General features: G+C 72.9%; 53 protein-coding genes (1 of these 53 running past the window's edge). 34 read left to right on the top strand and 19 right to left on the bottom strand.

What is annotated here, in order from left to right:
- The 11 genes from F6W97_RS16870 to F6W97_RS16820 all read left to right on the top strand — a co-directional run.
- Positions 1-788: the 3' portion of a glycosyltransferase gene (locus F6W97_RS16870; protein ID WP_155371290.1), read on the top strand. It extends 352 nt beyond the left edge of the window; only the last 788 of its 1,140 coding nucleotides appear in the window; its start codon lies off the left edge, out of view; it ends in the stop codon at positions 786-788.
- Positions 789-1,055: 267 nt separating this feature from the next.
- Positions 1,056-1,733 (top strand): hypothetical protein, encoded by a 678-nt coding sequence (locus F6W97_RS16865; RefSeq protein ID WP_155371289.1) that lies wholly within the window; start codon positions 1,056-1,058, stop codon positions 1,731-1,733.
- A gap of 151 nt (positions 1,734-1,884) precedes the next feature.
- Complete coding sequence (locus F6W97_RS16860; RefSeq protein ID WP_196279186.1) at positions 1,885-2,499, top strand: pentapeptide repeat-containing protein; 615 nt, start codon at positions 1,885-1,887, stop codon at positions 2,497-2,499.
- Between the two features lie 83 nt (positions 2,500-2,582).
- Positions 2,583-4,055, top strand: a complete 1,473-nt coding sequence (mptB, locus tag F6W97_RS16855) for a polyprenol phosphomannose-dependent alpha 1,6 mannosyltransferase MptB (protein ID WP_230686740.1) — start codon at positions 2,583-2,585, stop codon at positions 4,053-4,055.
- A complete protein-coding gene (locus F6W97_RS16850; protein WP_155371287.1) occupies positions 4,049-5,260 on the top strand; it encodes a glycosyltransferase 87 family protein in 1,212 nt (403 codons plus the stop codon). The genes mptB and F6W97_RS16850 overlap by 7 nt, the downstream gene beginning before the upstream one ends.
- 43 nt (positions 5,261-5,303) lie before the next feature.
- The gene (locus F6W97_RS16845) at positions 5,304-6,272 is read left to right on the top strand and encodes a DMT family transporter (protein ID WP_155371286.1); all 969 of its coding nucleotides are present in this window, start codon (positions 5,304-5,306) and stop codon (positions 6,270-6,272) included.
- Positions 6,273-6,371: 99 nt separating this feature from the next.
- Positions 6,372-7,655 carry an ATP-grasp domain-containing protein gene (locus F6W97_RS16840; RefSeq protein WP_155371285.1) on the top strand — a complete coding sequence of 428 codons (1,284 nt, stop codon included), beginning with the start codon at positions 6,372-6,374 and terminating at the stop codon, positions 7,653-7,655.
- Between the two features lie 152 nt (positions 7,656-7,807).
- Positions 7,808-9,445 (top strand): vWA domain-containing protein, encoded by a 1,638-nt coding sequence (locus F6W97_RS16835; protein WP_230686739.1) that lies wholly within the window; start codon positions 7,808-7,810, stop codon positions 9,443-9,445.
- Between the two features lie 7 nt (positions 9,446-9,452).
- Complete coding sequence (locus F6W97_RS16830; protein WP_155371283.1) at positions 9,453-10,049, top strand: hypothetical protein; 597 nt, start codon at positions 9,453-9,455, stop codon at positions 10,047-10,049.
- Between the two features lie 10 nt (positions 10,050-10,059).
- On the top strand, positions 10,060-11,211 hold the full coding sequence (locus F6W97_RS16825; RefSeq protein WP_230686738.1) for a hypothetical protein: 1,152 nt from the start codon (positions 10,060-10,062) through the stop codon (positions 11,209-11,211).
- Between the two features lie 100 nt (positions 11,212-11,311).
- The gene (locus F6W97_RS16820; RefSeq protein ID WP_155371282.1) at positions 11,312-12,595 is read left to right on the top strand and encodes a toxic anion resistance protein; all 1,284 of its coding nucleotides are present in this window, start codon (positions 11,312-11,314) and stop codon (positions 12,593-12,595) included.
- A gap of 95 nt (positions 12,596-12,690) precedes the next feature.
- On the opposite strand, the gene F6W97_RS16815 is transcribed toward F6W97_RS16820, so the two are convergent.
- Positions 12,691-13,260 carry an HD domain-containing protein gene (locus tag F6W97_RS16815; RefSeq protein ID WP_230686737.1) on the bottom strand — a complete coding sequence of 190 codons (570 nt, stop codon included), beginning with the start codon at positions 13,258-13,260 and terminating at the stop codon, positions 12,691-12,693.
- A gap of 253 nt (positions 13,261-13,513) precedes the next feature.
- Here F6W97_RS16815 and F6W97_RS16810 point away from each other — a divergent pair, with 253 nt between their 5' ends.
- Both F6W97_RS16810 and F6W97_RS16805 read left to right on the top strand, forming a co-directional pair.
- Positions 13,514-13,918 carry a hypothetical protein gene (locus F6W97_RS16810; RefSeq protein ID WP_155371281.1) on the top strand — a complete coding sequence of 135 codons (405 nt, stop codon included), beginning with the start codon at positions 13,514-13,516 and terminating at the stop codon, positions 13,916-13,918.
- Positions 13,919-14,015: 97 nt separating this feature from the next.
- Positions 14,016-14,993, top strand: a complete 978-nt coding sequence (locus F6W97_RS16805; protein WP_155371319.1) for an NAD(P)H-dependent glycerol-3-phosphate dehydrogenase — start codon at positions 14,016-14,018, stop codon at positions 14,991-14,993.
- Positions 14,994-14,997: 4 nt separating this feature from the next.
- On the opposite strand, the gene F6W97_RS16800 is transcribed toward F6W97_RS16805, so the two are convergent.
- A complete protein-coding gene (locus F6W97_RS16800) occupies positions 14,998-15,777 on the bottom strand; it encodes a GntR family transcriptional regulator (protein WP_230686736.1) in 780 nt (259 codons plus the stop codon).
- Positions 15,778-15,916: 139 nt separating this feature from the next.
- On the opposite strand from F6W97_RS16800, the gene F6W97_RS16795 reads away from it, so the two are divergent.
- The 3 genes from F6W97_RS16795 (at position 15,917) to F6W97_RS40140 (ending at position 19,164) form a co-directional block, all read left to right on the top strand.
- Positions 15,917-17,035, top strand: coding sequence for a M20 family metallopeptidase (locus tag F6W97_RS16795; protein ID WP_230686735.1), 1,119 nt, complete (start codon positions 15,917-15,919; stop codon positions 17,033-17,035).
- A gap of 105 nt (positions 17,036-17,140) precedes the next feature.
- Positions 17,141-18,715: a hypothetical protein gene (locus F6W97_RS16790; protein WP_155371279.1), complete on the top strand. Its 1,575-nt coding sequence runs from the start codon at positions 17,141-17,143 to the stop codon at positions 18,713-18,715.
- 74 nt (positions 18,716-18,789) lie between these two features.
- Positions 18,790-19,164 (top strand): VOC family protein, encoded by a 375-nt coding sequence (locus F6W97_RS40140; RefSeq protein ID WP_196279185.1) that lies wholly within the window; start codon positions 18,790-18,792, stop codon positions 19,162-19,164.
- 55 nt (positions 19,165-19,219) lie between these two features.
- Here the strand turns inward: F6W97_RS40140 and F6W97_RS16780 are convergent, their stop codons facing one another.
- The 3 genes from F6W97_RS16780 to F6W97_RS16770 form a co-directional block, all read right to left on the bottom strand.
- Positions 19,220-19,630: a YkvA family protein gene (locus F6W97_RS16780; protein WP_155371277.1), complete on the bottom strand. Its 411-nt coding sequence runs from the start codon at positions 19,628-19,630 to the stop codon at positions 19,220-19,222.
- Positions 19,631-19,637: 7 nt separating this feature from the next.
- On the bottom strand, positions 19,638-20,468 hold the full coding sequence (locus tag F6W97_RS16775) for an aldo/keto reductase (RefSeq protein ID WP_155371276.1): 831 nt from the start codon (positions 20,466-20,468) through the stop codon (positions 19,638-19,640).
- An 85-nt stretch (positions 20,469-20,553) separates the two neighbouring features.
- On the bottom strand, positions 20,554-21,099 hold the full coding sequence (locus F6W97_RS16770; RefSeq protein WP_155371275.1) for a nuclear transport factor 2 family protein: 546 nt from the start codon (positions 21,097-21,099) through the stop codon (positions 20,554-20,556).
- A 238-nt stretch (positions 21,100-21,337) separates the two neighbouring features.
- Between F6W97_RS16770 and F6W97_RS16765 the strand changes: the two genes are divergently transcribed.
- The 3 genes from F6W97_RS16765 to F6W97_RS16755 are packed head-to-tail and all read left to right on the top strand — an operon-like array spanning position 21,338 to position 23,509.
- Positions 21,338-22,009 carry a GNAT family N-acetyltransferase gene (locus F6W97_RS16765; protein WP_155371274.1) on the top strand — a complete coding sequence of 224 codons (672 nt, stop codon included), beginning with the start codon at positions 21,338-21,340 and terminating at the stop codon, positions 22,007-22,009.
- Between the two features lie 46 nt (positions 22,010-22,055).
- Positions 22,056-22,403: a PadR family transcriptional regulator gene (locus F6W97_RS16760; protein WP_155371273.1), complete on the top strand. Its 348-nt coding sequence runs from the start codon at positions 22,056-22,058 to the stop codon at positions 22,401-22,403.
- Positions 22,400-23,509: a hypothetical protein gene (locus tag F6W97_RS16755; protein WP_155371272.1), complete on the top strand. Its 1,110-nt coding sequence runs from the start codon at positions 22,400-22,402 to the stop codon at positions 23,507-23,509. Before F6W97_RS16760 ends, F6W97_RS16755 begins: the two co-directional genes overlap by 4 nt.
- Before the next feature lie 105 nt (positions 23,510-23,614).
- On the opposite strand, the gene F6W97_RS16750 is transcribed toward F6W97_RS16755, so the two are convergent.
- Entirely contained in the window at positions 23,615-24,739 is a 1,125-nt protein-coding gene (locus F6W97_RS16750) for a lytic polysaccharide monooxygenase auxiliary activity family 9 protein (protein ID WP_155371271.1), read from the bottom strand.
- A 244-nt stretch (positions 24,740-24,983) separates the two neighbouring features.
- On the bottom strand, positions 24,984-25,502 hold the full coding sequence (locus F6W97_RS16745; protein WP_155371270.1) for a MarR family transcriptional regulator: 519 nt from the start codon (positions 25,500-25,502) through the stop codon (positions 24,984-24,986).
- A gap of 93 nt (positions 25,503-25,595) precedes the next feature.
- Here F6W97_RS16745 and F6W97_RS16740 point away from each other — a divergent pair, with 93 nt between their 5' ends.
- Both F6W97_RS16740 and F6W97_RS16735 read left to right on the top strand, forming a co-directional pair.
- Complete coding sequence (locus tag F6W97_RS16740; protein ID WP_155371269.1) at positions 25,596-27,725, top strand: MMPL family transporter; 2,130 nt, start codon at positions 25,596-25,598, stop codon at positions 27,723-27,725.
- A gap of 119 nt (positions 27,726-27,844) precedes the next feature.
- On the top strand, positions 27,845-29,533 hold the full coding sequence (locus F6W97_RS16735; protein ID WP_155371268.1) for a DHA2 family efflux MFS transporter permease subunit: 1,689 nt from the start codon (positions 27,845-27,847) through the stop codon (positions 29,531-29,533).
- Between the two features lie 160 nt (positions 29,534-29,693).
- Here F6W97_RS16735 and F6W97_RS16730 read toward each other — a convergent pair whose 3' ends face one another.
- Positions 29,694-29,918 (bottom strand): hypothetical protein, encoded by a 225-nt coding sequence (locus F6W97_RS16730; RefSeq protein WP_155371267.1) that lies wholly within the window; start codon positions 29,916-29,918, stop codon positions 29,694-29,696.
- A 120-nt stretch (positions 29,919-30,038) separates the two neighbouring features.
- Positions 30,039-30,704 (bottom strand): NADPH-dependent F420 reductase, encoded by a 666-nt coding sequence (locus F6W97_RS16725; RefSeq protein ID WP_155371266.1) that lies wholly within the window; start codon positions 30,702-30,704, stop codon positions 30,039-30,041.
- A 125-nt stretch (positions 30,705-30,829) separates the two neighbouring features.
- Between F6W97_RS16725 and F6W97_RS16720 the strand changes: the two genes are divergently transcribed.
- Positions 30,830-31,753: a GNAT family N-acetyltransferase gene (locus tag F6W97_RS16720; RefSeq protein WP_155371265.1), complete on the top strand. Its 924-nt coding sequence runs from the start codon at positions 30,830-30,832 to the stop codon at positions 31,751-31,753.
- A 106-nt stretch (positions 31,754-31,859) separates the two neighbouring features.
- The gene (locus F6W97_RS16715) at positions 31,860-32,912 is read left to right on the top strand and encodes a hypothetical protein (RefSeq protein ID WP_155371264.1); all 1,053 of its coding nucleotides are present in this window, start codon (positions 31,860-31,862) and stop codon (positions 32,910-32,912) included.
- Positions 32,913-33,066: 154 nt separating this feature from the next.
- Here F6W97_RS16715 and F6W97_RS16710 read toward each other — a convergent pair whose 3' ends face one another.
- The 4 genes from F6W97_RS16710 to F6W97_RS16695 all read right to left on the bottom strand — a co-directional run bounded on the left by F6W97_RS16710 (position 33,067) and on the right by F6W97_RS16695 (position 35,496).
- The gene (locus F6W97_RS16710) at positions 33,067-33,570 is read right to left on the bottom strand and encodes a DUF1990 family protein (RefSeq protein WP_155371263.1); all 504 of its coding nucleotides are present in this window, start codon (positions 33,568-33,570) and stop codon (positions 33,067-33,069) included.
- 72 nt (positions 33,571-33,642) lie between these two features.
- Positions 33,643-34,203 (bottom strand): Rieske (2Fe-2S) protein, encoded by a 561-nt coding sequence (locus F6W97_RS16705; protein ID WP_230686734.1) that lies wholly within the window; start codon positions 34,201-34,203, stop codon positions 33,643-33,645.
- Positions 34,203-34,757, bottom strand: coding sequence for a DUF6529 family protein (locus F6W97_RS16700; RefSeq protein ID WP_155371262.1), 555 nt, complete (start codon positions 34,755-34,757; stop codon positions 34,203-34,205). Before F6W97_RS16700 ends, F6W97_RS16705 begins: the two co-directional genes overlap by 1 nt.
- A 55-nt stretch (positions 34,758-34,812) precedes the next feature.
- Positions 34,813-35,496 carry a hypothetical protein gene (locus F6W97_RS16695; RefSeq protein ID WP_155371261.1) on the bottom strand — a complete coding sequence of 228 codons (684 nt, stop codon included), beginning with the start codon at positions 35,494-35,496 and terminating at the stop codon, positions 34,813-34,815.
- A 212-nt stretch (positions 35,497-35,708) separates the two neighbouring features.
- Between F6W97_RS16695 and F6W97_RS16690 the strand changes: the two genes are divergently transcribed.
- The 4 genes from F6W97_RS16690 (at position 35,709) to F6W97_RS16675 (ending at position 40,385) form a co-directional block, all read left to right on the top strand.
- Complete coding sequence (locus F6W97_RS16690) at positions 35,709-37,352, top strand: adenylate/guanylate cyclase domain-containing protein (protein ID WP_155371316.1); 1,644 nt, start codon at positions 35,709-35,711, stop codon at positions 37,350-37,352.
- Complete coding sequence (locus F6W97_RS16685) at positions 37,349-38,017, top strand: Crp/Fnr family transcriptional regulator (protein WP_155371260.1); 669 nt, start codon at positions 37,349-37,351, stop codon at positions 38,015-38,017. Before F6W97_RS16690 ends, F6W97_RS16685 begins: the two co-directional genes overlap by 4 nt.
- A gap of 103 nt (positions 38,018-38,120) precedes the next feature.
- Positions 38,121-38,675, top strand: coding sequence for a protealysin inhibitor emfourin (locus F6W97_RS16680; protein ID WP_155371259.1), 555 nt, complete (start codon positions 38,121-38,123; stop codon positions 38,673-38,675).
- A gap of 75 nt (positions 38,676-38,750) precedes the next feature.
- Positions 38,751-40,385, top strand: coding sequence for a RecQ family ATP-dependent DNA helicase (locus tag F6W97_RS16675; RefSeq protein ID WP_155371258.1), 1,635 nt, complete (start codon positions 38,751-38,753; stop codon positions 40,383-40,385).
- A 51-nt stretch (positions 40,386-40,436) separates the two neighbouring features.
- Here the strand turns inward: F6W97_RS16675 and F6W97_RS16670 are convergent, their stop codons facing one another.
- Both F6W97_RS16670 and F6W97_RS16665 read right to left on the bottom strand, forming a co-directional pair.
- Positions 40,437-41,801 carry a thrombospondin type 3 repeat-containing protein gene (locus tag F6W97_RS16670; protein WP_155371257.1) on the bottom strand — a complete coding sequence of 455 codons (1,365 nt, stop codon included), beginning with the start codon at positions 41,799-41,801 and terminating at the stop codon, positions 40,437-40,439.
- Between the two features lie 178 nt (positions 41,802-41,979).
- Positions 41,980-43,428, bottom strand: coding sequence for an MFS transporter (locus tag F6W97_RS16665; protein ID WP_155371256.1), 1,449 nt, complete (start codon positions 43,426-43,428; stop codon positions 41,980-41,982).
- 155 nt (positions 43,429-43,583) lie between these two features.
- Here F6W97_RS16665 and F6W97_RS16660 point away from each other — a divergent pair, with 155 nt between their 5' ends.
- On the top strand, positions 43,584-44,840 hold the full coding sequence (locus F6W97_RS16660; protein WP_155371255.1) for an NAD(P)/FAD-dependent oxidoreductase: 1,257 nt from the start codon (positions 43,584-43,586) through the stop codon (positions 44,838-44,840).
- A 129-nt stretch (positions 44,841-44,969) separates the two neighbouring features.
- Here F6W97_RS16660 and F6W97_RS16655 read toward each other — a convergent pair whose 3' ends face one another.
- Positions 44,970-45,866, bottom strand: a complete 897-nt coding sequence (locus F6W97_RS16655; RefSeq protein WP_155371254.1) for an alpha/beta hydrolase family protein — start codon at positions 45,864-45,866, stop codon at positions 44,970-44,972.
- A 96-nt stretch (positions 45,867-45,962) separates the two neighbouring features.
- Positions 45,963-46,718 (bottom strand): enoyl-CoA hydratase family protein, encoded by a 756-nt coding sequence (locus F6W97_RS16650; protein ID WP_230686733.1) that lies wholly within the window; start codon positions 46,716-46,718, stop codon positions 45,963-45,965.
- A gap of 118 nt (positions 46,719-46,836) precedes the next feature.
- Here F6W97_RS16650 and F6W97_RS16645 point away from each other — a divergent pair, with 118 nt between their 5' ends.
- From F6W97_RS16645 to F6W97_RS16635, 3 genes are all read left to right on the top strand, one after another.
- A complete protein-coding gene (locus F6W97_RS16645; RefSeq protein ID WP_230686732.1) occupies positions 46,837-48,339 on the top strand; it encodes a succinic semialdehyde dehydrogenase in 1,503 nt (500 codons plus the stop codon).
- Positions 48,340-48,359: 20 nt separating this feature from the next.
- Positions 48,360-50,141 (top strand): AMP-binding protein, encoded by a 1,782-nt coding sequence (locus tag F6W97_RS16640; protein ID WP_155371251.1) that lies wholly within the window; start codon positions 48,360-48,362, stop codon positions 50,139-50,141.
- A gap of 80 nt (positions 50,142-50,221) precedes the next feature.
- The gene (locus tag F6W97_RS16635; protein WP_155371250.1) at positions 50,222-50,830 is read left to right on the top strand and encodes a fasciclin domain-containing protein; all 609 of its coding nucleotides are present in this window, start codon (positions 50,222-50,224) and stop codon (positions 50,828-50,830) included.
- 52 nt (positions 50,831-50,882) lie between these two features.
- Here F6W97_RS16635 and F6W97_RS16630 read toward each other — a convergent pair whose 3' ends face one another.
- Positions 50,883-51,503 (bottom strand): isochorismatase family protein, encoded by a 621-nt coding sequence (locus tag F6W97_RS16630; protein WP_155371249.1) that lies wholly within the window; start codon positions 51,501-51,503, stop codon positions 50,883-50,885.
- A complete protein-coding gene (locus F6W97_RS16625; protein ID WP_155371248.1) occupies positions 51,503-52,696 on the bottom strand; it encodes a CaiB/BaiF CoA transferase family protein in 1,194 nt (397 codons plus the stop codon). The genes F6W97_RS16630 and F6W97_RS16625 overlap by 1 nt, the downstream gene beginning before the upstream one ends.
- A gap of 53 nt (positions 52,697-52,749) precedes the next feature.
- Here F6W97_RS16625 and F6W97_RS16620 point away from each other — a divergent pair, with 53 nt between their 5' ends.
- From F6W97_RS16620 to F6W97_RS16610, 3 genes are read left to right on the top strand one after another with little or no spacing between them, the layout of a single operon-like run.
- Entirely contained in the window at positions 52,750-53,637 is an 888-nt protein-coding gene (locus tag F6W97_RS16620; RefSeq protein WP_230686731.1) for a hydroxymethylglutaryl-CoA lyase, read from the top strand.
- Between the two features lie 44 nt (positions 53,638-53,681).
- Complete coding sequence (locus tag F6W97_RS16615; RefSeq protein ID WP_155371246.1) at positions 53,682-55,172, top strand: class I adenylate-forming enzyme family protein; 1,491 nt, start codon at positions 53,682-53,684, stop codon at positions 55,170-55,172.
- Positions 55,169-56,020 (top strand): DUF4437 domain-containing protein, encoded by an 852-nt coding sequence (locus F6W97_RS16610; RefSeq protein WP_155371245.1) that lies wholly within the window; start codon positions 55,169-55,171, stop codon positions 56,018-56,020. Before F6W97_RS16615 ends, F6W97_RS16610 begins: the two co-directional genes overlap by 4 nt.
- Positions 56,021-56,121 lie beyond the last annotated feature (101 nt).

The raw sequence follows: 56,121 nt of genomic DNA, 5'->3' as shown, positions 1-56,121 counted from the left end.
TGTCCCATGAGAGCGTCGACGGGCTGCTCGGCGTCGTGAAGCTGCCCGCCGGTGTGCGCTCCCGTATCGCCGCCGGACTCAACCGCGCCAGCGCGGCCGCGTACGACCGGATCGTCTGCACGACCGCCTGGGCCGCCGGCGAGTTCACCGGCGTCGGGGCGCACAACGTGACACAGGTGCCGCTCGGCGTCGACCTCGACCTGTTCCACCCCGACCGCCGCGACCCGCTGGTCCGGGCCGAGCACGCGCCCGGCGGGGAACTGCTGCTGGTCTGCTGCGTACGCCTGTCGCCGGAGAAGCGGCCCGAACGTGCCCTGACCACGCTGCGCACGCTGCTCGACCGCGGGGTGGCCGCCCGGCTCGTGATCGCGGGCGACGGGCCGCTGCGGGCCAGGTTGCAGGCCGCTGCGGCGGGGCTGCCCGTGGCGTTCACCGGCTGGGTCAGCGACCGGCAGGAACTGGCGGCGCTGCTGGCCGGCGCGGACCTGGTGCTCGCGCCCGGCCCGATGGAGACGTTCGGCCTGGCCGCGCTGGAGGCGCTGGCCTGCGGCACCCCGGCCGTGGTCAGCGCGTCCAGCGCGCTGCCCGCCGTGGTCGGCGACGCGGGCGTCGCGGTCGCGGGCGACGACCTCGCCGACGGGGTCCTGCGACTGCTCGACCGCGACGAGCGCCGCCGCCGCGCCGCCGCCCGCACCCGCGCCGAACACTTCGGCTGGGACGCCGCCGTACGCGGCTTCCTCGACGTCCACACGTCTCTCGGCCCCGCTGCCGTCACCCGCGCGGGCTGACTCCGTCCACTTCGCCACCATCGCCCGCGTGATGGCGCTACCGCGGGACCGAGGCGTCGTCGTCGGCTCCCCTGGCCGGGGACCTTCGTTCCCGACGACCCGGCCGGGCTCTTCCCCGACCTGGAGAAGCTCGCCCGCGAACGCGGCCACGGCGACGTCCTCGACGCCTGGGGCGGCGAACTCGACCTGCTGCGCTGATACCGGCCGCCCGTCCGGCGGCACCGGCGATGGCGGTGACGGCCTATCCTGCCGCCTGTGCGGAACGTATTGATCTTCGTCGTCAGCGTGTTCCTCGCGCTGGGGTTACCTGTCTACCTGGTCTCGCTGTGGCGCGCCCTGCCGTCGATCTGGCGCGGTGAGCGCCGCCTGCCGATCAGGGACATCCGCATCTTCTCGATCTTCCCGCGCAGTTACCTGAGCGGCCTGCTGGCGGTCACCGCGTGGTACGGCGGCTTCGCCGCGGGCGGCGCGGCAATGGTCATACACGGAGTCTTCGGTTTCGACGACGCTAGTTCGCCCGACGACCCGCCGGCGGCGGTCGCGCTGATGGCCGTGTTCATCGCGGTGGCGACCGTGCTGCTGGCGGTCGCCCTGCCGTTGACGGTGCTGCAATGGGTGGTGAACGCGTTCAACCGGCCGCGCCGGCTCGTGCCGCCGAAGCACCGTGGCAAGCCCGGTTGGGTCGGTGAGCAGGCCCGGCGCAACGCGCGCGAGCGGGCGTCGTGGTCGCGAACCGATCACCTGGTCGAGATCATCGAAGCGGACGCGGGTGACGGGCCGGCCGGTCGCTTCCTGGTGGCGGTCTGCGATGAGCACGGCTGCGGGTGGATGGAGTTCGCTGACGACGGCGTCGTGGCGGAGGAGGAGGAGAACCTGCGCGCGAAGGCGGCGCGGCATTCCTCGCAGGTAGCTGCGGGCGTGATTCGGTCGGGGCCGGATACCTGACGCCCGCGGCCCGTCCCGGCACCTGCGACGCCGCCGCCGCAGCGCACGGGTGGTCGGCGCTAGGGTCATGACCGTGCCACCTCGTGCAGCCATCAGTAAGGATGCCAACCGCGCCCCACGGGTGCCGGCGAGGCCGAAGCCTCCGGCGGCCATGGACACGGCGGTGTCGCCGGACCACGACCTGGAGGACGAGGCCACCTTCCGGCGGCTCGCGTTCCTCGACCTCGACCTGACCGGCCAGGCCGCCGACTCGGCGGAGTTCGAGCAGTGCCGGTTCACCCGCACCGGCCTGGCCCGCACCGTGCTCGACCGGGCCATGTTCACCGACTGCCTGGTGGAGACCTCGGACTGGGCGAACCTGAAGGCGACGAAGTCCGGCCTGCTGCGGGTCGAGGTGTCGGTGGCCAGGCTGACCGGCCTGCAGTGGGTCGACGGCACGCTGCGTGACGTGGCGTTCCGGGAGTGCCGGATGGATCTCGCGACGTTCCGGTTCACCTCGTTCAAGGACGTGGCGTTCACCGACTGCAACCTGACCCGGGCCGACTTCACCAATGCCGACCTGCGCGGGGCCACGTTCACCGGCTGCGACCTGTCCGGGGCGCAGTTCGCGCAGGCCGACTGCGCCGGCGCCCGGTTCACCCGCTGCGAGCTGGGCGGCATCGGCAGCGTGACGAGCCTCAAGGGCGCCGTGGTCAGCGCGCACGACCTCGCCGGCCTGGCGCGCACGCTGGCCGTGGCTCTCGACATCACCATCGACGAGGACTGACCGGCGCGAGCGGCTAACCGGCGGCCACCGCCGGTTGGGTGCGCTGTCGTCTGCCGTACACCGCCTGCTGGCACTCTGCCTGGGTGCTGTCCGCCTTCCGGTTGCCCGTCGAGACGCGCCGCTGCCTCGTGCTCGGGCTCGCCGGCTCGATCGCGCTGGCCGGGGGCGGCCTCGCGGCGGGCGCGCTGCCGGTGCGCGACACGCTCGCGCCCGCGCTGGGGCTGAGCGAGGTCCGCCGGCATCAGAGCGTCGGCCTGGTCTGCGCTTATTTCGGTCTCGCGCTGCTGGTCACCGCCTGGTGGCGGCTGGGCCGGGCGGTACGCGGCGGCGACCCGCCGTCGCCCCGCGGGCTGCTGCTGTTGCTCGCGGCGTGGGCGCTGCCGCTGGTGGCGATGCCGCCGCTGTTCAGCCGTGACGTGTACAGCTACCTGGCCCAGGGCGCGATGGTCACGTCGGGGCTCGACGTGTACGAGGCGGGTCCGTCGGCGCTGGGCGGTCCGCTGCTCGCCGAGGTGCCCGCGATCTGGCAGCACACCCCGACGCCGTACGGGCCGGCGTTCCTGTCGCTGGCCGCCGGGGTGTCCGGGTTCGCGTCGACAGACGTGCCGCTGGGCGTGTTCGGCATGCGGGCGGTGGCACTGGCGGGGGTAGTGCTGCTCATCGTGTGCCTGCCCCGGCTGGCGCGGGCCTGCGGGGTGGACCCGGCCGCGGCGCTGTGGCTGGGCGCGCTGAACCCCCTCGTACTGCTGCACCTGGTCAGCGGCGCACACAACGACGCCGTCATGCTGGGTCTGCTCATCGCCGGGCTGACCGCCGCCGCGGCGAACCGGTTCGCCCTGGCCACCGTCGTGATCACCCTCGCCTGCCTGGTGAAGGCCCCGGCCGCCCTCGGCCTGGTGGTCGTGGTCTGGCTGTGGCAGCGCTCGCTGCGCCCGGCCCTGCGGCGGCATACGGCCACACTGCGAGCACTCGCGCTGACGGCCGGGCTGTCGGCGGCGACGACCGCGCTGGTGACGGCCGTGACGGGCACGGGCTACGGGTGGGTGCGGTCCCTGACGACGCCGATCTCGGCGCACAACTGGTCGTTGAGCAGCACCGTCGGCCGGATCACCCGGAACCTGCTGGAGGCGGCGGGTAGTGACCTGGCGGCGTCGGCGATTCCGGCGTGGCGCTGGCTCGGGCTCGTCGCCGCGGGCGTTGCGACGTTGCTGGCCTGGCATCACCGTCGACGCCTCGGCCTGGTGTACGCCCTCGGCCTGAGCCTGACCGCGCTCGCCCTGCTCGGCCCCGCCCTGCGGCCCTGGTATCTGCTCTGGGGTCTGGTACCGATCGCGGCGGCCGCCCCGCCGAACGGCCGGGTACGCCGCTGGACCGCGTTCGCCTGCCTGGCGCTGACCGTGACCGTGTTCCCCAGCGGTTTCACCCCGTCGGCGGACGAGCTGGCCGCGGCGCTGGCCGGGGCGCTGCTGGCCGTGCCGATCCTCTTCCTGTTCACCGGTGACATCCCCACCGCACCGGTGCGTCCCTACCGAGGAACGGAACCTGCCGCATGGTGAAGACGCCCCGGGCCCGCCTGCTCTGCGTGCTGGCCCTGGCCACCGCGGTGGGACTGTTCATCGCGCTCATCCCCGGGCACCGCGGCTGGTTCGACGTGCTGGTCTACTACGGCACCGTCGACGACTGGGTGCACGAGGGCGGCACCGTCTACGACTACCTGGTGCCCGGCACCCACTACGGCTTCACGTATCCGCCGTTCGCGGCCGTGGCGATGCTGCCGATGAGCCTGCTCGGCTGGCACACCGTGATCGCGGTGAACGTGGTGCTGACCGCCGTCGCGTGCGCGCTGCTGCTGTACTGGCTGGTCGACCCGATCGCCCGGGAACAGGGCTGGCCGAGGCTGTTCGCCTTCGGGATCGCCGGGTGCCTGCTGGCGGCGCTGCAACCGGCCCGGGACACGGTCAGCTTCGGGCAGGTCAACCTGCTGCTCGTGGCGCTGGTGCTCGCCGACGCGTGGCTGCTGACGAGCGGCCGGGGCCGCTGGGCGGGCGTCGGGATCGGGCTCGCCGCCGCGATCAAGCTCACCCCGGCCATCTTCATCGTGTATCTGCTGCTGGCCGGGCGGCGGCGCGCCGCCATGGCCGCGACCGGCACCGCGACAGCCGCGACACTGCTGGCGGCGCTGATCGCGCCGGGTCCGTCGTGGCGGTTCTGGACCGAGACGCTCGGCGACACCAGCCGGGTCGGCGACCTGTCCTACATCTCGAACCAGTCGCTGCGCGGGGTGATCGCCCGGCTCGACCCGGACGCGTCTCACCCGGTGTTCTGGCTGTTCACGGTCGGTTGCGTGCTGGCGCTGTGGGCCTGGCGGGTGCGCCGGGCCGCCCGTGCGGGCGACATGTGGGGCGGGTTCGCCCTGACCGGCCTGGCTGCGTGCCTGGTCAGCCCGGTCACCTGGGTGCACCATCTGGTCTGGGTGGTGCCCGCGCTGGTCCTTGCGGTCGGGGCGGGGCTGCGCGAGCCGGATCCGGCGCGCCGCCGCAGGCTGCTGTGGTCGGCCGGGGCCGCGTACGTGATCCTGTGCAGCAGCGTGGTGTGGTTGTGGTGGTACGACTTCTCCGGCCCCGGCGGGTTCCTGGGTGGCAGCGCGTACGTCTGGATCACGCTCGGGCTGCTCGTCTTCCTGCCGCTGCGCTCGCCGACGCCGACCGTTCACCGACCGGCGGCGCAAGAGTCGATCACCGTACTCGCCGCCCGGTCATGATGCCCGCACGCTGTCCGGTCCTGACGGCGTGGAACGGGGAACCATGACCATCGTCAGCACCATCCTGGGTCTGCTCGCGGCGGCGCTGTTCGCGGCGGCCGCCGCGCTGCAGCACCGGGTGACCCGGGCCGTCGCGCAGGCCCGGGGCGACACCGCCGGGCACTGGCTGCCGGTGCTGGGCACCGTGGCCAGGCTGCTGCGCAGCCCGGTGTGGCTGGCCGGGCTCGGCTGCAACGTGCTGGGGTTCGTCGCGCACGCGTCGGCGCTGCACACCGGCTCGATCGGCATCGTGCAGGCGCTGCTGGCGGTGCAGCTGATGTTCGCGCTGCCGATGGCGTACGCCCGCACCGGCCGCCCGCCCGGGGCCCGGGACTGGCTGGGCACCGCCGCGGTCTGCGCGGGTCTGGCCGTGCTGGTGCTGACCCGCGGCGGGGTGGCGCAGACGGTACGCCGGGAGCCGCTGCCCGCCGTGCTGCTGGCCGCGGTCGTCCTGATCGCGGTGCTGCTCACGCTCGCCCGCAGCCGCCCGGGGCGCACCGCGCGCACCGCGCTGACCGGGGTCGCCGCGGGCACCGGGTTCAGCACCACCGCCGTGCTCACCGTCGTCGTCGCCGACCAGCTCGCCACGCGCGGCCCGCTGACGACCGCGCTGGACTGGCCGGTGTACGCGCTGGGCCTGTCCGGGCTGGTCGCGGCGGTGCTGGCGCAGGAGGCGTACGGCAGCGGCTCGCTGCCCGCCGCGCTGACCGCGATGACCGTCGCCGACCCGGTGCTGAGCTGGCTGTGGGGCGCGCTGCTGTTCGACGAGGCCCCACCGGCGGGCCTGGTGGCACTGTGGACGCTGACCCTGGCGGGCGTCGCCATCGCGGCCGGGGTGGCCATGCTGGCGTACTCCCCCACCCTCAGCGCGCCCGCGGGCACAGGCACCCCCGATGATCATCCGGCTTGCCCGGCACATGGGCGAATGGGCGGTCAAGATACGCACACCTGCCCGGCAAGTCGGATGACCTAGCGGCGCACCCGGGGCGTGTCGAAGAGTTCCCGCGGCGTTCGCCGGAAGTACGTCTGCAACGCGCCGCGCGGCCGCCCGCGATCGGCCACAGTTGCCGCCATGGCATGGGACCTGCACGACTACCGCCTGGTGACCGCGAGCGCGTACCCGGGCATGATGGCGCCGCTGACCGAGCACCCCTCGTGTGTCTGCGTGCTGTCCGGCGACGCCGACGCCGACCTGCCCGGCACCCGGGCGCTGTCGCTGGAGCGGCTCGACGGCGTACGCCGCCGCTGGCGTTTCGGCGACGTGGCCCGGCTGGCCGACTTCGTGCCCAAGGTGCTGGCCGAGGCGCCGGCCGACGACCGGCCGATCCTGCTGGTGCCGCCGCGCGCCAGCACCGCCTGGGAGGCAGCGGCGGCGGCCTGGCCGGGCCGGGTGCGGCTGGCCGCCGGGCCGCTCGACGTGGTGGAGCGGCTCGCCGAGGACAAGGTGTACATCCGCGCAGCGCTGCAGGGACTGGGCGTGCCGGTGCCCGAGGCGCTGGCGCTCGACCGCGACGAGCTCGACTTCACCGCGGTGGCCCGGCGGCTGGACGCGCCGTTCATCGCGCAGACCCCGAACGGCGCGGGCGGGCAGGGCACCTACCTGGTACGCGACGCCGCCGAGCTGGCCGCCGCGAAACACGCGCACCCGCACGTCACCCGGTGGCTGCTGTCGCGCTACGCCGGGGACGTGACGATCAACGTGGCCGGGGTGGTGCACGCCGACGGCATCCGCCTGCTGCCCGCGTCGTTGCAGATCAGTGGCATCGGCCAGCTCGGCTACGCGTTCGGCGGCTACTGCGGCAGCGACTTCGCCGTGCCCCGGGTGGACCCCGGCGCATTGGCGCAGGCCTACCTGCACACCGAGCGCATCGGACAGTGGCTGGCTCGGCAGGGGCACCGGGGCCTGTTCGGCGCCGACATCGCGGTGTCCGGCGGCGACGTGGCGTTCCTGGAGATCAACCCGCGTATCCAGGGTTCCTCGTGGCTGCTGAGCCGGCTGCAGGAGCGGCACGGGCTGAATCCCTGCCTGCGCCAGCATGTGCAGGCCATGCTCGGTGAGCCGCTCGACCCGGCCGACGCGGCGCGGCCCGTGCCGGCCACCGCGGGCAGCCACCTGCTGGTGCGCTGGACCGGGCCGGGCGGGGTGGTGCGGGCGGTGCCGCAGCCCGAATCGTACGCCGGAGTCCAGGTCACCGGCCTGCCCACGGTCGGTGTGACGCTGCTGCCAGGCGCGATCCTCGCCCGGCTGGAGTCCACCGCGAGCCTGTCCGAGCCGGACGGACGCGGCCTGCTGCCCGCGACCGCGGTGCTGGTAGCCGCGCTCACCGCCGCCGTCGCCGTCGAGCCGCTGCGCTGACGGCGAAACCGGTGCGGCGCACCGGGAGCCGGTGCGCCGCTCCTGGCACTGCCTTCACTTCCCGTTAACCCCTTGTTGGCCTGTTTGCCCTGGTAGCGGCTTGATACCAAGGAATGGTCTTGGCAGAAGACCAACCGTGGCAAGGAGTCCGTGTGCGAACCAGGGTGCTCACCGTGATGCTGGCGGCGGCCGTGCTGCTGTCGGCCGGCTGCGACGACACATCGGACCCGCCCGGCGGCACGACGCCGTACAGCAGCGATCCGAAGGTGCTGCAGCTCGTCGCCGGGTCCGAGCAGCAGTCGGTGCTGGACACGGTCGTCAAGCCGTGGTGCGCCGAGAAGGGCTACGACTGCCGGTTCACCCTCAAGGGGTCGGTGGACCAGGCGCGGCTGCTGGCCTCGGGCAACGGCGACTACGACGCGTACTGGTTCGCCAGCTCCGTCTTCTCGCAGATCGGTGACCAGGCCGCGAAGCTGTCCGACGTCAAGCCGATGTTCCTCACCCCCGTGGTGTACGCGGGCTGGCGCACCGAGATGCAGCGGCTCGGCTTCACCGGCCGCACCGACGTGGCGGTCAAGGACGTGCTCGACGCGGTCGAGTCCGGAAGGACGACGGTGTGGGTGACCAATCCGACGCAGTCCAACTCGGGCGCGACGGTGCTGTTCGGCTTCCTGAACCACTTCGCGGGCAACGGCCCCGGCCAGCCGCTCACCCAGGCGCAGCTGGACTCCCCCGCCGTCGACGCCGGTATCAGCCGGTTCATCCAGGCCATGGACGCGACCCCGCCGTCCACCGGCACCCTGATGAACGACTGCCTGGCCCGGCCGGACGTGTGCCGCACCGTGTTCACCTACGAGGACCTGGTCATCGAGAAGAACCAGGAGCTGGTCAAGGCGGGCAAGGAGCCGCTGTACGCGGTGTACCCCAAGGGCGCGCTGGCCATCAGCGACGCGCCGCTCGGCTTCCTGCCGCACGGGACCGACGCCGACGCGGGCAAGCGGACGCTGGTCACAGAGCTGCAGAACTACCTGCTGACCGACGCCGGGGCGAAGGCGAAACTGCTGGCGCTGGGCCGCCGCCCGGCCACCGGCATCGGCCTGACCCTGGACAACCCGGACCTGAAAGTGTTCAACCCGGACTGGGGCATCCAGGCCAACCTGCGTGAACAAGGCATCACCTACCCGTCGGTGGCCGTGATCAAGGCGGCGCTGGACCGCTACCAGACGCACTACCGCAAGCCGGTGGACGCCTACTACTGCCTCGACGGCAGCGGCTCCATGAACGACAACGCGGGCTGGGCGGGCGTACGCGACGCGGCGCACCAGATCTTCGACGCCGACCAGGCGGCGCTGAACCTGCTGCAGACCCACCCCGAGGACATCACCACGGTCACCGTCTTCAACAGCGGCATCGCTGCCGGGCCGTGGCGGGTCACCGGGAACGACGCCGGGCAGCTGCACGGGCTCACCGAAAAGATCGTCGCGCATGAGCCGGGCAGCGGCACCAACATGTACGCCTGCCTCAAGCAGGCCGTGAGCGCGCTGGCCGCCTCGAAGTCGGCGGCCCGCAAGAGCCTGGTCATCGTCATGTCGGACGGCATGTCGGAGGACGGCGAGCAGGCCGAGGCCGTCGCCGCGCTGAAGGCGGCCGGGGTGCCGGTGGTGGCCATCGCGTTCGGCGACGACGCCGACCCGGGTCAGCTCAAGCAGGTCGCCGAGGCGACCGGCGGCGCGTTCGTGCAGCAGAACGACCTGGTCGCGGCGCTGCGCACCGCCGCGGGCTACAAGTGAGGCGGCGATGACGCGCAAGTTCGCCACCCCGCTGGCGCTGCTCACCGCGGTAGGAGTGTTCGGCGCGCTGTTCGCCGTCACCGGCAGCCTGCTGTGGTCTCCGCTGCTGGCGGCGCTGTCCGCGCTCGGCGTCTACCTGATGCTCGACTCGCGCACCGCGTCGCAGATCCGCGACGACGAGTACGGCGCCGACGCCGACCGCAAGGCCGACGAGGTCGTGCGGGCGGCGAAGGAGGTCCGCAAGCTCAGCCGCGACGTCGCCTCGCCGTCGGTGAGACACCTGCTCCAGCAGTCTGCCGAGTTCGTGCCCGAGCTGCTCGACCGGGTCCGGGCCACGTCGCCGAACAGCCTCTACTCCAGTGCCAGCCAGCTCGGCGCGCACCTGCAGAGCCTGCTCGGGGTGGTCCGGCAGTACCTCGACATCCAGCGCAACCCGACGTTCTACCACGACCCGGCGGCGCTGCTGGCCGGCGGCGAGCAGGCCGTGCAGCGCTTCACCGAGTTCACCATCGACAGCCTGCGCCTGGTCAACCAGGGCGACCTCGCCCAGTACCAGGCCAACCTGCAGACCGTCGCCCCGCCGAAACTTCCCCAGCTGGGATGAGGAGCATCACGTGAGAATGCCGAGCGGCCGGTTCCTGATCGGGCTCGTCCTGGTCCTGGTGGTCTGCGTGGCCACCGCGTTCGTGCTGACCCGTGCGAAGGACGACCCGCCGGGCGGGGGCGGCCCGGCGCAGGCGGTCACCGTCACCTGCCTGGGCGGCTCGGAGAAGACCGAGCTGATGGCCGACGAGCAGGTGAAGAAGATCCTGCGCGAGCAGTACGGCCTGACCGTGGTGTTCCAGCCGCTGGGCTCGTACGACCTGGTGCAGCTGTCCAAGGACGACCTGGCCGCACGCAAGGCGGGCTGCCTGTGGCCGTCCAGCGCCAGCGCGCAGAAGGTGTTCGAGAGCCTGCACTCCGGCGCGTTCCCGCAGTACCGGGCCGAGACGGTGCTCCAGTCGCCTGAGGTGATCTACGCCGGGCCGCAGGGCACCGAAGCACTGGTCAAGGCGGGCATCGTGGCCAAGCGGGCCGAGCGCTACTTCATCGTCGACATGAAGAAGCTGCTGCTGGAGCACGTGCTCAAGCGCACCACCTGGCAGTCGCTGGGCGCCGCCGACCTGCGCGGCCCGATCGCGGTGTCCAGCACCGACGCGGCGAAGTCCAACAGCGGCTTCACGCTGGCCCAGCTCCAGCTGAACATCATCGCCACCGACGACGTGTTCTCCGCGCCGAGCCTGGCCCAGGCCCGCAAGGTGCTGCCGACGGTGCGCGCCGTCTACGACGCGCAGGGCCTGCAGGCAGCCGGTTCGGAGGCGGGCTTCCGGCAGTGGCTGACCCAGGGGGCGGAGTTCCACGCCCCGCTCTACGCCGGTTACGAGAACCAGCTCATCCAGCAGGTGGTGCAGCTCGGCGCGGACGCCGACAAGCTGCTCAAGGACGTGCGGGTGCTCTACCCCGACCCGACGATCTACAGCGACCACCCGATCCTGGCCCTGGACGCCGACGCGGCCCGCTTCCTGGAGGCCATGAAGGACCCCGGCATCCAGCAGCTCGCCTGGCAGAGGTACGGCCTGCGCTCCGGCCTGCACGTGGGCCTGAGCAAGGTCTCCGACTTCCCGAACCTGCCCCTGGCCGAGCAGTTCCGCACCACCGCCCCGCCCGGCGCCGAGGTCACCCTCGCCCTGCTCGCCTGCGTCAGGGAGGTCGCCAAGTGCTCCTGACGTCCCGCACCCCGCCTGGCGCGTGCAGTTTCGGGGAAACTGCCCGCTCCGGGCCTCTGGAAAGCGCAGTTTCCCCGAAACAGCAGGAGGAGAACCAGTCATGAGTGAGCTCGCCATCGACTTCGGCAGTATCACGGGTGCACCGGCGCAGCCGGCCGGCAGTGCGGACAGTGCGTTGGCCGCCGTCGCGCGCACCGGCGAGCCGGGGCGGCTGGTCTGCGCCGACCTGCTCAGCCCGGCGCAGCGCGAGCAGGCCCTCGCGCTGGCCGAGCAGTCCTACCCGCGGATGCTGGCCGACACCGACCAGCTGGCCGGCTTCGGCAACGGTGCGATCGACCAGGTCAACACCCAGGTGCAGCGGATCTTCCGCGAGGTCGGGCCGGTGAAGATCCCGGAGCTGACCCAGATCATGCACGAGATCAACGACCGGATGCGCGACTTCCGGCGCAGGTACGACCCGGCCGACCCGCGGGTGCGCGAGGTGTTCGACAAGTTCATGGACGCGGTCCGGGGCGTCTTCCGCAAGGGCCGCGACCTGGTGGAGATGCTGTTCGAGGAGGCCCGCTCGGTGGAGCAGCAGCTCGACCGCATCGCGGGCACCCTGGTAGAGAAGCAGCAGCAGCTCAAGCGCAACGTGGTGCTCTGCGACGAGCTGTACAAGGCCAACGAGGCCGCGATCAGCCAGCTCGTCGGCGTCATCGCGGTGATGGAGCTGGTCCGGGATCTGGCCGTGGCCGAGGCCGCGTCGATCCGCATCGACCCGGCCGACGTCGACCGCCGTGACAAAGAAGAGCGCCTGGCCCGGATCACCGAGTTCGTCCAGGCGATCGAGGTGCGCATCAGCGAGTTCCAGCAGCGGCTGTTCGTCGCCTGGTCGACCTCGCCGCAGGTGCGCAACATCCGCTCCCTGCACTACGGCCTCGGGCAGCGGCTGGCGCTGCTGGTCAACCTGACCATCCCGACGATGAAGCTGACCATCGCCCAGTGGGGTCTGCTGCTGCAGGCCAATCAGGCGGCGCAGATGCAGCAGGCGGTCGCCGACGGCGCCAACGAGGTGCTGTCCGCGTACGCCCACGCCGCGGGCACCGGCGTCCCGCAGATCGCCCGCCTGATCCAGACCCCGACCATCCGCCCGGAGACGATCCTGGAGGTGGCCGCCTCGATCGACGCCCAGGCCAAGGGCATCGAGGAAGCGGTCCGCTTCGGTCAGCAGGCCCGCGCCGAGGTCGTCTCGGCGATTGTCACCGCCCAGGAGTCCATGTCCGCCAGCTCCCAGCACCTCAGCCGCACCGTCGTCGACCTCGTCACCAGAGCCGGCAAACCCCTCGAACTCCCCGCCGCCCCGCCCCTCCCCCCATCCCTGCTCACCCCCCACCAGCCCTGAGCGAAGGAAGGGCGCCTTCTTATCGTTTTCCGTAGAGGAAGGGCACCTTCCCATCGCTTTGCGGCGGGAGGGCCGGGCGGTTCGGGCGGTTCGGGTCAGGCTGTCGCGGCGGCAAGCAGGCGTGCCTGCACCCGCCCGGCGGCCGACCGCAGGTAGGGCTCCCGGCCCGCCGCGGCGGCCGCGTGTGGCGAGGACGGTCCGTGGCGGCGCAGCACCTCGGCCAGGCGGTCCTCCAGGAACACCGGCTCGCCGCGTACCCCCGTGGTCTGGTCGGCGCAGGTCAGCGCGTCAGTGACCGCCGTGCGCTCGTCGTCGAACTCGGCCATGCCGACGACGCCCTGCGCCGCGGCCAGGAAGGAGGCGCCGGAGTGGTGCGCGACCAGCGCGCACAGCCGCACCGGCCAGCCCCGTCGGCGGAGCAGGCGGGCCCCGTCCAGGGCATGGAACCCGGTGTCGCGGGCCGCGGCGGCGTACCCGATGTCGTGCAGCCAGGCCGCGCACAGCAGCAGGTCCCGGTCGGCCGGGTCGACCGCGGCGGCCAGGTCGGCCGCGCGCCTTGCCACCCCGGCGGTGTGCGACCACCGCTGCGGCAGATTGACCAGCAGCTCGTCGGCCAGGCACATGGCCTGGGCGGGCACGAGGCGATCGACGACGATCAGCGGCACGTGGCTGACGGTATGCCGGTGCACCGCCCCGCTCAACCGATGTCGTCCACCGGCCTTGCACTGTTCGCCTGCTGTTCACCTGACGTGGCGGTCACGACCCGGCAGGTCCGCCGCACGGACATGGCCGTCACCGCCATCGACCGAACGCCCAGGTTGTTCGCTCCGCAACGATGTCCGATCGGTGGGCGCACTGAAACGCTTACGTGTTTAACGTCCACATCGCACTGTCGGGCGATCACGGGGAGAGCGCGCCATGAGACCACGTCCCTACGTGCGCTGCCGCGGCTGCGATCTCGTCGGCCCGGCCGAGCGCCTCGACTACGAGCTCAGCGACACCGGCGACGTGGACTGGGCCCAGCAGGTGACCTGGCAGTGCGCCGAATGCGGCTACCTCGACACGATCACCGCGGACCAGGTGCTCGACCTCGACGCCGTGCACACGTGCGTCGACTGCGCGACGCAGACGCCCTGCCCGGCCTCGGCCGCACGGGTCGAGTGCGAGCGGTGCGGCCTCATCGGCCTGGGCCCCGCCACCGCCGATCCGGAGATCGCCGGACAGCTGCGCGCCATCGAGGCCCTGCACGACATGGAACTACGGGTGCAGCAGGCCCTGCGGGACAGCCGCGACCAGTCCGCCGGGCCGGGCCGCATGGCATGATTTCGAGCGACGACGGCCAGGGGCAGCCTGGGCGGCGGTGATCGTGCCCGGCGGCGGCCGTGGCCGGAGAGGCGGCAACAGCGTGCGGACCGCGGTGATGGGAGCCGGTTCCTGGGGCAGTGTCTTCGCCAAGATCCTGGGCGAGGCCGGCGGCGAGGTGACCATGTGGGCTCGCCGGGAGTCCATCGCGGAAGCGATCCGCGCCACCGGACGCAACCCCGACTACTTCCCCGAGGTGGCGCTGCCCCGCAACGTCACCGCGACCGCAGACCCCGCCTCGGCCCTGGCCGGAGCCGACCTGGTCGTGCTCGCGGTGACCTCGCAGACGCTGCGCGCCAACCTCACCGCGTGGGCCGGGCTGATCCCCGCCGACGCGACGCTGGTCTCCCTGATGAAGGGGATCGAGCTGGGCACGACCAAGCGGATGAGCGAGGTCATCGTGGAGACCACCGGGGTCGAGCCGAGCCGGGTCGCCGTGGTCACCGGGCCCAACATCGCCCCCGAGCTGGCCGTGCGCCAGCCCGCCGCGGCCGTGGTCGCCTGCACGGACCTGGACCGGGCGGCCGCCGTGCAGGAGGCGATAACCACGCCGTACTTCCGGCCGTACACCAACGACGACGTCATCGGGTGCGAGCTGGGCGGGGCGGTCAAGAACGTGATCGCGCTGGCGTACGGCATCGCCACCTCGATGGATCTCGGTGAGAACATCAAGGCGACCCTGATCACGCGCGGTCTCGCCGAGACGACCCGGCTCGGGGTGGCGCTGGGCGCGGACCCGCTCACCTTCGCGGGCCTGTCGGGGCTGGGCGACCTCGTCGCCACCTGCTGCTCGCCGCTGACCCGCAACCGCACCTTCGGCGAGCACCTGGGCCGGGGCCTGACCCTGGAGCAGGCCCAGGCGGCCACCCGGTACACCGCCGAGGGCGTGAAGAGCTGCCTGGCCATCCGGGACCTCGCGCACAAGCACGGCGTGGAGATGCCGATCACCGAGCAGGTCGAGCGGATCTGCCACGAGGGCGTCGACCCGAAGGTCGCCCTGGTCACCCTGATGAGCCGGCAGACCAAGCCGGAGTAGCGCCTCAGCCGGCGGGCTCGTCCTGCCAGCGCCGCTCGAAGACGATCTTGTGCCGGTCGCCGGGGAGCACGTTGAGGGTGCACTGCACGGGCATTCCGGTTGCGGTGTACCCGGTGTCGTAGTGCGCCGCGACCGGGGTCCCGGGGCCGAGGCTGAGCCGGTGGATCTCCTCGGGCGTCGGCATCCGGATGAAGATCTCGTCGATGGCGCGGTCCTGCCGGTAGCCGAGGTCGGCCAGCGCCTGGTCGGTGCCCTGGGGCAGGTAGGCCGGCGACATGATGACCGAGTCCCTCACCAGCTCGATCGGGAAGAACGAGTCGTTGATGTTGGTCGGCTCGCCGTTGATGAACCGCACCCGGCGGCGCGCCACGACCGTATCGCCCGCCGCGATGCCAAGCCGCAACGCGAGGTCGGACGCGGCCTGCACCAGCGACACCTCGATGGCCTGGTGCGGGGTGCGGCCCTCGGCGACGATCTGCTGGGAGAACCGGTCCATCTCCGGTGAGGCCGGGCGGGGCCGGGACTTCTCCTGCGGCCGGTAGACCATGTGCTCGCGGCGGCGCACGAAGTAGCCGTGCGGCCGCCGCGCGACGATCAGCCCCTCGGTGACCAGGATGCCGAGCCCGGTGCGCACGGTCTGGCGCACCACGCCGAACCGGTCGGCGATCTCGTGCTCGGTCGGCAGCCGGTCCTCGGGCCGCAGCTCCCCGGTCATGATCAGGCTGCGGTACACGGCCGCGATGCGCTGGTACGCGGGCATCCCCGAACTCCGGACCGTCTCCACGTGCTCCGCCTCCCCGACGCTGTGACGCGTCCCGGATCGATGTCTTGACAACCGATCCAAGACGACTGCACCATCATACGCAACATCTACATTGTCTAGTCAATGTAGATGATCTGCCGAGCTACCGCCGGAGGCACCCGTGTCAGACTTCGCGCCCATCGACCCCACCCTGCACAGCCTGCGGGAACGCCTCCCCCGGCTGATCGAGGACCTCGCCGGGCTGGTCGCCGTCGAGTCGCCGTCGGAGGATCCGACCGCCACCGCCGGCAGCGCGCAGGCGGTCGCCGCCCTCGGCAGCCGGCTGCTCGGCAGCGCCCCGGAGCACCACGGCTCCCACCTCGTCTGGAGCCACGGCCCCACCCGGGTCCTGCTGATCGGCCACCACGACACGGTCTGGCCGGTGGGCACCCTGGCCCGCTGGCCGTTCCAGGTCGACGGCGACCGGGCCACCGGGCCGGGCTGCTTCGACATGAAGGCGGGCCTGGTCCAGCTGTTCCACGGGCTGTCCACGCTGCCCTCGCTCGACGGCGTCACCGTCGTCGTCAACGCCGACGAGGAGATCGGCTCGCCCGACTCCCGGGTGCTGATCGAACGGGCGGGCCGCGGTGCCCTGGCCGCGCTGGTATGCGAGCCCAGCGCCGACGGCGCGCTCAAGACCGCCCGCAAGGGCATCGCCCGCTACCGGGTCGAGGTCACCGGCCGGGCCGCCCACGCCGGCCTGGACCCGGCCCGCGGGGTCAACGCCGGGGTGGAGCTGGCGCACCAGATCCTGGCGGTGGCCGCGCTCGGCGAGGCCGAGACCACGGTGACCCCGACCGTGCTGGCCGCCGGCACCACCGAGAACACCGTCCCGGCCGCCGGCGGTGTCGCCGTCGACGTGCGCGCCTTCCACCAGGCCGAATTCGAGCGGGTGGACCGGGCGATACACGGGCTGCGGCCCGTCCTGGCGGGCAGCCGGCTGACCGTGCACGGCGGCGTGCACCGGCCCGCGCTGCCGCCGTCCGCCTCCGCCCGGCTCTACGAGCTCGCCCGCACGGTGGCGGCCGAGCTGGGGCTGGCCGCGCCCGCGGGCGTCGCGGTCGGCGGGGCCTCCGACGGCAACCTGACCGCCGGGTACGGCATCCCCACCCTGGACGGGCTCGGGCCGGTCGGCGGCAACGCCCACGCCGAGGGCGAATGGATCGACCTGCCCGCGATGGCCGAGCGGGCCGCGCTGCTCGCCGCGCTCGTCGATCGGGTGCTGCGTCCCCGGGCCTGAGCGCCCGGCCGAGGGCGGGCCGGGACCGGCCCGCCCTCCTTTTCACCGACAGCTTTCGCTCGCGCGTGAGGCAACCCGCCTCCCCAGCCGAACCGGAGACGGCCCATGTGGACTCCCCTGGCGGGCAACCAGCCCCGGCAGTACCGGAAGATGCCCGCAGCGCAGCGGCTCTTCCTCCAGCGGTGGATCGAGATGCTCTCGCCGGAGGTCGACTTCCGCTGGCGGCTGCGGCCGGTCTCGGACGGGCTGCTGCGCAAGGAGCTCGCCGCGGTCGAGACCACCGGGGCCGACAAGCGGCGGCTCAACGGCAGCACCCTGTACGCGGCGCTGCTCGACGAGGAATGGCAGGCCACCCCGAAGGTGATGTTCGAGCGGCTGACCGCCGAGCAGGTGCAGGCCGACCCGGCGGGCAGCGCGCAGCGCATGGCGCACGGCCTGATCCTGGCCGGGTACAGCCCGCAGACCCTGCTCGGCGCGCAGCGGATCCTGCTCAACGGGCAGCGGCTGCAGGACCAGCTCGACGAGCTGCAGCACTGGCACGCCAAGCGGACCACCGCCCGCCCCTTCCGGCTGGCGGTCCCGGTCGTCCGGGGCGGCACGATGATCAAAAGTTTCGGCTGGACGCAGCCGTATTTCGACACGCTGGAACCGGCCTTCCAGCGGATCGTCGTCGCCGCCGAGACGGCCGGGCACGCCGCCCGCACCCCGCGCTACCTGCTGGCGGAGGTGACCGCGAACGACCCGACCGCGGCCGCGATGAACTTCCTGGAGCATTTCGACCGCTACCAGCTCCAGCTCCGGCCACCGAACCGGCCGCTGACCATCGGCCACGAGATGGTCATCGTGCACGACGAGTACCCGGCCCCCCAAGGGCGGACCGTCCGCTTCCCGATGCCGCCGCGGTTCGCGTACGAGCCGCCCGAGGCGATCGACGGCCGGATGACCCAGCGCGTCATGGACGCCGCCAAGACCGATCCGGTGATCCACACGCTGCTGCTGCAGTACCTGATGGCGCTGCGCGAGCTGGCGCGGGGCTCGGTCCGCGACGCCTTCCAGGCGCTGCTGCCGCTGCTCGACATCGGCTTCGAGTGCGACGAGGGCCCGTGGGCGCAGCGCACGGCGTTCGCGCGCACCATCGAGATCGCCGCCATCCTGCTCGCGGTCCAGACACCCCGGGCGCTGTTCCGCCACCTCCAGCAGTACCTGCGCCGGCCCTGCCCGGCCCACGCCCGCAGCGATCGCGGGCCGTGGGCCACCGGCGACGACGCCGCGGATCTCGCGCTGCTCACCGGGCCGCGGTGGCCCGAGCTCGCCGCGGTGTACGAGTGGAACGGGCTGCTCGCGCAGCGCCGTGCGGAGCTGCTGCGGCTGGTGACCGACCCGCGCCCGGCGGTCCCCCGGACCCGGCGCACGGCCCGCTGGGACATGGCCCGCGCGGTGCGGGCCCGGCACGCCTTCGCGCACCGCGGCGAGCCGATGACCGACGCGTACGGGCTGTCCGTGGCCCTGGAGGCGGCCTACCTGTGCCTGGTCGCGCGCTGCGCGGCGGTGGAACGCGGCATCAGCTTCGCCGAGCTGGTGACCCGGCTGGACGCGGCCACCGGCGCGAATCCCGCCCCGCTGAACTGGCCGCTGCTGGTCGCCGAGGGAGAGTGGGCCCTGGCCCGGTCCGTCAGCTGACGCACCGGGCGGGGCGTGGCAGCCGGCGCGAAAAGGGCAGGCATGGCAGGAGATCGATATGTGATCATGGCCGCATGACCATGGCTCTGCACAGCATCACCGTCGACTGCCACGACTGCTACGCCCAGTCCCTGTTCTGGACCAAGGTGACCGGATGGCAGGAGGACCCCGAGGACCCGAACGGCCCCGGTGACCCCAACGGCCGCCTGGTCGGGCCGCACGGGATCAACCTGCTGTTCATCCCGGTGCCGGAGGGCAAGACCGGCAAGAACCGCGTGCACCTGGACCTGCAGCCGCAGGAGCGCAGCCGCGACGAGGAGGTCGAGCGCCTGGTCGGCATCGGCGCGACGATCGTCGACGACCAGCGCCGCCCCGACGGGCGCGGCTGGGTCGTCCTGGCCGACCCGGAGGGCAACGAGTTCTGCGTCGAGCGCGGCCCGCTGGGCTGACGGCGAACCGTCCCGGCGCTGACCACGTCGCCGACCACGATGTACCGGGACGAGATCAGGGTTCGGGGCGGTCCAGCCCGGCCAGCCGGGTGAGCGCCGCGAATCCGTCGTCGGTGCCCGGCCAGTGCCGGCGGACCGCATCCAGCCCAGCCCGGCGCACCACCGAGCGCAGCACCAGCGCGACGATGATCGCGTCATCGGCGTACCCGATGATCGGCAGGAAGTCGGGGATCAGGTCGAACGGGATCGCCAGATACACCATCAGCAGTGCCAGCCGCACGCGCACGCCCCGGGGCAGGGTTCTGTCGGCGGCCAGCCGGCGCAGCAGCCGCAGCAGGTCCGGCAGCAACCGCACCGCCTCGGCCAGCAGCGGGCCTTTCGGCCGCACCAGCAGCAGGCCGACGACCAGCGCCAGCCACGACGCCAGCAGCGCCACCGCGACGCCGATCAGCAGCTCCCGGCCCACGGGTTGCTCAGTGACCGACGAGGTCGGAGTCCACCGCCGCGCGCTCGCCCTGGTCGAGGCCCGAGATCCGGCCCATCTCCGCCTCGCTCAACACGAAGTCGAAGACGGCCAGGTTGTCGCGCATCCGCTGCGGATCCGCCGACTTCGGCACCGCGGTCAGCCCGAGCTGCAGATGCCAGCGCAGCACGACCTGTGCCGGGCTGCGCCCGTGAGCGGCTGCGATCTCGCCGATCACCGGATCGGCCAGCAGCTCCCGGCCCTGGCCGAGCGGGCTCCACGACTGCGTCACGATGCCGTGCTCGGCGTGGTACGCCCGCGGCAGCTTGCGGGCGATACGCGGGCTGAGCTGCACCTGGTTGACGTCGGGCAGGGTCCCGGTCTCGGCGCGCAGCCGCTCCAGGTGGGCCGGCTTGAAGTTCGACACGCCCACGGCACGCAGGCGGCCCTCCTCCAGCAGGGCGACCATGCCCTTCCAGGCGTCGACGTAGCGGTCCTGCTCGGGGTTCGGCCAGTGGATCAGCAGCAGGTCGACATAGTCGACGCCGAGCCGGTCGGCGGACGCGTCGAACGCCCGGCGCACCAGGTCGCGGCCGTGCCAGCGGGCGTTGAACTTGGTGGTGACGAACAGCTCCTCCCGGGGGAGGGCGGCGTCGCGCATGCCCTGGCCGACGCCGCGCTCGTTGCCGTAGTTCTCCGCCGTGTCGAACAGCCGGTAACCCGCCTCGACGGCCTGCACCACGCAACTCGCGGCCTGGGCGTCGTCCATCGGCCAGGTGCCGAGCCCGATGCGCGGCATCACGGCGCCGTGCGCGAGCTTCACCGTCGTCTCGTTGGTCATACGGTCATCTTCCCGCTCGTCCGGTCCTGCCGTCACGCGGCGTCCCAGGACGGAACGACCCGGTCATCGTCAGCTCGAGAACCGGTCAGCCCAGGGCGTTCTTGGCCGCGGCGCAGGCCGAGGAAGTGATCGGGCGCTTGCCGCGGATGCGCGAGACGAGCGCGACGTTGTCCTCGTAGAGGTGCATCGAGTGGATGCGCCCGGCCGTCACGCTCAGGTGGATGGCGACCGGCGTGGACAGCCGGCGACCGGTCGGCTTGATCACGTGGATGAAGTGGCCGAGCACCACCGCGTCGGCGCCGTCCACCAGCACCTTGTCCGCCTCGACCGTGCTGCGGCCGAGCTCGAATCGCGGCATGGTCACCCGCAGGAAGTCCGCGGCCAGCCCGCGGCTGGCCATCCACGGCGCCGCCTCGGTCGCGGCGACGTAGCACTCGACCTCGTCCGCGAACAGCTCCGCGATGTGCTCAGCGTCGCCCTGCGCCAGCCGGGTCAGGTACTCCTCGACGACCGCGCGGGTGCCGGGCACGGCGGGGGCCGGGGGGCGGCGCAGCGGGGAGATTCCGGTCGACTGCCCGATGGTGAGGCCGGTCCAGGGCGCGGACGCCACGGCCTGATCCTGGATCAACATGGGCGGAACGGTACCTTCGGGGCGGCGCGGATTCACAGCATACGGGCTATCGACTAGATCACCCGCACGGGCGGAATGCGACGGGCGGCGTCCGCGGTTGAACGCCGCCGACCAGGCCTAACGGCGCGAACAGCGTCAAACACGACATCGTACGCACGGCCGCCCCGGCGGCGGGCCACCACCCGGCGCTGCCGAAATCGCGTTGACCGGGTTCGCCGGGCGCCGCGACCATCGCGTCATGCTCATCGATCATTTCCCGCTCGTCGGCCTGCAGTTGACCACACCACGCCTGCAACTGCGACTGCCCGACCAGGAGGAGCTGGCCGCGCTCGCCGACGTCGCCGCCGAGGGCGTGCACGACCCGGCGTACATGCCGTTCCGCATCCGCTGGACCGAGCTGCCCCCGGCCGAGCGGGCCCGGTCGGTGGTGCTGCACCACTGGAGCCTGCTCGGCCAGTGGACGCCCCGATCCTGGAAGCTCCTGCTCACGGTGTTCCTCGACGGCGCTCCGGTCGGCGTGCAGATGCTCAAGGCCACGGACCTCGCGGTGACCGCCGAGTGCGCGACCGCGAGCTGGCTGGGCAGGCGGCACCAGGGCCGGGGCATCGGCGCCGAGATGCGGGCGGCGGTCGCCCACCTGGCCTTCGCGCACCTCGGCGCGACGGACCTGGTCTCGTCGGCGTTCACCGACAACCACGCCTCGCTGGGCGTGTCGGCCAAGCTCGGCTACGCCCACGACGGCATCGAGCGCCACGAGGACCAGGGCCGCCTGCGGGTGATCCGGCGGCTTCGGCTGACCAGGCAGGTGTGGCTGCAGCGCGAGCATGCTCCGGTGACCGTCGAAGGACTGACGCCATGCCTGCCCTTGTTCGGGCTGCCCGATCACGACAGTCCGAACACGACCGCATGACGGCTCTGCTGATTACATATGTTTGCTACGCGTATATGCTGCCGGCATGGCTGAGATATCCATGGGGGAGCCCGCCTTCCTGATCCTCACAGCGCTGGCGGCGGAACCCAAACACGGCTATGCCGTGATCGAGGACGTGCTCGACATCTCCGGTGGGCAGGTCCGCCTGCACACCGGCACCCTCTACTCCGTACTCGACCGGCTGCGCGAGGGCGGTCTGATCGAAGTGGACCGCGAGGAGATCGTCGCCTCCCGGCTGCGCCGCTACTACCGGCTCACCGGGGTCGGGCAGGAGCGGCTGGCCGCCGAGACGGTGCGCCTGCGCCGCAACGCCGACGCGGCCGCCGCCCGGCTGGCCGGGGTCATCCTGCGCCCGGGGACGGGGGCGGCGTGAGCGAGCCCGACGAGAAGCTGGCCCGGCGCTACGAGCGCCTGCTCGCCCTGTTCCCGGCCGCGCACCGGCACGAGTACGAGGACGAGATGATCGGCGTGCTGATGGCCGGTGCGAAGCCGCAGCAGCGCTACCCCGGCCTGCGCGAGACGGCGAACCTGGTCCGCTGCGCGGCATGGATGCGCCTGGGCGGGCGCGGCGGGGGCGCGGCCGGCTCGCGCTGGGCTCCGGCCACCGCGGTGTTCGCGCTGGTCGCCTCGTTCATGATGTTCACTTTCCACGCCGGCGCGCTGGCTTCGAGACTGATCTGGATCTGGCGCTACGAAGGGCTGCTCATCCCGCTCCCGGTGACGGCCTGGCTTCCGCTGGCCGGCTGGACGGTGGCGGTCGTGTTCGCGTACACCGGATTCCGTCTCGTCGCGGCCGTGGGCGCCTGGACTGCGGCGCTGTGCGAGCTCGCGCGGGTGCTGCTCGACTACTCGACCGGGCCCACCGGCCTGGTCCTGTTCTGGTGGATGATCGTGCTCGGGATCAGCGCCGCGCTGGCCCTCACCGCCCGCGGCCGGACCCGGCCGCAGGTTGGCCTCGGCGACCGCCGCACCGTCATCGTGACGCTCGCGTTCGCGGCGCTGGCCGTCCTGCCCATCGTCGAGGTGATGCTCTCGGTGGTCACCCGGACACCCGGCGGCGCCATCGACGGGATCAGCGCGTTCGGCGGCTACAGCACGTCCGGCGGCTTCGGTGGCTACTACCTCAGCGGCATCATCTCGGAGGTGTCCGGGCCGATCCTCGTCCTCGTCATCCTGGTCTGCCTGCTGAGGACCGCCTCGCCGGTGCGCCGCCGGCTGGTGGCCATGTTCACGCCCGCGCTGACGTTGTACCTGCTCGTGCCGACCCTGTTCAACGGCTTCATCATGTCGACCCAGCGGTTCAACCCGCCCGTGCTGCTCGAACCCGTGCAGTGGGTGTTCCTCGTCGGGTTCCCGGTGTTGCTCTTCCTCAGCGGGGCGGCGCTGGTGGAGCGCGGCGAGCGGCACGCGTACCTGATCGGGCTGGGGCGGGCCGCCGAGCGCGAGGCCCGGCTGAAGCGGGCGGCCGCGCCGTCCTGACGGACCGCTGCGGGCAGCACCTCGGGGGCGCTGCCCGCAGCGGGCTCAGCGTTGGGAAGGGCACCTTCTACATCGCATAGCGATAAGAAGGTGCCCTTCCTTCTGTCAGGTGGGGGTGCAGGTGAGGGTGGGGGCGCCGTTGGCGGAGCCGGTGTAGCTGCCGAGGAAGCCGAAGGTGGTGCTGGCTCCTGCGGACAGGGCGCTGTTGTGGGCGACGCTCTTGGCGGTGGCGGTGGAGCCGCTGGTGGTGACTGTGGCGTTCCAGGCGTTGGTGATCTGCTGGCCGTTGGTCCAGGTGACCGTGACGGTCCACTTGGTGATCGCGGAGGAGCCCGCGGTCACCTTGACCTCACCCTGGAAGCCGCCCGGCCACTGGCCGGTCAGCGAGTACGTCGCCGAGCAGCCGCCGGGCGGCGGCGGGGACGACGACGGGCGGGGCGAGGCCGACGGGCTCGGCGACGGCGGCCGGCTCGGCGACGGGGATGCCGACGGGGAGGCCGGGGCCGACGGGGACGCCGACTGGCTGGGGGTGACGCCGCCGAAGGTCACGTCGCTGCAGAAGTAGTACGACTGGTCCAGGTGGCTGGCCTGCCAGATGGTGTAGACGATGTGCCGGCCGGTGCGCCCGGGGGCGCTGCCGCCGACCTGGATCGACACGCCGCCCGCGCTCTCCGGGGTCCACTGCGCGGCCGGGGTGTTGCCGATCTGGCCGACCAGTTCCAGGTTGCCCCAGCCCAGCGGTTGTGTGATCGGGTTGTACCCCTGCTTGGTCACGTACACGCGGATGTAGTCCGCGCCGTGGCTGGCCTGGTCGTAGAGCTTGACGCTGAAGTTGTTCGCGATCGACTGCGCCTTCCAGTCGCCGACGGTGTCCATCGCGTTGTAGCGGCCGCTCTGGGTGTGGCCGGCGCTGCACAGCTGGCCGTCCGGGATGGCGCCCTGGTGGTTGCCGGCGACGCCCTCGCGGAACAGGCCGTTCCAGTTCCACATGGCCTGGGGGTCGGCCTGCCAGGCCTGCCAGCACATGGGGTCCTGGGTGGCCATCGCCGGGTTCTGGAAGTCGCTGCCCCAGCGCTGCCAGCAGCCGTAGTTGCGCGAGGCCGGGCTGACGATGTTGCCGTGCGCGTCGGCGATCTTCGCCAGCGCCGTGGTGAGCAGCAGGACCGAGGCGACGGCAACGATCAGCGCGGAGATGGCGGCCCGCCGCCGAGCGGCGAGTGTGGTGGACATGGGAACTCCTTCATACGGAGTGCCATGCACGCGTGGGCGGATGGGCGAGGGAGCCCGGGCCGTCGCACCGCACGCGAACGCACGCATGGTCGGACTTCGACTTCAGCCGCGGAAGGCTGCCCCACTTCCGCGCTGCTACGTGGCTCCCGTAGCGGTCGAGTCAGACATTACGCATTACCTTGAATATGTCAATTTATCGCTCAGCGTGGCCGACCCTACGTCACCCGGTCACCGTTCGCGCGGCTCAGCGCTGCGGCGTGCGCTCGGCGGAGTTCCGATCCCGGCGGGCGGCCTCGCGGGTGGCGACAACCGCGGTCGTCATCCGGCGGATGACCTCGGCGGCGATCAGCAGGTCGGCGGTCGGCAGGTCGCCGACCGCCAGCGCCATCCGCTCACCCAGGGGCTGGAAGAAGTCGCGGGCCATGCGCAGCGCGGAGGCCTGCACGGACAGGGTCACCCGGCGGCGGTCGCGGGGATCCCGGGTGCGTTCGAGATGGCCGGCGGCCTCCAGCCGGTCGATCAGCGAGGTCGTGGCCGGAGCGCCCAGGCCGAGCCGGGCGGCGAGCTCCCCCGCGGTGAGCGGAGCGCCGGCCTGCGCCCCGGTCGCGATCCACATGATGGCGTTCAGGTCGCTGCGCCCCAGCCCGTGCGCGCGGGCGAAGACGTCCACGAAGACGTCGCTCTCGACGGCGCTCGCCTGCAGCGCCTTGGTCACCTCGTCCAGCGCGGCCACCCGGTCGGGGGGGCCAGCTTGCTCCGCCATGCGGCCGACTATATCATTTCGATGATCGAACCATTCGATGATCGAACTATTGCGGGCGATACGGTCCGCGTGACGAACTGGAGGCACCCTGTCATGGGTGAGCGTCTCGCCACCTGGCTGACCAGCCGGATCGGTGCTGCAGTCATCCTGCTGGCCACCGTGGCGCTGTCCACCGCGGTGTTCCTGGCCAGCCCGGCCCAGCCGGCGGCCGGCCCCACCGACGGCCTGCCCGAGGGCAAGCAGTCCACCCGGGTGACGGAGTTGATGGCACGCTTCCCCAGCGGCCGAGCCGACTCCGCGATCGTCGTCTTCGAGCGCGCCGAGGCCACCCTGACCCCGGCCGACCGGCAGACGCTGGACGCGGCTCGGGAAACCCTCTCCCGGCAGGAGAACGTCACCGCACCGCCGCCGGTCCGCGTCGCCGACGACGGCCGGGCCGCGCTGCTCGTCGTCCCGCTCGCCGCGGATCTCGACGACGAAACCCGCAACGCCACCGTCGACCGGATCCGCGAGGTGCTGCGCGGGGACGCCACGGCGCTGCCCGACGGACTCACCGCCCAGGTCACCGGAGGGGCGGCGTTCGCCCGCGACATCTCGGCCGCGTTCGCGGGGGCAGACGTCACCCTGCTGATCGCCACCGCGATCGTCGTCGCGGTGCTGCTGCTGATCACGTACCGCAGCCCGTTCCTGTGGATCGTGCCGCTGGCCGTCATCGGGCTCGGCGACCAGGTCACCGCGCAGCTGCTGCCGTGGATCGGCCGCCTGATCGCCGAACCCACCGACGCCTCCATCGGCGGCATCGTCTCCGTGCTCGTCTTCGGCGCGGGCACCGACTACGCCCTGCTGCTCATCTCCCGCTACCGCGAGGAGCTGCGCCGCACGCCGGACCGCCGGGCGGCGCTGGCCACCGCCGTACGCGCAGCCGGACCGGCCGTCATCGGCAGCGCCGGCACCGTGATCCTCGCCCTGCTCACGCTGACCACCGCGGTGCTCACCAGCAACCGCACCCTCGGCATCGCCGCCGCGGCAGGTGTCGGCGTGGCGCTGCTGTTCGGACTCGTGGTGCTGCCCGCGGCGCTGGCCTTCCTGCCGCGCGGCGCGTTCTGGCCGCTGGTGCCCGCGGTCGGCAGCGCGGACCCCGGCGCATCCGGTTTGTGGGCCCGTATCGCCCGGCTGGTCGGCCGCCGCCCCGTCGGGGTGCTGGTCGCCGCGGGTGTCGCCCTCGCCGCGCTGAGCACCGGCCTGCTCACCACGACGATCGGCCTGTCGCAGACCGAGCAGTTCCGCACCGAGGTGGAGTCGGTGCAGGCCCAGCAGGCCCTGGCCCGGCACTTCCCCGCCGGATCCGCGCAGCCGGTCCGGGTGATCGTCCCGGCCGCGGCGGCCGAGCAGGCCGTCACCACAGCCCAGCGGACCGCGGGAGTGTCCGCGGTCGGGCGGCCGGAGACGTCCACGGACGGCACGCTCGCCCTGCTCGCGGTCCAGCTGACCGACGAGTCCGGCACCGCGGGCGCGGACCGCGCTGTCACGGCGCTGCGCGACGCGCTGGCCACGGTGGACGCCGCCGTCGGCGGGCAGCCCGCCGCCGACCTCGACCAGCGCGACGCCAACGCCCGCGACAACGCCGTCGTCGCTCCGCTCGTGCTGGCCGTGGTGCTCATCGTCCTGATCGTCCTGCTGCGCTCGCTGATCGGGCCGCTGCTCCTGCTGCTCACCGTGGTGATCAGCTTCGCGGCCAGCCTCGGCGCGGCCAGCCTGGTCTTCGCCGCGCTGGACATCCCGGCGCTGGCCTCGAACGTGCCGCTGCTGGCGTTCCTGTTCCTGGTCGCGCTCGGAGTCGACTACAACATCTTCCTGGTCAGCCGGGCGCGCGAGGAGACCGCGGCACACGGCGACACCCGCACCGGGATGCTGCGGGCGCTCACCGCCACCGGCGGGGTGATCACGTCCGCGGGCGTACTGCTGGCGGCCGTGTTCACGGTGCTGGGCGTGCTGCCCGTCATCGTGCTCACGCAGCTCGGCATCATCGTCGGGGTGGGCGTGCTGCTCGACACGCTGCTGGTACGCACGCTCGTGGTGCCCGCCGTGGCGATGCTGCTCGGGGAGCGGTTCTGGTGGCCGTCCCGGCCCGGGACCCGTCCCGCGGCGGTCAACCCGCCCCGTGACGGCCACCCGGCGGACCTGCTCGAGACCCGCACTCCCGTGAACGCCGCGCACCCGTGACGATCTGCCGTCGCGGGCGGTCGCGCCCGCGACGGCACCACGGACGGACCGGCGGTACACCGGAATTCATCGTTTGAGGACTATGCTCCACCCGCTCGGACGCAGACAGGAGACCCGCCATGATCACTCAGCGTACGGCCGACACCGCACCGGCGGCGCCGGCGCCGCAACGCAACCCCTGGCTCATCCTGTCCGTGCTGTGCCTGGGCTTCTTCATGATCCTGCTGGACACCACGATCGTGAACATCGCGATCCCGAACCTCATCGACGACCTCGGCGCGACGCTGAACCAGATCCTGTGGATCCTCAACGCCTACATCCTGGTGTACGCCGTCCTGCTGATCACCGCGGGACGGCTCGGCGACATCCACGGCCCCAAGCGGCTGTTCATGATCGGCCTCGCCCTGTTCACCGTCGCCTCGATCGCCTGCGGACTGGCCCAGGACCCGGCCCAGCTCGTCGTGTTCCGCATCGCGCAGGGCCTCGGCGGGGCGCTGCTCACCCCGCAGACGCTCGCCGTCATCACCACCATCTTCCCCGCCGAGCGGCGCGGCGCGGCCTTCGGCGTCTGGGGCGGCGTGGCCGGCCTGGCCACGGTCGCCGGACCGACGCTGGGCGGCTGGCTGGTCTCCGAGTGGGGCTGGCGCTGGATCTTCTTCGTCAACGTGCCCGTCGGCGTGATCGCCCTCACCATGGCCGCGGTCATCATGCCCGACCTGCGCTTCAACCGCCGCCACCGGCTCGACCTGCCCGGCACCGCACTGGTCACCGCAGGCCTGTTCCTGATCTGCTACGGCCTCATCGAGGGCGAGTCGCACGACTGGGGACGGGTGTGGGGCCCGGTCACCGTCCCGATGGTCATCGCGGCCGGGCTGCTGATCCTGGCCGGGTTCGTCTGGCTGTCGCACGTCCGGCGCGACTCCGAGCCGCTGATCCCGTTGCGGCTGTTCGCCGACCGCAACTTCTCCGTGATGAACGGCGTGGTCGCGGCGGTCTCCTTCGGCATGCTCGGGCTGTTCCTGCCGCTGACCATCTACCTGCAGTCGGTCCTCGGCCTCACCGCGCTGCAGGCCGGGCTCACCACCGCGCCCATGTCGCTGATCTCCATGTTCGTCGCGCCCGTCGCGGGCCGCCTCGCCGACCGCCAGGGCAAGTACGTGCTGCTGGCCGGCATGACCCTGTGGACGGCCGGCCTCACGTGGGTCGTGCTGGCCGCGCAGGCCGGCTCGGATCGCGGCGACCTGCTGCCCGGCCTGCTCGTCGCGGGCCTCGGCCTCGGCGGCGTGTTCGCGCCACTGCAGACGATCGCGATGCGCGACATCGAGCCGCGCTTCGCCGGCGCCGCCTCCGGCGTCTTCAACACCACCCGCCAGCTCGGTGCGGTGATCGGCGCGGCCGCGGTGGGCGCGCTGCTGCAGGCCCGGCTCGCGGTCGACCTTGCCGCGCAGGCCCGGACCAACGCCGCCGCGCTTCCCGAGCCCGTTCGCGACCGGTTCGTCGCCGCGTTCGACGAGGCCGGATCACACGGTATGGAGGTCGGCGCGGGTCAGAGCGGAGCGCACCTGCCCGCGGGCGCACCGCCGGAGATCGCGCAGCTCGCGTTGACGACCTTCCACGAGGGCTTCACCGCGGCGATGAAGTCGACCATGGTCCTGCCCCTGATCGTGCTGGGGGTCGCGGCCCTGTCCGTACTGCTGGTCAGGCGGCGCAAGGCGTCCGCCGCCGCCGCTGCCGAATCGCGACCGGCCGACGCGACCGTCACGGCCGTCGCGGACAGCGAGGAGCAGAGCGTGGCCGTGCAGGGCTGAGCCGTTCGACGCCACGGCTTGCCCGGCCGGCCGGCCGTGTTGCGTGCTGAGATCATCGCGCTCAGGCCGCCCGTTGCGCGGCGAGCTGTGCGGCCGTTGCGCGGCGCTGCACTGCCGTTGCGCGGCGGGCTGCGCTGCCGTTGCGCGGCGGGCTGCGCGCTCAGCGGCCCGAGTTGCGTGGGTGGTTGCGGGCGGTGCGCTCGTTGCCGTGCCGGTAGTTGCCGGTCCAGCGGGCCATCACCTGCTGTGGGTCCCCGGCCTGCACCTCGTCCAGGAAGCGCTTGGCGCGCTCGCCGCGCAGCAGGGTCACCACGGCACGGTGGTGCGACACGGCGACGGTCGAGTCGGCGCGTACGACGTAGTCGAATCCATGGGGGGCCGGCACGCGGCCGATCCTGCCACCGGCCCGTCCCCACCGCACTGCCTTTTCCGCAGGCACGCACCGGTGGCACGTCAGGAAGGGCGTCTTCTACACGCATGGCGTCAACAAGGCGCCCTTCCTTCGTCAGGCGGTTTCGAGGGCGGCGCGGACCGTGGCGGCGGGGGCGGGGGTGCCGTCGTCGTCGCTGAAGGGTCCGTAGGGGGCGCCGTAGGCCGGGGTACCCGGCTGGTACTTGCGGCCCCCCGCGCCCAGTGGGCCCGCGTCGACGGCGTCGTAGCCGATCGCGTCGAGGAACGCCGTCACGGCGGCCTTCGCGGCGGGCTCGTCGGAGGCGACGGGCAGCGCGGTGCGGTCCGCCGCGCCCCCGGGACGGGCCAGCGCGCCCAGATGCTTGAAGTAGATGTTGTTGAACACCTTCACCACGTGCGCCCCGGCCAGGTGGCGTTGCAGCAGCTCGCTGCTGGTGGCGCTGCCGTCGTCGAGGACCTCGATCTGCCCGTCGCGCTCCGGGTAGTAGTTGTTGGTGTCCATCACGGTCTTGCCGGTCAGCGGCGCGGGCGGAACGCTGTCGTAGGCATGCAGCGGCACGCTGACCAGCACCAGGTCACCCGCCGCGGCGGCCTCGGCGACGGTGCCCGCGCGGGCTCGCGGCCCCAGCTCCGCGGCGAGGTCGGCCAGGGTCTCGGGGCCCCGCGAATTGCTCAGCACCACGTCGTACCCGGCGGCCACGGCCAGCCGGGCCACGGTGCCGCCGATGTTCCCGCTGCCGATGAACCCGATGGTCGTCATCGTCGCCTGCCTTCCGCCGTCGCCCGCCATGATCGCCGGCACCACGGTGGTCAACGGCTGACCGGCGTCGGCGGTTCCGGGCGAAACGGATGGACCGGGTGCGGGCCGCCTCGTAGGGTCGCGGCATGTTCGACGTACGCGAGGCGACAGCGCCGGAGACCGAGCAGTGGCGGGCCGACTGGGTGGAGCGGCTGCGGAAGCGGTACGCCCGCTGCTACACCGCCCCGGCGGCGGTCACCCGGGAGATCGAGCGCAACGTCGGCAACCAGCGCGACGACCCGGGCAGCCGGGTGTACACGGTCGAGGTCGGCGGCGCGCCGGCGGGTTTCCTGGCCCTCGCCGGATCACGGCCGCGCCGGCCGGAGCAGCGCAGCCTGCATGACCTGTGGCTCGCGCCGGAGCAGCGCGGCCGGGGGCTGGGCCGCGCGCTGGTGGCGTGGGCCCGCGAACGCGCCCTGGCCGACGGGGGCACCCGCCTGGCCGTGGTGGTGCTGCCGGGTGACCCCGCCACGGACGCGATCTTCGGCGGGTACCCCCTGCGGGCGCAGCAGATGGTCAAGACGGTGACCGCCGGGGTGTCCCTGCCGGACGGTGTCGCCGGACGGCCGATGACCCCGGCCGACTTCGGGCCCTGGCGGGAGCACGCGATCCAGGCCTACGCCGACGAGATGACCGCCTCGGGCAGCCGCTCGGCCGCCGACGCGCTGGCCGTGTCCGTCGTCGAGCACGACGAGCTGCTCCCGGAGGGCCTGCGCACCGCCGGGCACGGCTTCTGGTGCGTGACCGCCGGGGACGAGGTCGTGGGCACGATCTGGCTGCGCCACGCCTTCCTGCCCGGGATGAGCTTCGTGTTCGGCGTCGACGTGGACCCGGCACACCGGGGCCGCGGATACGGCCGTGCGGCGATGCTGATCGGCGAGCAGGCGACCGCGGCGGCCGGTGACGCCCAGCTCGGGCTCAACGTCTTCGGCCACAACACGGTCGCCGTCCGCCTCTACGACTCCCTGGGCTACCAGGTTGTCGAGCAGTACCGCGCGGACGACCTGTAGCCGCCGGATTCTTTCGCCAGTCAAGTTCCGACACATTCATTGAGATCGTTAGATCCACATGTTTGCATGTATCGAGTTACCGTCCCGTCACGGAAAGGTATCGGACATGCCAAGACCGACTCGCGTGCTCTCCACCCTGGTGGGGATCGTCGCCATGCTCGGCACACTCCTGGCCGCCGGCACGCCCTCGCAGGCTGCGGTGCCCAACCGGTTCGGCTTCGTCCTGTGGAACGGCGCGGCGGTGGTGCCCGCGGGCACCTACCCGGCGGCCACCACGGTCGTGCCGCTGGCCGTAGGCCGCTACCAGGTCACGTTCCCGGGCCAGGCGTTCCCCGGGGGCGTCGTGCACGTCACCGCGATCAGCAACGGGCCACGCTGGTGCCAGGCGGAGGCCTGGGGCCCGTCGGGCGCCAACGAGATCGCGATCATCCGCTGCTACCGGGTGGGCGGGGTGCCCGACAACAGCGGGTTCAGCGCCATCTTCTCCGCCAGCTCCGGCCCCGGCGCATCCGGGCCCTACGGCTACGTGGACACCCAGCCCACCGGCGTGATCATCAGCCAGTACAACGCGGCGGGCGCGGCCAACCTGGTCACCCCGCTGGGCGTGGGCCAGTGGAGCGTGAAGTTCCCGAACATCGGCTCCGGCGGGCCGGTCGACGGCAGCGCGCAGGTGACCGCCGTCGCCACCGTCGGCACCCGCTGCAAGATCCGCAACTGGACCTCGACAGCCCCCCAGCAAGAGGTCATCGTGTTCTGCTTCAACTCGGCGGGCGCGCTGGTCAACAGCCGCTTCACGGTGACGTACCAGCAGAAGGCGTCGCTCTACGGCGCGGGCTTCCCGCCGCAGTACTTCGGCTACCTCTGGAACGCGCCACCGGTCGGCCCCGCGTTCACCAACTTCAACTCGGTGCTCGGCTACAGCGCGAACACCCTCATCGCGGCAGGCCCCGGCCTGTCCCTGGTCACCTTCCGGCAGATCGGCTTCGCGCCGCTGACCGTGCAGGTCACCGCGTCCGGCTCGAACTCGAACTTCTGCGGCCTGAACTTCCCGTGGACGATCGCGGGCGCCGACCTGTACGTACGCGACGTCAGCTGCTACACCAACGCCGGCGCCGCCGTGAACACCGGCTTCACCGTCAGCGCCACCTCCCGCCTCTAGCAGGCCCGCGGCCACGCCCGGCTCCCTACCGGGCGTGGCCGCCGTCCGTCCCGAGGCGGGCCCGCGGCCACTGCAGTTTCGGGGAAATTGCAGGTATGCCAGGCCCAGTGGGTGCAGTTTCCCCGAAACTGCAGACCGAATCGCGGCGCGGGCGTCAGGCGCGGGGCAGGACCAGGCGGCGGAGGGCGCGGGCGAGGAGGCGGGCGTAGGCGTGCTGGAAGGCGATGACGATCGGGCCGGCCGCTCGGGTGTACCAGCGGGCGGGGCGGCTGAACGCGATCACCGAGTACCACACGGATCCGTTGATCAGCTCGACGAGGAAGGCCTCCTCGCCGCTTTCGGGGTGGCCGGGCAGGGTGCCGTAGGCGAACCCGGCGCGCTGCGGGCCGTCCTCCACCCATACCACCAGGCAGGGTGCGGGGATGCGCAGCGAGCCGGCGCCGAGGCCGGAGGTGACCGCGAGCCCTTCGACCGCGCGGGGCCCGTCGGCGGTGATGCGCACCCCGACCGCGCGCTGCGGCGCGAACGTCAGCACCGCCTCCGCGGCGGCAGCCATCACCGACGCGTCGCCAATGCGGGTGCGGTACCGCAGATGGTGGTACCCGCGCGGCAGGTCGCCGTCCCGCGTGGCCCCGACCTCGGCGTAGCTGAAGCTCATCACATCCCTCGCGTTAAGAAGGGCACCTTCTTCTACGAATAACGATAAGAAGGTGCCCTTCCTTCGGCTACGTCAGGTGCGGTAGACGCCGGTGGCGTCGGATTTGACGCGGATTTCGCGCAGCGGGCGGTTCGCCGGGCCGCCGGCGACGGAACCGTCGGTGGCGCGGAAGCGGCTGCCGTGGCAGCCGCATTCGATGACGCCGTTGCTGATGCTGGTCACGATGCAGCCCTGGTGGGTGCAGACGGCGGAGAAAGCTTTGAAGACGCCGGCCTGCGGCTGGGTGACGACCAGGCGTTCGGCTTCGAGCACGACGCCGCCGCCGACCGGCACGTTGGCCGTTTCGACCAGTGGTTTGGCAGCCGGTGGAGCCGCGGCGGTCGCCCCGGGGCCGGTCGTGCCGGGGGCCGGGTCGCCGGGGCCGGTGGTGCCCGGGGCGGGGTCAGCCGGGCCGGTCGTGGCCGGGGCGGGCTCGGGCAGCGGCTCCGCGGTGGTGTTCTCGCCGTAGGTCTGGCAGCCCGCCAGCAGTGCGGCCGCACCGACCGCGCCGGCCAGCACGGCCCGCCGCGAGGCACAGCCGGCCGCGCAGGCGACGGTGGTCGCGACGTCGTGCATCTCGGTCTCCCCGGTCATCAGAAACGCACCCCGATCGTGGTGAAGTACCAGAAGGACGAGGTCAGCCACAGTCCCATCAGGAGGGTGAACACCGCTCCACCCAGTAGCGGCAGGGTCCAGCCGGGCAGCCCGCGCTTGGGCAGGCTGAGCATCTTCACCGTGAACGCGCCGAAGAAGAAGCAGCCCAGCAGCGAGTGGGCCAGGGTGCGGGTGTCGTAGGTGGCGAAACCCAGCGCGTACAGGCAGTGCACTGCCACGGGCACGGTCAGCAGGAATGCGATCCGGCCCGACCAGCGGTGCAGCGGCCCGATCCAGGACGGCACGTGCTCGCCGAACTTGCCCCACATCGCGAACGCGCTGACCAGCTGCACCAGCGCGAGCAGCGCCGCCCCGCTGGCCAGCCAGACCTTCACCGTCTGCGGGCCGGAGAACCCGGCCACGTTCACCGCGATCCCGGTCGGCGTGTGCACGCTGCCGTACACGCCCAGGGTCACCGTCACCACCGCGCCGAGCAGCAGCGGCACGTACAGCCCGGTCGCCGAGACCCTGGCGCGTCTCGTGGTCTCGCTCATGCCTTCTCCTCGGTGCGCTCGTCGACGAATTGTCGGTCCATGTCGCGGCCTGCCCTCAGTTGCCGGAAAGGGCGCCGGTGACGGGTGCGGCGGTCAGTGCCGCGCCCTCGACGGTGACCGCGCCGGTGCCGGGGTCGATCGCGGGTGCGGGCTGCGGCACGTCGTCGACGGTGACGACACCGACCTGGCGGCCGTCGGGCAGCACGATCCAGCCGCCGACGACCTTGGCGTTGCGTACGGTCGCGGTGGCGCGGTAGAGGCCGGACGGCTTGGCGACCGCCTTGACGGTGAAGGTCCACTTGCGGCCGTTCGCGGTGACCGTGCCGGTGGCCTTGCCGCCGCCGAAGGTGCCGGTGAGCTTGGCGCCGTTCTTGCCGGTCAGCGCGAGCTTGCCGGCCGCGGCGGTGCCCTGCAGCCACACCTCGGCCTTCTTGCCGTCACACAGGTACGCCACCGCGACGCCGTCGGTGACCGCGATCGCGATCGTCGCGCCGCCGCCGTCCACGGTGCCCGCCCAGGTCGCGTTCACCTTGGCCACGGGTGCCGCGGACGCCTCCGCCGACGGCGCGGCCGAGGGCGGCGCGGACGCCGCGGGCGCGGTCGTGGCCGGCGCGGCGCCGAACCCGGCCGGGTCCGGGTCGCCGCCGCCGCGTGCGGTGACCGTCAGGTTCACGGTGATCAGCACGGCCGCCAGCGCGAGTCCGGCCAGCAGGGTGATGAGAGGCCCGTTGCGCTTCATGGTCAGCTCCTAACGCCGCCGGACAACACCGGCGACGGGTCCAGCCAACCGCGTGCGCGGGCGGGAGTCTGCGTACTAGTCCACACAGCGGATTCGCGACAGTGCTGCGACGGTCCCGGCGGGCGTAGGGTGTCGGCGTGTCGCGGCCCTTCCTGTCCCCCGCCGTCCAGCCGGTGCGCGCCCTGGTCTGGCTGCTGCACCTGGCGCTGCCGATGGCGGGGCTGTGGCTGCTGCTGGCCGTGCCCGGCGCGGACATCTCCTGGCACGACTCGCACAGCCACTTCTGGCTGGTGCTGGTGGTCGCCGCGGTGAACGTGGTGCTGGGCATCCGGATCTCCGCCGTGGCGCGCCGGCGGGCCGACGCGCGGCTGCTGCTGGTGTCGCTGGCGTTCCTGGCCAGCGCCGGGTTCCTGCTGCTGCACGCGCTGGCCACGCCCGGCGTGCTGGTGCACCACGCCTCCGTCGGCTTCGACCTGTCACAGCCGGTGGGTCTCGCCGTCGCGGCGGTGTTCGCGCTGGTCTCGTCGCTGCCGCTGGAGGGCGCGCGGGGTGCGGCGGTGCTGCGCGCCCGCCTGTGGCTCCAGGCCGGGCTGTGGGCCCTGATCCTGGGCTGGGGCGTGGTCGAGCTGCTGGACCTGCCGCCGCTGAGCGCCCGGCCCGGCCCGCGCGACGTGCAGGGCGCGATGGCCTGGGTCACCGCGGCCACGGTCGTGCTGTACCTGGTCGCCGCGCTGCGCTACTTCGCCATGCACCGGCGCAAGCCCGCCGCCATGCTGATCAGCATCGTCACCGCGTTCACCCTGCTGGCCGAGTCGAGCGTGGCGGTGCTGCTGGCGTACAAGTGGCAGCTGTCCTGGTGGGAGTGGCACCTGCTGCTGGCGTTCGCGTTCGGCTTCGTCGCCTACAGCGCCTACGTGCAGTACGGCCGCGAGGGCGGCAGCGCGGGCCTGTTCGACGCGATCACCCTGGACCAGACCGCCCGCGCGATCCGCGCCGAATACGGCGCAGCCCTGGAAGAACTGGTCACCGCGCTGCAGGAGCGCGAGCGCACCGGGGCAGCCGCGGGGCCGGTCGCCGCCCGGCTGGCCGAGCGGTTCGGGCTGACCGAGGGCCAGACCGCGGTGCTGGACCGGGCTGCCGCGGCCCTGTCCGCCGAGCGGGAGGTGTCACGCACGCTGGGCACCCTGTTCCGGCACTACCTGTCGCCGGACGTGGCGGCCGCGCTGCTGGCCGACCCGGACCAGGCCGCGCTCGGCGGCGAGGTGGTCGAGGTGACCGCGCTCTTCGCCGACCTGCGCGGCTTCACCACGTTCTCCGAAGGCGTCGAGCCGGCCGAGATCGTACGGATGCTCAACCGCTACCACGGCGTCGCCGTCCCGGCCATTCTCGACAACGGCGGCACCGTGGTGCAGTTCGTCGGCGACGCCCTGCTGGCGCTGTTCAACGCCCCGGCGCGGCAGCCCGACCACGCGCTGCGGGCGGTACGGGCCGCGCTGGCGATGCAGCGCGGCGTCGACGAGATTGCCGCCGGGCACCCCGACTGGCCGCGGTTCCGGGTCGGCGCGAACACCGGCCCGGCGCTGGTCGGCAACATCGGCAGCGAGCAGCTGCGCGGCTTCAACGCGATGGGCGACGCCGTCAACGTCGCCGCCCGCCTGCAGACCCTCGCCGAGCCCGGCCAGGTCGTCATCGGCGAGGCGACCCGGCTGGCCGCCGGGGACGCGATCACCGCCGCGCCGCTGGGCGACCTGCCGGTCAAGGGCCGGATCGCCACGGTGCGGGCCTACGCCGTCACCGGGATGCACGTCGCTCGGGCCCGCACCCATGTCGGCGAGCGCAGCGAGGAGAAGGCGTGAGCGGGGACTTCTGGAGCTTGCTGACTCCCGCCGAGCAGGAGCAGTTCACCCGGCGCAGCGCGCTGCGCCGGTGGAGCCGCGGCGAGGTGCTGTGCCGGGAGGCGGACCGCTCGGACTGGGTCGCCATGCTGCGCGCCGGGCGGGTCAAGGCGTCCTCGCACACCGCCGCGGGCGGCGAAGTCGTGCTCGCCGTACGCGGGCCGGGCGCGCTGCTGGGCGAGCTGTCCGCGGTGGACCGTGCCCCGCGTTCGGCGACGCTGACCGCGCTGGAGCCGGTGACCGCGCTGGTCATGCCGCTGCCGGAGTTCGAGGCGTACCTGCAGGCCCACGGCCGGGTCGCGTTCCTGCTGATGCGGCTGCTCACCGAGCGCCTGCGCGACGCCGACCGCAAGCGGGTCGAGTTCGGCGCGCAGGACAGCACCGGCCGGGTCGCGGCCCGCCTGGTCGAGCTGGCCGAACGCTTCGGCCGTCCCGACGGCGACGTGATCGCCATCGCGCTGCCGCTGTCGCAGGACGAGCTGGCGGGCTGGGTGGGCGCGTCCCGGGAGGCGGTCAGCAAGGCGCTGGGCGTGCTGCGTGCCGCCGGCTGGATCCGCACCAGCCGGATGTCGGTGACGGTGCTGGACATCTCGGCGCTGCGGGCGCGCGCCGGCCTGCCCGGTTGACTTCGCCCGCGGCCGCCATCGGCGCTGATCGCAGCCGGTCGGCGGGTCGGCCCCACGGCCGCGCGGCGGCGGTCTGCGGACCAGGGTGCATAGACTGGCGCACATGGCTGAAACCACGCCGCAAGGCAACCGGCCCGCGATCCGGGCCGTCCCATCACCCATGACCTTCCTGCGCACCGCCTTCCTGGCCACCGCCGCCGCCGGCGCGCTGGCGCTGCTCACCGCCGCCTGCGCGCCCGTGGGCGGCGGCACCCCGGCGGACACGGCGAAACCCGGCGCGACGTCCGCACCCAGCCCCGCGTCGGTCAGCGTGCACCGCACCGGCGGCTTCGCGGGCGTCGACGACCAGATCACGGTCGACCCGACAGGCGGGTGGACCGCCACGGACCGTGCCAGAGCCCGCAAATCGGGTGAACTGACCACTTCGGAGCAGGAGCAGTTGCAGACCCTCGCCGCCGATCCCCGGCTGGAGACCGAGGCCGTTCGCCCCACCGCGCCGACCAAGTGCGCCGACGCCTTCCAGTACACGGTGACCGTGGATCGGACGGGCGACAACAGAACGGTCACCGTCAGCTTCGCCGACTGCCCGGGTGACGAAAATCTGCCAGAGGCCGCCGCCGCGATAGCGAACCTGGTCACGGGCGCTGTCGACAGCTGATCTTCATCCATACGCGTCTACGGACGGCATACCGGTGACGTTTGCGTGTCGCCCGAACTGGTTAGAGTCGCGGCGATGATGTTCTTATTCCGCTCCCTGCGCCTGCGCCGCGCCGCCCGCGACCACTTCGGCTGGAACCGGTTGCGGCCCGCGCAGCTGGACGCCATGCGCGCCCTGCTGCGCGGCCGCGACGCGGTGGTGGTGCTGCCCACCGGCGGCGGAAAGTCGGCCGTCTACCAGGTCACCGCGTCCCTCCTGAAGGGACCGACGGTGGTGATCTCGCCGCTGCTGGCACTGCAGCAGGACCAGATCGCCAACCTCAACGACCGGGGCAACCCGGCCCTGCGCGCGGTGCGGATCAGCTCCGCGGAGACCCCCGCCAGGCAGGCCGCGGCCCTGCAGGAGCTGCGCGCGGGCACGGCCCGGTTCCTGTTCATCACGCCGGAGCAGCTCAGCTCGCCGGAGCGGATGGCCGAGGTGAAGGCGCTGCGACCCGCGCTGGTCGCGGTGGACGAGGCGCACTGCATCTCGTCGTGGGGCCACGACTTCCGGCCCGACTACCTCACCATCGGGCACCTGATCCGGGGCCTGGGCCGCCCGCCGGTGGTGGCGCTGACCGCCACCGCGTCGCCGCCGATGCGCGAGGACATCATCGCCCGGCTCGGGCTGCGCAAGCCCAAGGTGGTGCTGACCGGGCTGGACCGGCCCAACCTGTTCCTGGAGGCCACCCACTGCCCCAGTGAGGACTACCGCTGGCGGCGGCTGCTCAAGCTGCTGGAGGAGGCCACCCCGCCGGGCATCGTGTACGTGCCGACCCGGCGCGCCGCCGAGGAGCTCGCCCAGCGGCTCACCGACGCGGGCTACGAGGCCACGGCCTACCACGGGGGCATGTCGTCCGGGGTGCGCTCGCGGGCGCACGAGGCGTTCCTCGCCGACCGGGTGCCGATCATGGTCGCCACGTCGGCGTTCGGCATGGGCATCGACAAGCCCAACATCCGCTTCGTCGTGCACATGGCGCTGCCGGACTCCCCCGACAGCTACCTGCAGGAGATCGGCCGGGCCGGCCGCGACGGCGACCCCGCGCACGCGCTGCTGCTGCACCGGGCCGAGGACGTGGCCCTGCAACGCTTCTTCAACGGCGGCGCGCCCGACCTCGCCGAGCTGCGCACCGTCGCCGCCGCCCTGCACAGCGGTCCGGTCTCCAAGACCGCGCTGGCCAAGACCACCGGCTACAACGCCCGCAAGCTCGCCGCGCACCTGAGCCTGCTGGAGCAGGTCGGCGCGGTGGCCACCGGCGTCAAGGGCGAGCTGAGCGTGCCGCGCTTCGCGCCGCTGCCCGACCAGGCGGCCCGCGACGCGATCGCCGAACACGGGCGGTACCAGGCGGGCCAGCGCTCGCGCACCGACATGATGCGCCGGTTCGCCGAGATGCGCGGCTGCCGGGTGCAGGCGCTGCTGGGCTACTTCGGCGAGCAGCTCAACCAGCCCTGCGGGCACTGCGACAGCTGCCACGAGGGCACCTCGGAGGTGCTGTCCGAGGACGTGCCGTACCCGCTGCACAGCACGGTGCGCCACGCGGACTGGGGCACCGGCATGGTGCTCGGCTACGAGAAGGACCGGATGACGGTGCTGTTCGACGAGGTCGGCTACAAGACCCTCGCCGTCGCCGTGGTCACCGCGCAGAACCTGCTGATCCTCGAACGCGGCTGACACCGCCGGACCCGACCGGGGAAGAGAGGGCCGGGCCCGGCGGCGCCAGGTTCAGCAGAGTCCGCCGCAGCCGCCGGTCGGCGGGAACGGAGCCCCGTCCATCGGGTGGGGCAGGTCGTTGGCGTACCTCGGCTGGGCGTGCGTGGTCAGCTTCGGCTCGACCAGGACGTACTCACCGACGTAGTCCGGGTCGATGTTGACGATCACGCTCGGGTCCGGGGCCTCCGGGTTGCCGTCGCCCGGCGGCGTCCAGCCCTGGACCACGTTGATGGCCGCGCCGCGCACCTTGAGCACGCCCTGGATCATCTCCTCGGTGACGGCGACCGGTGCCTGGCTCTCGTCGAAGTAGCCGCCCGACGAGCCCACCTGCGTGCAGTTCTGGCCGTTCTCGTCGCACCGGCTGGTGGTATGCCCGCTCGTGGTGGTGCCGCCCGCCGGGGTCGACGACTCGGAGTGGGTGACCACGGTGCCGGTGACCTCGCCGTCCTCGTCCCGCTTGTAGGTCGTCTTGTCGGTCTGGCTTTCCCTGCTCCCGTCCGGCTCGGTGCGGGTGACCGTGGTCGAGACCGACTCGACCCTGCCGTCCGCGCCGGTGACGGTCGTGGTCTCCGTCTCCACCCGGGTGTCGCCGTCGTAGCCGAAGTCCCGCTCGATGGTCACCACCGGGCCGTTGGAGCCGTCCGGGTTGGTGTACGCGATGTCGGTGGTGCCGGTGTCCTTGTCGACCCTGGTGTGCGCGGTCGAGCCGTCGTAGTACTCGGTGACGTCGCCGAAGCCGTCGTCGTCGCGGGTGTTGTTCTTGACGCCGCCCCGGTTGGCGGCGAACGACGCGCCGCCGCCCGCGCTGATCAGCGAGATGTCGAGGCTGCCCAGCTTGATCCCGGCGGGCAGCCCGCTGCCGCCCGAGCCGGGTAGGTCGAGGCCCAGGGTCAGGCCGTCGCTGTTCGGGTCGAGGCCGAACGCGTCCAGCAGCTTGGCGTCGACGCCCATCCGCGCCAGCGAGTCCTTGCGGGTCGGCAGCGGGAACGACTCCGTCCAGCCGCGGTCGACCTGCTCCCGGAGCTTGATCGTCTCCAGCGGCAGCAGCACGAACACGCCCTGGCCGTACTCGAACGACGGCAGCGACCGGCCGACGGCCAGCTCGGCGAGCAGTTGCGGGGACGGGAAACTGTTGCGGTCGAACGGGTCCGTGCGGGCGACCAGCTCGTCGGCGTCGCAGTAGCCGTCGCCGTCGGAGTCGATGACCCGCCAGGCGATGTAGCACATGCTCAGATCACAGATCTTGACCTGCTGGTACGGGCGGCGCGGTGGTTCCTCCGCCGCGGCCGCGGGCGCGGACAGGGTGACGGCGGCGAGCGTCAGCGCGCCCGCCGCGCCGAGCAGCCTCCGGGCGATGGTGTGGGTTGGGGGTCTCATGGCCCGGATGCTGTCAGCGGTACCGCCTCTGACCCGGCGTTCTGCAAGGTCACCGACACTCCCGCCACCCCGGCCCTAGGGATCTCACCAGGGTCCCCGGGCCTTGATCGCCCGACTTGCCCGGCAGGTGTGCGTATCTTGCGACCTCATCCGCCCGGTTGCCTGGCAACTCGGACGATCACGGGGCCGTGTCGCCGGCGGACAGGGCGGCTGCGGCGTCCGCGTCGTAGCTGCGCCAGGCTCGGAGCACGATCAGGCTGCCGACCACCAGCGGCGCGATGACCACGGCGTACGCCAGGCGCAGCGAACCGGTCGCGTCGGAGGCCTCGCCGATGAGCCAGGGCCCGAGCGCGCCGCCCAGGGTGATCACCGACTGGAGCACCGCGAAGCCCAGTCCGCGCCGCGACGCGGCGACCACGTCGGCGTTGGCGGCGGTCAGGTTCGCGATCGCCCCGGCGAAGCCGACGTTGGCGAGTCCGAAGCAGACCACCTGCGGCACGAACGGGCCGATCGCCACCGCTCCGGCCAGCGCGACCGTGCCGAACAGCAGCGACCAGCCGCCCAGCAGCACCCGCCAGCCGGGACGGCGGCCGTGCCCGCGGTCGCCGAGCCAGCTGCCCAGGCCGATCCCGGCGAGGATGCCGACCAGGCCCGCGCCGCCGCCCACCGCGGCCGCGGCGGCCTCGTCGAGGCCGAATTCGCGCTGGTAGAACGAAGGCATCCAGAAGAACAGGCCGCCCAGCCCGAAGAACAGGATGCTCAGCCCGCTCACCACGGACCGCAGCGTGCGGATGGCCCACAGCTCGCGCACCTGCGCGACCAGTCCCGACAAACCCGCCGAACCCGTGCCGGGCAGGGCCGCCGGTGCGGCCGCGTCCACCGCGCCGCCGCCCGCTGCGGGTTCCGCGCCGCCCGCGGGCAACGACCCGGCAGCCGTCGCCGTGGCGGGGTCGGCGTACCAGGAGCTGAGGCGGTCGCCGACGCCGCGGACCGGCTCGCGCACGGTGAGCATGAGCACCGCGATGACCGCGCCGGGGATCGCGACGAGGAAGAAGCCGGTACGCCAGTCGTACGCCTTGGCCAGCGCACCGCCCGCGATGACGCCGATCGGCAGGCCCGCGAAGTAGGCGGCGCGTTCGAGGCCGTACGCGCGCGCCCGGCTGGGTCCGGGGTAGAGGTCGCCGAGCAGGCTGGACGACGGCGGGTTGTAGAGCTGCCCGGCCGCCCCGAGCAGCACCCGCACCCCGAAGAGCATGGCGTAGGAGCCCGCCAGGCCGGTGCCGAGGGTGAGCACCGCCCACACCGCCACCACGGCGGCGACGGTCCAGGTGCGCCGCCCCGTGTCGGCCAGCCGCCCGGCGGGCAGCAGCAGGAGCACCGCGGCGATCGCCCCGGCGGTGGCGATGGCGCCCGCCGCGCCGTCGTCGAACCCGAACTCGCGCTGGATCGCCGGCAGCGCCCCGGCCAGCAGGTTGTACTCGATCCGGTCGATCAGCGCGACCAGCGCGATGCAGACCGCGGGCCACCAGCCGAACGGGGCGGCGCGGCCGCGGGTCACCCGCACCGGCGGCCGTCCCGGATACGCGGCGATCTCGCGGACCTGCTCATCGACAGCGGGGACGGCCATGCGCCTAACCTCCAGGGCTCGGCCGGGCGGTCCGGCCCGGTGCCGAGCATCCTATGTACGGGAAACAGTGTTTCGCTAGAGGAACCGTGTGCCGCCGATCGACGCACTCCGGCGAAACCCGCTGCGCCGCAGGTGCGGCGGCCTAGCCTGAGGACATGGCGGAACACTGCGACGTGGCCGTCGTCGGCGCGGGCCTGGCCGGTCTGGTCGCCGCCCGGCGGATCACCGAGGCGGGGCTGCGGGTGACCGTGCTGGAGGCGTCCGACGACATCGGCGGGCGGGTGCGCACGGACGCCGTCGACGGCTTCCTGCTGGACCGCGGCTTCCAGACGCTGTGCCCGGCCTACCCGGCGCTGCTGGACGAGTGCGACCTGGCCGACCTGCACCTGCGGCCGTTCACCCGCGGGCTCGCGGTGCACTGGGGCGGGCGCACCCACCAGCTGCGCCCCGGCCCGACCGCGGCGCTCGCACTGGCCGCCGGGCTGGTGCCGCCCGCCGACGGGCTGACGCTGGTGGAGCTGGCGGCCCGGGACACGCTCGGCTCGACCGCGGCGGTGCTGCGCCAGCCCGACCTGTCCACCCTCGACGAGCTGAAGGCGGCCGACCTGTCGCCGGCGACCGTGGACCGGGTGCTGCGGCCGTTCCTGGCCGGGGTGTTCCTGGAGGACCGGCTCGACACCTCGGGCCGTTTCTTCCATCTCATGTGGCGCATGTTCCTGCGCGGCGGGGCGGCGGTGCCCGCCCAGGGCATGCAGGCGCTGCCCCGGCTGCTCGCGGCACGCCTGCCCGCCGGGACGATCCGCACCGGCGCGCGGGTCGACGCGCTGACCCCGCACGGTGTCGCGGTGCACGGCGACGAGGAGATCACGGCGCGGGCCGTCGTGGTGGCGACGGACGGCGCGACCGCTGCGGCGCTGCTGCCCGGCCTGCGCGCGCCCGCCTGGCACGGGGTGACCACGTTCTACCACGCCTGTTTCGGTGCCCCGTCCGCGCAGCCGATGCTGACCGTGGACCCCGGCAGCGGCGGCCTGGTGACCAACACCGTCGTGATGACGGCGGCGGCCGCCGGGTACGCCACCGACGGCCGGGCGCTGATCGCGACGTCCACCCTGGACACGACCACGCCGATCGACGAGCTGGAACGGGCGATCCGGTCCCGGCTGTCCGTGCTGTACGAGGTGCCGACCGACGGCTGGCAGCTGCTGGACGCGTACCGCATCCCGCACGCGCTGCCCGCGATGCCCGCCCCGCACCGGATGCGCCGCCCGGTGCGCCACGGCCTGGGGCGCTACGTCTGCGGCGACCACCGCGACACCAGCTCCATCCAGGGCGCCCTGGTCTCCGGCCGGCGCGCAGCGAACGCGGTGCTGGCCGACCTGGGGGCCCGGGTCTACGCGGCGGGCCTGGTCTGACGCCGACCCCGGCAGCATCCGCCCGGCGCTGCCCGGCGCGACTGCCCGTAACGCGCCCCACGTGGCCGGACGGCGGGATGCCGGGTGCGGTCCGCGATCGGCGGCCGCACCCGGCACCCCCGTGCCCACCTAGGCGACGCCCTCGAAGACGACCTGTGGGTCGCTCGTCGCGCCGGAGCCCCAGACGGCGTTGTATGCCGTGGTGTCCCCCGCCAGGTAGTAGCGGAACCAGTCGGTCAGCACCCGCCGCGTGATCTGCAGCTGGACGGCGCGGGTGATGGTGCCGCTGTCACAGAAGGCCGACGACGAGTCGATGAAGCCGCAGTGGAAGCCGCCGACGATGGTGCGCAACTGCTTGGGCGCGGGCTTGGCCTGGTAGATCGGGCGCTGGTGGCTCGCGATCGGCGCGGTGCCGTCCTTCTCCCCGGCGACCAGCATCATCGGCACGCGCACCGAGGCCGCGGCGGTGGCCGCCGACGGGTTGGTCTCCGCGGCCGCGAGGTTGGCCACCGTGGTGACCGCGGGGTTGCGGGAGGCGGCCAGCACGCTCGCGCCCGCGCCCATGGAGTGGCCGGACAGGCCCAGCCTGGTGGTGGTGATGTGCGCGTTGAACCGTGAGCCCGCCGTGGTGTCCTGCGCGACCAGCCAGGTCAGCTGCGCGTTGAGGTCGTCGGCGAAGGCGCTGTGGCTGGGGAACAGGCTGCCCTGCGAGGTCGGCGCGGCCACCACGAAGCCCCACGAGGCCAGGTGCTGCATGGTGCTGTAGTACTTGCTGACGCTCTGCAGGAAGCCGTGCCCGAACGCGATGGCCGGGAAGCGTCCGGCGGCCACGGCCGCGTTCTGCCCCGCGGCGGCCGCCGGGTAGTAGATCCGGGCGCTGAAGGAGCGGCCGGAGGCGCTGACCGAGGCGTCGACATAACCCACGGCGTACGCGCCCGGGGTGGAGCTGTCGGCCGCGGCGGGCGAGCCGAAGCCCGCCACCCCGGCGGTGATCAGTGCCAGCACGAGGATCGCTCGTCTCAACATCGCTGTTCCTCTCGTAGAGGGAATGGTTCGCACAGTGGAACACCGTTTCCCCACACGAGACAAGAAATGATTTATGCCAACATATCGATATGCAGGTCACGCCGCCCAGGACGGCTTGCGCCGCTGGAGGAACGCCGTCATGCCCTCGACCGCCTCGTCGGTGGCGAACAGCCGCGCCGACTCCTCGGCCAGGCGTTCTCCCTGCTCGTCCAAGGCGCGCCGCACCGCCGCCGTGGTCAGCAGCTTGGACGCGGCCAGGCCCTGCGGCGAGGCGGCGCGCAGCCCGGCCAGCACCTCGGCCAGCAGCGCGTCCACATCGTCGGCGGCCAGGGTGACCAGCCCGCAGGCGACGGCGGCCGGGGCGTCGAACACCTCGCCGGTCAGGTAGTAGCGGGCGGCGGCGCGCTCGGGCATCCGGGTGAGCGTGGTCAGCGAGATCACCGCGGGCGCGACACCCAGCCTGGCCTCGGTGAACGCGAACCCGGACGCGGGCCCGGCCAGCGCGATGTCGCACGCGCCGAGCAGGCCGAGCCCGCCCGCGCGCACCTGCCCGTCCACTCGCGCCACCACCGGTTTCGGCAGCTCGACGATGCTTCGCAGCAGGGCCAGCAGGCGGGCGGCGCCCTCGGCGATCCCGCCACCGGCGGCCTCGGTCAGGTCCGCGCCGGCGCAGAAGACCTTGCCGGTGTGGGTGAGCACCACGGCGCGTACGCCGGGGTCGGCCGCCGCGGCGGTCAGCGCGTCGCCGAGCTGCGCGACGAGCGCCGCGGACAGGGCGTTGCGGTTGTGCGGGGAGTCGAGCGTCAGCGTCGCGACGCCGCGCTCCACGGTCGAGGTCACGAGGTTCGGCACGGCACCCACCCTCATCAGCCGGGCAATAAAAGTCAAGCGCGCTTGATTTATCTTGCGCTGACCTGCGTTGATGCAACGACCCTCTTGCGTTTGCGGCGCGAAGGGCTACCGTGCACGCATGGGCACCCCTCACTGCCGTGGGGCCGACGCCGTCCCGCTGGCGCCGCTCACCGGCGAGCCCCTCCCGCCCGTGCGGCAGTCCACTGCCGACGACGTCGCGCTGGCCTACGTCCGGGCCCGCGCGGCCCAGCGCGGCTGGGCGGCACAACCGCCGCGCGAGCGCGCCCGGCCGGTGCGCCGCTTCGCCGCGCTGCTGCTGCGCCGCCAGGACGAGATCCTCGACCTGGTCCAGCGCGAGACCGGCAAGGCCCGGCTGCACGCGCACGAGGAGGTGCTCGACGCGGCGCTGGTCAGCACCTACTACGCCCGCCGCGCGCCGCGCCTGCTGCGGCCCCGCCGCCGCGGCGGTGCGCTGCCGCTGCTCACGTACGCGGTCGAGGTGCGCCACCCGCTCGGCGTGGTCGGGGTGATCACGCCGTGGAACTACCCGCTGGCGCTCGCCGTCACCGACATCGTGCCCGCGCTGCTGGCCGGGAACGCCGTCGTGCACAAGCCCGACACCCAGACCGCCCGGACCGCGGCCTGGGCCCGGGACCTGATGACCGAGGCGGGTCTGCCCGACGGCGTGTGGCAGCAGGTCACCGGCGAGCCCGCCGACATCGGCGACGCGCTGCTCGACGGCGCGGACCACCTGTGCCTGACGGGTTCCACGGCCGCCGGGCGGGCCGTGGCGACCGGGGCCGGGCGGCGGCTGATCGGCTGCTCACTGGAGCTGGGCGGCAAGAACTCCCTGCTGGTGCGCGCCGACGCCGACCTCGACCAGGCCGCCCATGCCGCCGTACGGGCCTGCTTCGCCAGCGCCGGGCAGCTGTGCCTGTCCGCCGAGCGCATCATCGTGCACGAGCGCGTGCACCAGGCGTTCCTGGACCGTTTCCTGCCCCTGGTGCGCGGGCTCCGGCTGTCCGCCGACCTGGACTACGGCCCGCAGATGGGCTCGCTGAGCCTGCCCCGGGTGCTGGCCACGGTCCGCCGCCACGTCGAGGACGCGACCGGGCGCGGCGCGGTCGTGCTGGCCGGTGGCGCGGCGCGGCCCGATCTCGGCCCGCTGTTCCACGAGCCGACCGTGCTCGGCGGGGTCACCCCGGCCATGGCGGTGTACCGCGAGGAGACATTCGGGCCGGTGGTCGCGGTGTACGCGGTGCCCGGCGACGACGCGGCCGTCGAGCTGGCCAACGACACCGAGTACGGCCTCAACGCCGCCGTGTTCAGCCGGGACACCGGGGCGGCCCGGGCGCTGGCCCGGCGGCTGCGAGCCGGGACCGTGAACATCAACGAGGGCTACGCCGCCGCGTACGCCTCGCACGACGCGCCCATGGGCGGCATGAAGTCGTCCGGGCTCGGCCGCCGCCACGGCACCGCCGGGCTGCTCGCGTACACCGCCGCGCAGACCATCGCCCACCAGCGGCTGAACCTCGCGCCCCCGGCCGGTCCCGGGCAGGCCCGCTACGCCCGCGCGCTGACCGCCGCGGTGCGCGCCATGCAACTGCTGCACCTGCGCTGACCCGATCCGGAGAGGACCCGATGCTCCCCGCAGACCCGCCCGCGACGACGCCGCGTGCCGCGACCCTGTGCGCGGCGTTCCAGGCCACCGCCTCGGTCGCACCCGACACCGTCGCGCTCGGCGCGTACGGCTCCGACACGGAGCTGACCTGGCACGAGTACGCCGAGCGGGTGCGCGCGATCGCGGCAGGCCTGGCCGGGGTGGGTGTGCGCCGGGGGCAGACCATCGCGCTGATGCTCGCCAACCGGCCCGAGTTCCACCTCGCCGACACGGCCGCGATCCACCTCGGCGCGGTGCCGTTCTCGGTGTACAACACCTCCTCGCCCGCGCAGATCGCCTACGTGCTCGGCAACGCGCAGGCCCGGATCGTGATCTGCGAGGCGCAGTACGCGCCGCGCATCGTCGCGAGCGGCGCGGTATACGACCACCTCGTCTGCGTGGACGGCCGGCCCGACGGCACGATCACCCTCGACGAGCTGTGCGCGCTGGCCGAATCCGGCTTCGACTTCGATGCCGCGTGGCGTGCCGTGCAGCCCGACGACCTGCTCACCCTCATCTACACGTCGGGCACCACCGGGCCGCCGAAGGGCGTCGAGCTGACCCACGCCAACCTGCTGGCCGAGGCGGACGCGGTGACCGCGCTGTTCCCGCTGGAACGCGCCGACCACGGGCTGTCCTACCTGCCCGCCGCGCACGTCGCCGACCGGCTGGCCAGCCACTACCTGCAACTGCTCTACGGCGCGCGGATCACCTGCCTGGCCGACCTGACCCAGCTCGGTCCGGCTCTGGCCCAGGTGCGCCCGACGTACTGGGCGGCGGTGCCGCGGGTGTTCGAGAAGATGCGTGCCCGGATAGAGGACGCGCTGCTCGACGCGCCCGTGCCGCGGCGGTGGGCGTTCCGGCTGGCGCTGCGGTGGGGCCGGGGCAGGCGGGGCGGGCCTGCCGCGCGGGTGCTGGCCCGGGTCGCGGACCGCGTGGTGCTCGGCCAGGTGCTGGCCCGGCTGGGCATGGACCGGATGCGCTGGGCGATGTGCGGGGCGGCCGCGCTGCCCGTGCCGGTGCTGGAGTTCTTCCTCGACCTCGGGCTGCCCGTGTGCGAGATCTGGGGCATGTCGGAGACCTGCGGCGCGAGCACGCTCAACCCGCCCGGCGCGATCCGCCCCGGCACCGTCGGCATCGCCGCGCCCGGGGTGCAGGTGCGCCTGGCCGACGACGGTGAGCTGCTCATCCGCGGCCCGCTGGTGTCCCGCGGCTACCATCGCGACCCGGCCCGCACCGCCGAGGCGTTCGACGCCGACGGCTGGCTGCGCACCGGGGACGTGGCCACGATCGACACCGACGGCTACGTGTCGATCGTGGACCGCAAGAAGGAACTGATCATCAACGCGGCGGGCAAGAACATGTCCCCGGCGAACATCGAGGGCGTGGTCAAGTCGGCCTGCCCGCTGATCGGCGCGCTGGTCGTGGTCGGCGACGGGCGGCCGTACAACGTGGCCCTGATCGTGTTCGACCCTGAGGCGGTGGCGTCGCACACCGCGCGGCACGGTGCGGCCACGGTCGCGGACGCGATCGCGGCGGGGGTCGCCGCGGGCAACGCCGAGCTGTCCCGGGTCGAGCAGATCAAGCGGTACGAGGTGCTGGACGCGGTGTGGGCGCCGGGCGGGGACGAGCTGACGCCGACGCTGAAACTGCGCCGGGCGGCGATCGTCCGCAAGTACGCGAGCGTGATCGAGGCGCTGTACCGGACCGGCGCCGAGTCACCCGAAAGAAACTCTCAAAGCGCTCAGAAAGCAGAAAAATAAAAAATCCGGCGATCTGACCAAACCATGCCGAGCCCAGGGCCGAATCCCTCCTGACGTCGTACCGGAGGAAGGACTTCGACATGCTCGGCAAGAAGAGGCTGACCGCGCTCGCGGCCGCCGGCACCTTTGCGTTCACGCTGGCCCTGACGGCCTGCGGCACCGACACCATGGCCACCCAGCCCACAGGCACGAAGACCGCCGCGATGGCCGCGGAGGAGTTCGGGCCCGGCTGCGCGGCCGTACCCAAGGACCCGAACAACCCGGGCAGCTTCGAGGCGATGGCCCAGCAGCCCGTGGCGACCGCGGCCTCGGGCAACCCGCTGCTGTCCACGCTGGTCACCGCAGTGAAGCAGGCCGGCCTGGTGGACACGCTCAACAACGCCGAGGCGGTCACCGTCTTCGCGCCCACCAACGACGCCTTCGCGAAGATCCCGAAGGCCGACCTGGACAAGGTGCTGGCCGACAAGGAACTGCTCACGAAGATCCTGACCTACCACGTGGTGGCCGGGAAGACCGCGCCTGAGCAGCTCGCGGGCACCCACAAGACCCTGGAGGGCCAGGACCTGACCGTGTCCGGCAGCGGCGCCGACTTCAAGGTCAACGACAGCGCGAAGGTGGTCTGCGGCAACGTGCAGACCCGCAACGGCACCGTGTACATCGTCGACACCGTGCTGATGCCGCAGTCCTGACCCGTCAGGACACTCCCCGGCCCGCGCACCGGGCCGGGGAGTCCTCCTGCGTTCAGACCAGCCGGGACAGCGCCTCGGCCAGGCTCACCACGTCGGCGTACTTGGCGTCGAGGTCGAACAGGTTCGCCTCGTGCGGGCCCGGGTCGCGGTCGGCGCAGGCCTCACGCACCACCATCGGCCGGAAGCCGTGCTGCAGCGCGTCCACGGCCGACGCCCGCACACAGCCACTGGTCGAGAAGCCCCCGATGACCAGGGTGTCCACCCGGTTGGCGGTGAGCCAGGCCGGCAGCGAGGTCCCGGCGAACGCACTCGCGTAGTGCTTGAGCACGACATGCTCCCCCGGCGCGGGAGTCACCTCCGCCGGAAACTCCCCCAGCGGGCTGCCCGCGGCGAACGCCGCCAGTGCGGGCACCTTCGCGGCGAACAGCGGAGCCTCGGCGCAACTGGCGTCGGCGTAGCGCACGCCGGTCAGCACCACCGGCAGCCCGGCCGCCCGCGCGGCCGCCAGCAGCGCGGCCATCGCGTCCAGCGCCGCCTGCCCGGTGTTTAGGCGCAGCGGCGAACCCGCCACCGTGTACGCGGCCACCGGGTCGACCAGCAGCACCGCCGGGCGCTCGCCCCAGCCGAGCCGCCGGGCGAACCCGGCCTGCGCGTAGTCGGCGTCCAGCGCCATCAGATGACGCCCCGCTCCCGCAGCTCGGCGCGGTCCTGCGCGGACAGGCCCAGGATGTCGCCGTACACCTCGTCGTTGTGCTGACCGAGCGTCGGCCCGGCCCAGCGCACCGACCCGGGGTCGGCGGACAGGCGCGGGGCGACGTTCTGCATGGGCAGCTCGCCGAAGTCGGGGTGCGGCACGCGCACGATCGCCTCGCGGGCCGCGATGTGCGGGTCGGCCAGCATGTCCTTGGCGGTGTATACGCCACCCGCGGGCACCCCGGCCTCGTGCAGCGCGGCCAGCAGCTTGTCCGCGGGCTGGGCACGCGTCCACGCCGCGATCAGGTCGTCCAGCTCGGCCTGGTGCGCGCCGCGCGAGCCGTGCGTGGCGTACCGCGGGTCGGCAGCTAGCTCCGGCATCCCCATGACCTCGCACAGCCGCCCGAACACGGTGTCCTGGTTGGCGGCGACGAGCACCTCGGTGCCGTCGGCGGTCGGGTAGGCGTTGCTCGGGGCCACGTTGGGCAGCACCGCCCCGGTGCGCTCGCGCTGGTAGCCGGCCACCGCCCACTCGGGCAGCAGCGACTCCATCATGGCCAGCACCGCCTCGTAGATCGCCGAGTCGACGACCTGCCCGACGCCGGTGCGCTCCCGGGCGTGCAGCGCGGCGAGGGTGCCGTACGCGGCGTACGTGGCGGCCAGCGAGTCGCCCAGCGAGATGCCCGAGCGCGACGGCGGCCGGTCGGCTTCGCCGGTGACGTAGCGGATGCCGCCCATCGCCTCGCCGATCGAGCCGAAGCCGGCGCGCGGCGCGTACGGGCCGGTCTGGCCGTAGCCGGTGACCCGGACCAGGATCAGCCGCGGGTTGATCGCGGACAGCTCGGCCCAGCCCAGCCCCCAGCGTTCCAGGGTGCCGGGGCGGAAGTTCTCCAGCAGCACGTCCGCGTCGGCGACCAGGCGGCGTACCAGGTCCTGGCCCTCTTTGACGCGCAGGTTGCAGGTGACGGACTTCTTGTTGCGGGCGACCACCGGCCACCACAGCGACTGCCCGTGCGGCTTCTCCCGGCCCCACTGGCGCATCGGGTCGCCCTTGCCCGGGTCCTCGAGTTTGATGACCTCGGCCCCGAAGTCGCCGAGCAGCTGGCCGCAGAACGGGCCGGCCAGCAGCGTGCCGGTCTCGATCACCCTGATGTCGGATAGTGCGCCTGTCACGGCCGCATCCTATGCTTTGGAAACGCTGTTTCGCTAGAGGAACCGAGGGTGCCGTGGAGATCGTGGAGGTCGGTCCGCGCGACGGGCTGCAGAACGAGCAGACACTGCTGTCCACCGAGGTGAAGGTCGAGTACATCACGCGCGCGCTCGAAGCGGGAGTGCGCCGCATCGAGGCCGTCGCGTTCGCCCACCCGGCCCGGGTGCCGCAGATGGCCGACGCCGAGGCGGTGCTCGCCGCGGTCCCCCGGCGCGCGGACGTGTCCTACATCGGCCTGGTGCTCAACCGGCGCGGGCTGGACCGGGCGCTCGCTTCGGCGGGCGTCGACGAGGTCAACTACGTGCTGGTCGCCACCGACGAGTTCTCCCAGCGCAACCAGGGCATGACCAGCGCGGCGTCGCTCGCCCAGTGGGACGCGGTCGCCGCCGACGCCCGCGCCGCGGGGCTGCGCACCACGCTGACCGTCGCCGCCGCATTCGGCTGCCCGTTCACCGGCGAGGTCTCTGCCGGGCACGTGGCCGGGCTGATCTCCGCCGCGCAGGTAGCTCCGGACGAGATCTGCCTCGCCGACACCATCGGGGTCGGCGTGCCGCGCCAGGTCGCCGCGCTGGTCGCGGCCGTGCGCGAAGTCGCTCCGGACGTGGCGCTGCGCGCGCACTTCCACAACACCCGCAACACGGGGTACGCCAATGCGCTGGCGGCGCTCGACCACGGGGTGCTCGCGCTCGACGCCAGCGCCGGCGGCATCGGCGGCTGCCCGTTCGCCCCGGCCGCGACCGGCAACATCGCCACCGAGGACCTGGCCTACCTGCTGGAGCGCTCCGGGGTCGACACCGGCGCGCATCTCGGCCGGCTGGCCGCGACCGGCACCTGGATCGCCGATCGCCTCGGCATCACCGCTCCGGCCATGCTGGGCCGCGCCGGGACTTTCCCGCCCGGCTGAACCGGCTCTTGCCTCAGAATGGAAACGGTGTTTCCATTCAGGGCATGGTGGATGGGGCGGAGCTCAACATCGCCGGTGGGGTACGGGAGTTCGCCCGTGCCACCCCGGCCGTCACGGCGGTCGTCGACGGCGCCCGGCGGCTGACGTACGCCCAGCTCGACGAGCGTTCCTCCCGGCTCGCGCAGGCGCTGCTGGCCCGCGGGCTGCGCGCCGGCGACCGGGTCGCGGTGCTGCTCGGCAACCGCCTGGAGTATCCCGAGATCGCCGCCGGGCTGGCCAAGGCCGGCCTCGTCCTGGTGCCGCTCAACCCGCGGATGGCCGGGCCCGAGATCGAGTTCATCGTCGGGCACTCCCGCGCCCGCGCGATCTTCGCCGACGAGGCACTGGCCCACCTCGCCCCGGCGCTCGACGTGTCCATCGCCGTCGGCGAGCAGTACGAGCAGGTGCTGGCCGCCGCCGACGCGCGGGACCCGTGGGCGGCCGTGTCCGAGCGCGACCCGTTCTGCGTCGCGTACACCTCGGGGACCACCGGCGACCCGAAGGGCGTGCAGATCTCGCACCGCTCCCGGGTGCTCACCTTCTACGCCGCCGCGCTCGAATGGGGCCTGGGGCCGGGGCGGCGGACCATCGCCGTCGCGCCGATGTACCACGGGGCCGGGTTCGCGTTCGCCTACGCGGCGGTGTTCTGCGGTGGCACGGTCAGCATGCTGCGCAGCTTCGACGCGGGCAACGTGCTGGAGATGATCGCGCGCGACCGGGCGCAGTCGGTGTTCCTGGTGCCCACCCACGCGCAGCTGATCCGCGCGCTGACCGCCGAACCGGCCGCCCACGCCGACCTGTCCAGCCTGGACACCCTCTACTTCAACGCCGCCGCGCTGCCGCGCCCGCTCAAGGAGTGGGTGCTCGACGCGTTCGGCGGCGTCGGCGTGCACGAGCTGTACGGCTCCACCGAGGCCGGTGTGATCACCAACCTGCGCCCGGCCGACGCCCGCCGCAAGGCCGGCTCCGTCGGCCACCCCTGGTTCGCCACGCAGGTGCGCGTCGTCGACGACGAGGGGCAGCCGGTGCCGCCGGGCACCCCGGGCGAGCTGTTCAGCCGCTCGCCGTACCTGATGAACGGGTACCTGGACAACGACGCCGCCACGGCCGCCTGCACGACCCCCGACGGGTTCATGACCAGCGGCGACATCGTGGTGGTCGACGACGAGGGGTTCATCTCCATCGTGGACCGCAAGAAGGACGTGATCATCACCGGCGGCGTCAACGTGTACCCGCGTGACGTCGAGGAGGCCCTGGTCACGTTCCCGGGGGTGGTCGAGGCGGCCGTGGTCGGGGTGCCGGACGAGCACTGGGGCGAGCGGATCGTCGCGCACGTGGTGTGCCGCGAAGCCGTCGCGCCCGCCGACCTCGACGCCCACCTGCGCAGCAGGCTGTCCGGCTACAAGGTGCCCAAGTCGTACGAGTTCCCCGGCGCGCTGCCCCGCAACGCCGCCGGCAAGGTGTTGAAACGACAGTTGAGGAGCGAACCGCAGTGAGAGCGCACGTCGAACTGATCCACGAGGACGACTACATCTGGCACGTCGGCGAGCTGCCGTACGGCGAGGGCAAGGTGCGCGAGCGCCGCCTGTCCGTCGACGAGGAGGACGGCTCGTCCTCGCTGTCGCTGGACTTCCCCGCCGACTGGGGCCGCGGCGGCGGCGTGCCGCACGCGAACACCGAGTTCTACGTGGTCTCGGGCTCGCTGAGCTACGGCGGCACCGAGATCGGGGCCGGCGGCTACGTGCAGGTGCCGCGCGGGGTGCCGATGGACTGGATCAAGGTGCGCGAGGGCAGCCGGGTGCTGCACTGGCGCGAGTACGGCGACTGCGGGTTCGATCCCGGCGCACAGCGGTGGGCCGACGCCGTGGGCGAGGCGACCGTGATCGACTCCAACAAGATGGAGTGGACCGAGGCGCCCAGCGTCGGGCCGCTCACGCCGCTGTACATCAAGCTGCTGCACCGCGACCCGAAGACCGGCTTCTACACCCGGCTGATCCGGGCGAAGAAGGGCTGGACCGACCACCGGCTCGCGCACCACCCCTGCTACGAGGAGTTCTACACCCTCGGCGGCAAGATGGCCTACAACTTCGGCGACATCGACGACGGCACGTACTGCTTCCGCCCGGCCGGGGTCAAGCACGGCCACTTCATCGCCGAGACCGACATCGACTGGATCATCCGGTCGGACGGCGAGCTGATCAACTGGTACACCACCGAAGAGTGGGTCAAGTGGGGCGGCCACGCCGAGAACTACGACGACCACAACCACGACCACCTCCCCGTCATCTCCACCCTCCCCGTCCGCTCCCGCTCCCGCGGCGAGTGGTCCGGCGACGGCATGTGACCCACCCCTGCGGCAAGTCTTAAAGAGTCGGGGGGGGGGGGGGGGGGGGGGGGGGGGGCGGGGGGGGGTGGGGGGGGGGGGGGGGGGGGGGGGGGGGGGGG

The sequence above is a fragment of the Catellatospora vulcania genome, from assembly GCF_009720385.1.
GTDB lineage: Bacteria > Actinomycetota > Actinomycetes > Mycobacteriales > Micromonosporaceae > Catellatospora > Catellatospora vulcania.
This window is presented reverse-complemented; position numbering and strand designations above follow the sequence as displayed.

What these genes read in the sequence shown, in the direction of transcription:
- F6W97_RS16860 (WP_196279186.1), top strand. Translation starts at nt 1,885, where the DNA reads ATGGACACGGCGGTGTCGCCGGACCACGACCTGGAGGACGAGGCCACC.
- F6W97_RS16850 (WP_155371287.1), top strand. Translation starts at nt 4,049, where the DNA reads ATGGTGAAGACGCCCCGGGCCCGCCTGCTCTGCGTGCTGGCCCTGGCC.
- F6W97_RS16845 (WP_155371286.1), top strand. Translation starts at nt 5,304, where the DNA reads ATGACCATCGTCAGCACCATCCTGGGTCTGCTCGCGGCGGCGCTGTTC.
- F6W97_RS16840 (WP_155371285.1), top strand. Translation starts at nt 6,372, where the DNA reads ATGGCATGGGACCTGCACGACTACCGCCTGGTGACCGCGAGCGCGTAC.
- F6W97_RS16830 (WP_155371283.1), top strand. Translation starts at nt 9,453, where the DNA reads ATGACGCGCAAGTTCGCCACCCCGCTGGCGCTGCTCACCGCGGTAGGA.
- F6W97_RS16820 (WP_155371282.1), top strand. Translation starts at nt 11,312, where the DNA reads ATGAGTGAGCTCGCCATCGACTTCGGCAGTATCACGGGTGCACCGGCG.
- F6W97_RS16810 (WP_155371281.1), top strand. Translation starts at nt 13,514, where the DNA reads ATGAGACCACGTCCCTACGTGCGCTGCCGCGGCTGCGATCTCGTCGGC.
- F6W97_RS16805 (WP_155371319.1), top strand. Translation starts at nt 14,016, where the DNA reads ATGGGAGCCGGTTCCTGGGGCAGTGTCTTCGCCAAGATCCTGGGCGAG.
- F6W97_RS16790 (WP_155371279.1), top strand. Translation starts at nt 17,141, where the DNA reads ATGTGGACTCCCCTGGCGGGCAACCAGCCCCGGCAGTACCGGAAGATG.
- F6W97_RS40140 (WP_196279185.1), top strand. Translation starts at nt 18,790, where the DNA reads ATGACCATGGCTCTGCACAGCATCACCGTCGACTGCCACGACTGCTAC.
- F6W97_RS16775 (WP_155371276.1), bottom strand. Translation starts at nt 20,468, where the DNA reads ATGACCAACGAGACGACGGTGAAGCTCGCGCACGGCGCCGTGATGCCG.
- F6W97_RS16770 (WP_155371275.1), bottom strand. Translation starts at nt 21,099, where the DNA reads ATGTTGATCCAGGATCAGGCCGTGGCGTCCGCGCCCTGGACCGGCCTC.
- F6W97_RS16765 (WP_155371274.1), top strand. Translation starts at nt 21,338, where the DNA reads ATGCTCATCGATCATTTCCCGCTCGTCGGCCTGCAGTTGACCACACCA.
- F6W97_RS16760 (WP_155371273.1), top strand. Translation starts at nt 22,056, where the DNA reads ATGGCTGAGATATCCATGGGGGAGCCCGCCTTCCTGATCCTCACAGCG.
- F6W97_RS16750 (WP_155371271.1), bottom strand. Translation starts at nt 24,739, where the DNA reads ATGTCCACCACACTCGCCGCTCGGCGGCGGGCCGCCATCTCCGCGCTG.
- F6W97_RS16745 (WP_155371270.1), bottom strand. Translation starts at nt 25,502, where the DNA reads ATGGCGGAGCAAGCTGGCCCCCCCGACCGGGTGGCCGCGCTGGACGAG.
- F6W97_RS16740 (WP_155371269.1), top strand. Translation starts at nt 25,596, where the DNA reads ATGGGTGAGCGTCTCGCCACCTGGCTGACCAGCCGGATCGGTGCTGCA.
- F6W97_RS16735 (WP_155371268.1), top strand. Translation starts at nt 27,845, where the DNA reads ATGATCACTCAGCGTACGGCCGACACCGCACCGGCGGCGCCGGCGCCG.
- F6W97_RS16725 (WP_155371266.1), bottom strand. Translation starts at nt 30,704, where the DNA reads ATGACGACCATCGGGTTCATCGGCAGCGGGAACATCGGCGGCACCGTG.
- F6W97_RS16720 (WP_155371265.1), top strand. Translation starts at nt 30,830, where the DNA reads ATGTTCGACGTACGCGAGGCGACAGCGCCGGAGACCGAGCAGTGGCGG.
- F6W97_RS16715 (WP_155371264.1), top strand. Translation starts at nt 31,860, where the DNA reads ATGCCAAGACCGACTCGCGTGCTCTCCACCCTGGTGGGGATCGTCGCC.
- F6W97_RS16710 (WP_155371263.1), bottom strand. Translation starts at nt 33,570, where the DNA reads ATGAGCTTCAGCTACGCCGAGGTCGGGGCCACGCGGGACGGCGACCTG.
- F6W97_RS16705 (WP_230686734.1), bottom strand. Translation starts at nt 34,203, where the DNA reads ATGACCGGGGAGACCGAGATGCACGACGTCGCGACCACCGTCGCCTGC.
- F6W97_RS16700 (WP_155371262.1), bottom strand. Translation starts at nt 34,757, where the DNA reads ATGAGCGAGACCACGAGACGCGCCAGGGTCTCGGCGACCGGGCTGTAC.
- F6W97_RS16695 (WP_155371261.1), bottom strand. Translation starts at nt 35,496, where the DNA reads ATGAAGCGCAACGGGCCTCTCATCACCCTGCTGGCCGGACTCGCGCTG.
- F6W97_RS16690 (WP_155371316.1), top strand. Translation starts at nt 35,709, where the DNA reads ATGGCGGGGCTGTGGCTGCTGCTGGCCGTGCCCGGCGCGGACATCTCC.
- F6W97_RS16680 (WP_155371259.1), top strand. Translation starts at nt 38,121, where the DNA reads ATGGCTGAAACCACGCCGCAAGGCAACCGGCCCGCGATCCGGGCCGTC.
- F6W97_RS16675 (WP_155371258.1), top strand. Translation starts at nt 38,751, where the DNA reads ATGATGTTCTTATTCCGCTCCCTGCGCCTGCGCCGCGCCGCCCGCGAC.
- F6W97_RS16670 (WP_155371257.1), bottom strand. Translation starts at nt 41,801, where the DNA reads ATGAGACCCCCAACCCACACCATCGCCCGGAGGCTGCTCGGCGCGGCG.
- F6W97_RS16665 (WP_155371256.1), bottom strand. Translation starts at nt 43,428, where the DNA reads ATGGCCGTCCCCGCTGTCGATGAGCAGGTCCGCGAGATCGCCGCGTAT.
- F6W97_RS16660 (WP_155371255.1), top strand. Translation starts at nt 43,584, where the DNA reads ATGGCGGAACACTGCGACGTGGCCGTCGTCGGCGCGGGCCTGGCCGGT.
- F6W97_RS16655 (WP_155371254.1), bottom strand. Translation starts at nt 45,866, where the DNA reads ATGTTGAGACGAGCGATCCTCGTGCTGGCACTGATCACCGCCGGGGTG.
- F6W97_RS16645 (WP_230686732.1), top strand. Translation starts at nt 46,837, where the DNA reads ATGGGCACCCCTCACTGCCGTGGGGCCGACGCCGTCCCGCTGGCGCCG.
- F6W97_RS16640 (WP_155371251.1), top strand. Translation starts at nt 48,360, where the DNA reads ATGCTCCCCGCAGACCCGCCCGCGACGACGCCGCGTGCCGCGACCCTG.
- F6W97_RS16635 (WP_155371250.1), top strand. Translation starts at nt 50,222, where the DNA reads ATGCTCGGCAAGAAGAGGCTGACCGCGCTCGCGGCCGCCGGCACCTTT.
- F6W97_RS16630 (WP_155371249.1), bottom strand. Translation starts at nt 51,503, where the DNA reads ATGGCGCTGGACGCCGACTACGCGCAGGCCGGGTTCGCCCGGCGGCTC.
- F6W97_RS16615 (WP_155371246.1), top strand. Translation starts at nt 53,682, where the DNA reads ATGGTGGATGGGGCGGAGCTCAACATCGCCGGTGGGGTACGGGAGTTC.